53 protein-coding genes, 2 tRNA genes, 1 pseudogene and 1 other annotated feature (1 of these 57 running past the window's edge) are annotated in these 57,671 nt (G+C 43.9%); of the genes and pseudogenes, 7 read left to right on the forward strand and 49 right to left on the reverse strand.

Features of this window, described 5'->3' with window-relative positions; translation table 11 throughout:
* The 22 genes from FXF62_RS09270 to parE form a co-directional block, all read right to left on the reverse strand.
* Window positions 1-1,479 (reverse strand): GH25 family lysozyme (locus FXF62_RS09270; RefSeq protein ID WP_262881632.1); only part of this gene is annotated, 1,479 nt, incomplete at its 3' end.
* A 64-nt stretch (window positions 1,480-1,543) separates the two neighbouring features.
* A complete protein-coding gene (tpiA, locus tag FXF62_RS09275) occupies window positions 1,544-2,302 on the reverse strand; it encodes a triose-phosphate isomerase (RefSeq protein WP_000087893.1) in 759 nt (252 codons plus the stop codon).
* A gap of 159 nt (window positions 2,303-2,461) precedes the next feature.
* Window positions 2,462-3,223, reverse strand: a complete 762-nt coding sequence (locus tag FXF62_RS09280; protein ID WP_149518510.1) for an HAD family hydrolase — start codon at window positions 3,221-3,223, stop codon at window positions 2,462-2,464.
* Window positions 3,204-3,608 (reverse strand): PaaI family thioesterase, encoded by a 405-nt coding sequence (locus FXF62_RS09285; RefSeq protein WP_149518511.1) that lies wholly within the window; start codon window positions 3,606-3,608, stop codon window positions 3,204-3,206. Before FXF62_RS09285 ends, FXF62_RS09280 begins: the two co-directional genes overlap by 20 nt.
* 255 nt (window positions 3,609-3,863) lie before the next feature.
* Window positions 3,864-5,045 (reverse strand): MFS transporter, encoded by a 1,182-nt coding sequence (locus FXF62_RS09290; RefSeq protein ID WP_149518512.1) that lies wholly within the window; start codon window positions 5,043-5,045, stop codon window positions 3,864-3,866.
* A 78-nt stretch (window positions 5,046-5,123) separates the two neighbouring features.
* Window positions 5,124-5,987, reverse strand: a complete 864-nt coding sequence (locus FXF62_RS09295; RefSeq protein WP_149518513.1) for an Rgg family transcriptional regulator — start codon at window positions 5,985-5,987, stop codon at window positions 5,124-5,126.
* A 549-nt stretch (window positions 5,988-6,536) separates the two neighbouring features.
* Window positions 6,537-8,432, reverse strand: coding sequence for an ABC-F family ATP-binding cassette domain-containing protein (locus FXF62_RS09300; protein ID WP_149518514.1), 1,896 nt, complete (start codon window positions 8,430-8,432; stop codon window positions 6,537-6,539).
* Between the two features lie 223 nt (window positions 8,433-8,655).
* Window positions 8,656-9,021: a hypothetical protein gene (locus FXF62_RS09310; RefSeq protein WP_149518515.1), complete on the reverse strand. Its 366-nt coding sequence runs from the start codon at window positions 9,019-9,021 to the stop codon at window positions 8,656-8,658.
* 4 nt (window positions 9,022-9,025) lie between these two features.
* Entirely contained in the window at window positions 9,026-9,745 is a 720-nt protein-coding gene (locus tag FXF62_RS09315; protein ID WP_149518516.1) for a matrixin family metalloprotease, read from the reverse strand.
* Between the two features lie 169 nt (window positions 9,746-9,914).
* Window positions 9,915-11,117, reverse strand: a complete 1,203-nt coding sequence (rpsA, locus tag FXF62_RS09320) for a 30S ribosomal protein S1 (RefSeq protein WP_015604624.1) — start codon at window positions 11,115-11,117, stop codon at window positions 9,915-9,917.
* Between the two features lie 163 nt (window positions 11,118-11,280).
* Window positions 11,281-11,352: transfer RNA gene (locus FXF62_RS09325), tRNA-Gln, on the reverse strand.
* A gap of 9 nt (window positions 11,353-11,361) precedes the next feature.
* Window positions 11,362-11,442, reverse strand: a tRNA-Tyr gene (locus tag FXF62_RS09330).
* 50 nt (window positions 11,443-11,492) lie between these two features.
* Complete coding sequence (locus tag FXF62_RS09335) at window positions 11,493-11,723, reverse strand: DUF2969 domain-containing protein (RefSeq protein ID WP_015604623.1); 231 nt, start codon at window positions 11,721-11,723, stop codon at window positions 11,493-11,495.
* A 92-nt stretch (window positions 11,724-11,815) separates the two neighbouring features.
* Window positions 11,816-12,841 (reverse strand): branched-chain amino acid aminotransferase, encoded by a 1,026-nt coding sequence (locus FXF62_RS09340; protein WP_149518517.1) that lies wholly within the window; start codon window positions 12,839-12,841, stop codon window positions 11,816-11,818.
* Between the two features lie 139 nt (window positions 12,842-12,980).
* Window positions 12,981-15,431: a DNA topoisomerase IV subunit A gene (parC, locus tag FXF62_RS09345; protein WP_149518518.1), complete on the reverse strand. Its 2,451-nt coding sequence runs from the start codon at window positions 15,429-15,431 to the stop codon at window positions 12,981-12,983.
* A gap of 35 nt (window positions 15,432-15,466) precedes the next feature.
* The gene (locus tag FXF62_RS09350) at window positions 15,467-16,282 is read right to left on the reverse strand and encodes an aminoglycoside 6-adenylyltransferase (protein WP_149518519.1); all 816 of its coding nucleotides are present in this window, start codon (window positions 16,280-16,282) and stop codon (window positions 15,467-15,469) included.
* The gene (locus FXF62_RS09355; RefSeq protein WP_149518520.1) at window positions 16,272-16,835 is read right to left on the reverse strand and encodes a hypothetical protein; all 564 of its coding nucleotides are present in this window, start codon (window positions 16,833-16,835) and stop codon (window positions 16,272-16,274) included. The genes FXF62_RS09350 and FXF62_RS09355 overlap by 11 nt, the downstream gene beginning before the upstream one ends.
* A gap of 118 nt (window positions 16,836-16,953) precedes the next feature.
* Window positions 16,954-17,499 (reverse strand): protein adenylyltransferase Fic, encoded by a 546-nt coding sequence (gene fic / locus FXF62_RS09360; protein WP_149518521.1) that lies wholly within the window; start codon window positions 17,497-17,499, stop codon window positions 16,954-16,956.
* Window positions 17,500-17,512: 13 nt separating this feature from the next.
* A complete protein-coding gene (locus FXF62_RS09365) occupies window positions 17,513-17,887 on the reverse strand; it encodes a GNAT family N-acetyltransferase (RefSeq protein ID WP_149518522.1) in 375 nt (124 codons plus the stop codon).
* Window positions 17,888-17,950: 63 nt separating this feature from the next.
* A complete protein-coding gene (locus FXF62_RS09370; protein ID WP_149518523.1) occupies window positions 17,951-18,697 on the reverse strand; it encodes a DUF6261 family protein in 747 nt (248 codons plus the stop codon).
* A 263-nt stretch (window positions 18,698-18,960) separates the two neighbouring features.
* On the reverse strand, window positions 18,961-19,968 hold the full coding sequence (locus FXF62_RS09375; RefSeq protein WP_149518524.1) for a hypothetical protein: 1,008 nt from the start codon (window positions 19,966-19,968) through the stop codon (window positions 18,961-18,963).
* Complete coding sequence (gene parE, locus FXF62_RS09380; RefSeq protein WP_149518525.1) at window positions 19,965-21,914, reverse strand: DNA topoisomerase IV subunit B; 1,950 nt, start codon at window positions 21,912-21,914, stop codon at window positions 19,965-19,967. Before parE ends, FXF62_RS09375 begins: the two co-directional genes overlap by 4 nt.
* Window positions 21,915-22,296: 382 nt before the next feature.
* On the opposite strand from parE, the gene plsY reads away from it, so the two are divergent.
* Window positions 22,297-22,941, forward strand: coding sequence for a glycerol-3-phosphate 1-O-acyltransferase PlsY (gene plsY, locus FXF62_RS09390; protein WP_149518526.1), 645 nt, complete (start codon window positions 22,297-22,299; stop codon window positions 22,939-22,941).
* A 180-nt stretch (window positions 22,942-23,121) separates the two neighbouring features.
* Here the strand turns inward: plsY and nt5e are convergent, their stop codons facing one another.
* From nt5e to FXF62_RS09455, 12 genes are all read right to left on the reverse strand, one after another.
* Window positions 23,122-25,389 carry a cell surface ecto-5'-nucleotidase Nt5e gene (nt5e, locus tag FXF62_RS09400; protein ID WP_149518527.1) on the reverse strand — a complete coding sequence of 756 codons (2,268 nt, stop codon included), beginning with the start codon at window positions 25,387-25,389 and terminating at the stop codon, window positions 23,122-23,124.
* A gap of 142 nt (window positions 25,390-25,531) precedes the next feature.
* Entirely contained in the window at window positions 25,532-26,800 is a 1,269-nt protein-coding gene (locus FXF62_RS09405; RefSeq protein ID WP_149518528.1) for a dihydroorotase, read from the reverse strand.
* 12 nt (window positions 26,801-26,812) lie between these two features.
* A complete protein-coding gene (locus FXF62_RS09410; protein ID WP_149518529.1) occupies window positions 26,813-27,277 on the reverse strand; it encodes an NUDIX hydrolase in 465 nt (154 codons plus the stop codon).
* A gap of 8 nt (window positions 27,278-27,285) precedes the next feature.
* Window positions 27,286-27,939, reverse strand: coding sequence for a uracil-DNA glycosylase (locus FXF62_RS09415; protein ID WP_148880421.1), 654 nt, complete (start codon window positions 27,937-27,939; stop codon window positions 27,286-27,288).
* A 67-nt stretch (window positions 27,940-28,006) separates the two neighbouring features.
* Complete coding sequence (locus FXF62_RS09420) at window positions 28,007-29,527, reverse strand: glycosyltransferase family 39 protein (RefSeq protein WP_149518530.1); 1,521 nt, start codon at window positions 29,525-29,527, stop codon at window positions 28,007-28,009.
* A gap of 112 nt (window positions 29,528-29,639) precedes the next feature.
* The gene (pyrE, locus tag FXF62_RS09425) at window positions 29,640-30,269 is read right to left on the reverse strand and encodes an orotate phosphoribosyltransferase (RefSeq protein ID WP_125373497.1); all 630 of its coding nucleotides are present in this window, start codon (window positions 30,267-30,269) and stop codon (window positions 29,640-29,642) included.
* Between the two features lie 75 nt (window positions 30,270-30,344).
* Window positions 30,345-31,037: an orotidine-5'-phosphate decarboxylase gene (pyrF, locus tag FXF62_RS09430; protein WP_037618089.1), complete on the reverse strand. Its 693-nt coding sequence runs from the start codon at window positions 31,035-31,037 to the stop codon at window positions 30,345-30,347.
* 203 nt (window positions 31,038-31,240) lie between these two features.
* The gene (locus FXF62_RS09435) at window positions 31,241-32,179 is read right to left on the reverse strand and encodes a dihydroorotate dehydrogenase (RefSeq protein ID WP_149518531.1); all 939 of its coding nucleotides are present in this window, start codon (window positions 32,177-32,179) and stop codon (window positions 31,241-31,243) included.
* A gap of 12 nt (window positions 32,180-32,191) precedes the next feature.
* Window positions 32,192-32,998, reverse strand: coding sequence for a dihydroorotate dehydrogenase electron transfer subunit (locus FXF62_RS09440; protein ID WP_149518532.1), 807 nt, complete (start codon window positions 32,996-32,998; stop codon window positions 32,192-32,194).
* Window positions 32,999-33,211: 213 nt separating this feature from the next.
* Window positions 33,212-34,177: a hypothetical protein gene (locus tag FXF62_RS09445; RefSeq protein WP_149518533.1), complete on the reverse strand. Its 966-nt coding sequence runs from the start codon at window positions 34,175-34,177 to the stop codon at window positions 33,212-33,214.
* A 27-nt stretch (window positions 34,178-34,204) separates the two neighbouring features.
* Window positions 34,205-35,050, reverse strand: coding sequence for a hypothetical protein (locus tag FXF62_RS09450; protein WP_149518534.1), 846 nt, complete (start codon window positions 35,048-35,050; stop codon window positions 34,205-34,207).
* A gap of 162 nt (window positions 35,051-35,212) precedes the next feature.
* Window positions 35,213-36,028: a hypothetical protein gene (locus FXF62_RS09455; RefSeq protein ID WP_149518535.1), complete on the reverse strand. Its 816-nt coding sequence runs from the start codon at window positions 36,026-36,028 to the stop codon at window positions 35,213-35,215.
* Window positions 36,029-36,139: 111 nt separating this feature from the next.
* On the opposite strand from FXF62_RS09455, the gene FXF62_RS09460 reads away from it, so the two are divergent.
* Entirely contained in the window at window positions 36,140-37,048 is a 909-nt protein-coding gene (locus FXF62_RS09460; protein WP_005589634.1) for a LysR family transcriptional regulator, read from the forward strand.
* Between the two features lie 48 nt (window positions 37,049-37,096).
* On the opposite strand, the gene FXF62_RS09465 is transcribed toward FXF62_RS09460, so the two are convergent.
* The 6 genes from FXF62_RS09465 to rpiA all read right to left on the reverse strand — a co-directional run bounded on the left by FXF62_RS09465 (window position 37,097) and on the right by rpiA (window position 42,274).
* On the reverse strand, window positions 37,097-37,828 hold the full coding sequence (locus tag FXF62_RS09465; RefSeq protein ID WP_149518536.1) for an NAD-dependent protein deacylase: 732 nt from the start codon (window positions 37,826-37,828) through the stop codon (window positions 37,097-37,099).
* Window positions 37,821-38,597, reverse strand: a complete 777-nt coding sequence (locus FXF62_RS09470; RefSeq protein WP_149518537.1) for a hypothetical protein — start codon at window positions 38,595-38,597, stop codon at window positions 37,821-37,823. The genes FXF62_RS09465 and FXF62_RS09470 overlap by 8 nt, the downstream gene beginning before the upstream one ends.
* Before the next feature lie 2 nt (window positions 38,598-38,599).
* Window positions 38,600-39,307: a purine-nucleoside phosphorylase gene (gene deoD / locus FXF62_RS09475; protein WP_149518538.1), complete on the reverse strand. Its 708-nt coding sequence runs from the start codon at window positions 39,305-39,307 to the stop codon at window positions 38,600-38,602.
* A gap of 226 nt (window positions 39,308-39,533) precedes the next feature.
* On the reverse strand, window positions 39,534-40,346 hold the full coding sequence (locus FXF62_RS09480; protein WP_149518539.1) for a purine-nucleoside phosphorylase: 813 nt from the start codon (window positions 40,344-40,346) through the stop codon (window positions 39,534-39,536).
* 25 nt (window positions 40,347-40,371) lie between these two features.
* Window positions 40,372-41,583, reverse strand: a complete 1,212-nt coding sequence (locus tag FXF62_RS09485) for a phosphopentomutase (RefSeq protein ID WP_149518540.1) — start codon at window positions 41,581-41,583, stop codon at window positions 40,372-40,374.
* Window positions 41,584-41,596: 13 nt separating this feature from the next.
* Window positions 41,597-42,274, reverse strand: coding sequence for a ribose-5-phosphate isomerase RpiA (gene rpiA / locus FXF62_RS09490; RefSeq protein WP_149518541.1), 678 nt, complete (start codon window positions 42,272-42,274; stop codon window positions 41,597-41,599).
* A 226-nt stretch (window positions 42,275-42,500) separates the two neighbouring features.
* On the opposite strand from rpiA, the gene FXF62_RS09495 reads away from it, so the two are divergent.
* The 3 genes from FXF62_RS09495 (at window position 42,501) to FXF62_RS09505 (ending at window position 44,819) form a co-directional block, all read left to right on the forward strand.
* Window positions 42,501-43,118: a CD20-like domain-containing protein gene (locus FXF62_RS09495; RefSeq protein WP_187984263.1), complete on the forward strand. Its 618-nt coding sequence runs from the start codon at window positions 42,501-42,503 to the stop codon at window positions 43,116-43,118.
* Between the two features lie 140 nt (window positions 43,119-43,258).
* Window positions 43,259-44,632 carry a tRNA uridine-5-carboxymethylaminomethyl(34) synthesis GTPase MnmE gene (gene mnmE, locus FXF62_RS09500; protein ID WP_149518542.1) on the forward strand — a complete coding sequence of 458 codons (1,374 nt, stop codon included), beginning with the start codon at window positions 43,259-43,261 and terminating at the stop codon, window positions 44,630-44,632.
* A gap of 1 nt (window position 44,633) precedes the next feature.
* Entirely contained in the window at window positions 44,634-44,819 is a 186-nt protein-coding gene (locus FXF62_RS09505; RefSeq protein WP_149518543.1) for a hypothetical protein, read from the forward strand.
* Between the two features lie 107 nt (window positions 44,820-44,926).
* On the opposite strand, the gene FXF62_RS09510 is transcribed toward FXF62_RS09505, so the two are convergent.
* From FXF62_RS09510 to trpX, 9 genes are all read right to left on the reverse strand, one after another.
* The gene (locus FXF62_RS09510) at window positions 44,927-45,592 is read right to left on the reverse strand and encodes an ABC transporter ATP-binding protein (protein ID WP_149518544.1); all 666 of its coding nucleotides are present in this window, start codon (window positions 45,590-45,592) and stop codon (window positions 44,927-44,929) included.
* Complete coding sequence (locus FXF62_RS09515) at window positions 45,593-46,654, reverse strand: ABC transporter permease (RefSeq protein ID WP_187984264.1); 1,062 nt, start codon at window positions 46,652-46,654, stop codon at window positions 45,593-45,595. It lies immediately after the preceding gene.
* Between the two features lie 253 nt (window positions 46,655-46,907).
* Window positions 46,908-47,339: an SP_0198 family lipoprotein gene (locus FXF62_RS09520; protein WP_149518545.1), complete on the reverse strand. Its 432-nt coding sequence runs from the start codon at window positions 47,337-47,339 to the stop codon at window positions 46,908-46,910.
* Between the two features lie 161 nt (window positions 47,340-47,500).
* A complete protein-coding gene (locus FXF62_RS09525) occupies window positions 47,501-47,917 on the reverse strand; it encodes a YbgA family protein (protein ID WP_149518546.1) in 417 nt (138 codons plus the stop codon).
* Between the two features lie 124 nt (window positions 47,918-48,041).
* Window positions 48,042-48,764, reverse strand: a complete 723-nt coding sequence (locus FXF62_RS09530) for a hypothetical protein (protein ID WP_149518547.1) — start codon at window positions 48,762-48,764, stop codon at window positions 48,042-48,044.
* A 113-nt stretch (window positions 48,765-48,877) separates the two neighbouring features.
* Window positions 48,878-51,283: a phenylalanine--tRNA ligase subunit beta gene (gene pheT, locus FXF62_RS09535; RefSeq protein WP_149518554.1), complete on the reverse strand. Its 2,406-nt coding sequence runs from the start codon at window positions 51,281-51,283 to the stop codon at window positions 48,878-48,880.
* A gap of 141 nt (window positions 51,284-51,424) precedes the next feature.
* Window positions 51,425-51,937 (reverse strand): GNAT family N-acetyltransferase, encoded by a 513-nt coding sequence (locus FXF62_RS09540; RefSeq protein WP_149518548.1) that lies wholly within the window; start codon window positions 51,935-51,937, stop codon window positions 51,425-51,427.
* 166 nt (window positions 51,938-52,103) lie between these two features.
* Complete coding sequence (gene pheS / locus FXF62_RS09545; RefSeq protein WP_149518549.1) at window positions 52,104-53,153, reverse strand: phenylalanine--tRNA ligase subunit alpha; 1,050 nt, start codon at window positions 53,151-53,153, stop codon at window positions 52,104-52,106.
* A gap of 318 nt (window positions 53,154-53,471) precedes the next feature.
* Window positions 53,472-54,479, reverse strand: a complete 1,008-nt coding sequence (trpX, locus tag FXF62_RS09550) for a tryptophan ABC transporter substrate-binding protein (RefSeq protein ID WP_149518550.1) — start codon at window positions 54,477-54,479, stop codon at window positions 53,472-53,474.
* 124 nt (window positions 54,480-54,603) lie between these two features.
* Window positions 54,604-54,841: a binding site (T-box leader), on the reverse strand.
* A gap of 171 nt (window positions 54,842-55,012) precedes the next feature.
* On the opposite strand from trpX, the gene fbpA reads away from it, so the two are divergent.
* Both fbpA and FXF62_RS09565 read left to right on the forward strand, forming a co-directional pair.
* Window positions 55,013-56,668, forward strand: coding sequence for an Rqc2 family fibronectin-binding protein FbpA (gene fbpA, locus FXF62_RS09555; RefSeq protein WP_149518551.1), 1,656 nt, complete (start codon window positions 55,013-55,015; stop codon window positions 56,666-56,668).
* 187 nt (window positions 56,669-56,855) lie between these two features.
* Window positions 56,856-57,671, forward strand: a pseudogene (locus FXF62_RS09565) (ISL3 family transposase); it runs 465 nt beyond the window's last position.

A 57,671-nucleotide genomic window follows, 5' to 3' on the forward strand; every position in this document is an offset into this window, starting at 1 on the left:
ATCGTTGTTGGCAATAGTCAGCTTGCCTTCTGGCTTAGCAACTGAAACCTTAGTTGTTGTACCACCGACGTTTACCAACTTTCCGTCACCTTGAACGTAATACAAATGAACACTGTAGTCGCCAACAGAGTTCTTATGTTCGCTAGCACGAACGGTGAATTTGTATGTACCGTCTGACTGTTTCTGTGCCTTGTGCCAGATAATATCATCCTGACCATTCTCATTTGACCAAGTTGGAAGCAAGACTTCACGAACTCCATGTGGTGCGGAAACTTCGGAAACAACAACATCAAATGTGCCAGTTTTTGGATTATTATTTTGAATACTAATCTTACCTGTCAGCGGTTGTTTGACCAAAGTAGCTCTAGCTGTAAATCTACCAGAGTAGTCAATACTTTGGTCGAAAACATGCTTACCAGAAAGCAGCTGCGCTTGAGAAGTAAATTGCCAAGCTCCTGCTCTGCTATTATACTTCAAATTTTTAGCATCATTTGCACTTAACTTAGGTGCTGGATACTGAGCAATCCAAAAATTATCAAGTCCAAAGAGAGATGTATTGATTGAACCTTTGTGGCGTAGATTGTTCTGGTCAACCCAGCTAGCACTTGTGTAATACATCAGATTTGCATATCCCTGCTTGCGCATTTCATCTGCCCAAGCCTGAGTATGCTGGTTGATCCCCATTTGCATTTTAGGGTCTTCCATGTCATTGACCATGACTGTATTTTTAGGCAAGGACAATTTATTAGCAAAAGCAGCATAGTAACGGGCCTCTGCTCTCGCTTCTGCATCATTTGTATAATGCGAGAAGGCATAGGTTGATACTTGCAAACCAGCTGCTTGCGCATTTCGAACCTGAGACTCAGCAAAAGGATTAGTATAGTGGGTGCCTTCTGTCAGTTTGACAACGACACCGCCGACACCTTTGGATGCTAATTGGCGATAGTCTTCTACGCTGATATGGCCGTTATGACTACTCACATCCACAAAGGTAGAGCCCTTGATTTCTGCTTGTGAATTCCCACGCGCTGTTTGTCCTGCTGAAGAAGCCGCATTATAAAAAGAAGTGCTACCTTTTTTGGATGCAGGACTGGCGCTGATCGCTGGGGAAGTCTGCTCAGCCTTTACTGGATTCTGAATCGCTTCAGAAGCAGCTGATTTTGCTTGTTTACTTGCTTTATTTTCTGGTACATTCTCCTTGACCATACTAGCAGCAGGTACCAGATTTTCTGGTGCCTTGTATACTGAACTAGCTTCAGCTTTTGCGACCGAGCTTTCTTGTTTGACTTGACGATCTGTGGATACCGCTTCTGGTAAGGATACCTGCTGAGGTTGATGATCCTTTTCTACTTGAAGTTCTGCCTTAGCTACTTCAGGGTCTGTGGTTATCGGCGCATTTTCTTCTGCCTGTACCACGTTAGCCGTTGCTGCTAGCAAAATGGCAGTGCTGGCTAAATAGATAAGTTCCTTTGATTTCACCTTTTTTCTCCAAACTTTTAAAAAGCTTGCCACCTTTAGGGCAACAAGCCATTTATTGTTATTCTTATTTCACAAAATCAAGAAGAGCTAGGAAGCTTTCAGCTTCAAGTGATGCTCCACCAACAAGAGCTCCGTCCACGTCTGGGCAAGCCATGTATGAAGCAACGTTTTCAGGTTTAACTGAACCACCGTATTGAACACGAACTTTGTCAGCAACTTCTTGACCAAAGTCAGCAGCTACAACGTCACGAACAACTTTACACATTTTTTGTGCGTCATCTTGTGAAGCTGATTTACCAGTACCGATAGCCCAGATTGGCTCATAAGCGATAACTGATGCAGCAACTTGTTCAGCTGTCAAGCCAGCCAAAGCAGCAGATACTTGAGCGCCTACGAATTCAGCTGCTTTACCAGCTTCGTAGGTTTCAAGGCTTTCACCACAACAGATGATTGGAAGCATACCGTTTGCAAAGATTGCTTTTGCTTTTTTGTTGATATCTTCGTCAGTTTCATGGAAGTAGTCACGGCGTTCTGAGTGACCGATAACAACGTAGTCTGTACCAATTTCTTTCAAAACTTGTGGGCTAGTTTCACCAGTGAAAGCACCCGCATTTTCAAAGTAGCAGTTTTGAGCAGCAACTTTAAGATTTGAACCTTTTGCAGCAGCAAGAACAGTTGTCAAGTCAAGAGCTGGAGCTGCGATACCCGCTTCAACAAGGTCTGATGAAGGAAGTTTTGATGCTACGGCTTCAACGAATGCTTTTGCTTCTTCTGGATTTTTGTTCATTTTCCAGTTACCGGCAATAAATGGTTTACGTGACATTTCACATACCTCTTCTATTTTTATTTATATGGGCTATTATATCATAAGTAAGCAAATTAATAAAGGTTATCCACAATTTTTCATCAAATCGTAATGTTTCTACGAGTTATCCACAGTTTTGGCTGTGAATAAACCATTTAAAGACCTCGAAGTCGTCTTTTACTTCCTATTTTCCAGCAGTTCTTCTATATCTGTAATGACTCTGGCCTGCATTTTATTGAGCTTGTTTATCTCTGCAGCTGAGTATGGGAAAGTGTTCAGCAACACTCCATCAATCCCAACAGCTTGAGCAATAGCCATATCCGTAGAAAAATCATTGCCAACCATCACCGTGTCTTCTGGATTGAGCTGATTCTCTTCCAACACAAGCTCTAGCCATTCTGCTTGTGGTTTTTTGATCTGATAATCAGAAGAAATATAAACTTTATCCAGATAGGGAGCACAACCCGTCAATTCAATTTCTGGCATTGTAAAAGCCTTTTGAGCATTGGATAGCAATATAATATCGCCTCCCTGGTCCTTAATGGCCTTTAAAACTTTGAGGGTATTCGGATAAACATAGAGCTGACGACGAGACAAACTTCGAAAAGTCACAGCCAACTGCTCTCCCCAAGCCTGCACATCTGGAAGCGGAGTCTGGGTTTCATGCTTAGATGGAGCTTCCTGCAAGAGCTGGATGAAAACCGCCACCAAATCAACCTCGGGATAGGCCACGCTTTTCTCTTGCGCTATCTTGCTTTCTTGCTTTACTACCAATTGTCCATATTTCTTTTTCAAGTCTTCTGGCTGATAATCTGCTCCATAAGCTGCATAGATGTGGGAAAGATACAGCCATAAAGTCGGATCATCTTCGGCAGTCCTGATATCCACCAGTGTTCCATAAAAGTCAAAAAGATAATGCTTATATTCTAACTTGCGCATTTTCTCCCCTTTCTCCAGTGACAAACATGGTAAAGGTCGCCTTACATACATTTCTACCGTCTTGATTGGTAATATCCACATCTACCACTCTAGTCGTTCGGCCAGCATGGACACATTTCCCCGTGATACTTAGGATATCGCCAAGCTTAGCCGCTTTGAGATAGTTGATGGAGGATTGTAGGGTCACGGCGTCAGCACCTTGGGAAATGATGACCAAACCACTTATCTGATCGCACAAGGTGAACAAGTAACCTCCATGTGCATTGCCATAATAGTTTAGAGAAGAGGGGACGACCTCTGTCTTTACTAAAACATGGCCATCTTTGGCTTCCTCAATTTTATAGTTTTCAAATGCCGAAATTGCATCAAAATGAAAATCTTTCATTCCTCACTCCATTAATTTTACTTATACTTCATCATACTACTTTTACTAGCAAGGAACAATGATTATATGCACATTCCAATGGAAAAATTTTTTCTACCAGATCTTCAAATCTCCAGCACTCCTGATCTATCAGCCGATTGGACTAGTAGCTTGGAAATAAAGTTCTGATCCAAAATAGGCTAGTAATGAATTTAAAAATTCTCAGCTGAAGATTTGCAAGGCAAAACATTAAACTAGGTTGGAAATCACTCCAACCTAGTCTTTTTGTATTCTCTTTTGATAAAGGTAGGAAAGCAAAGCCAATCCCATCACTCCGAAACCAATCAGGAGAAAGGAAAGGGTACGGACACTCGGCAGCAGCGTCATCAGGAAAGTCGCAGGTGGCATGAAAAGAATTGCCAACGTGTAGATCGTTGAGAAAACGCGGCCTAGGTACTGCTTGTCCACCTTGGTCTGAACCTGACTGAAGAAATGAATGTTGAACACAGTCATAAAGAGCTCGCAGATTAGATTACCAGAATAAGAAAAATATGTATGAACTGGTAGCAAGGCAGAGATGCCCATGACTGCGACTCCGACACCTGTCAATAACAGGGCTACAAGAAGATTTCCCATACTGGCCTTAACCTTGCTAGCTAGAATAGCTCCTATGATTGAGCCAATAGCGCCCAAACTCAGAATAGTCGCATAAGAGCCTGTCTTATCATAGAGCTGATTAGTGAAAGGCAACAGATAATTAAAAGCAGCAAAGAAAAAGTTAACTGCAGAAGCTACCAAGAGCAGAAAGAAAATTTCTTTTTGCTGACGGATATAAACTAAACCTTCCTTGATATCTCTCAGGATATTGCCAAGATTAATGGGAGACTGCTGCTTGCTTGGCTCATGATTGGGCAGAAAGTAAACCAAGGTAAAAGCCAGAAAGAAGCTCAGCGCATCCAGCTGAAGGGTCACGCGCAAATTTGCATACTGCATCACAATAAAAGACAAAACTGGAGCTGAGACACTGATAACCTGCAAGGCTAGTTCCAGATGAGAATTGTAGGTTACGATGTCTTCCTTGTCCACAATTTCGGTAATATAAGACTTATTAGCTGGCCTAGAAAAAGCAAAGGCTATGGCCTGAACCACATTTGCAAAAATCAGCGCTCCAATCATGAGCTGGTCATTAGAAATAAAAGAAATCAGCAGACAAAGCCCAGCACAAATCAAGTCCGTTACCATCAGCACCTTACGTCTGGAAAAGCGGTCCGTAATAGCTCCCCCCAAAGGATTGAATAAGATGGAAGTAACTAGCTCTGATATCTGGTAAATGCCCAAGACAGTCTGTCCCAGAGCTCCCAAAGAAGCAAGCCAGATGCTGTTCCCATAGTCATAAAGCATATTTCCGATTTTATTGATAGCAGCCCGTGTAATCAGCTGTGCTGCCTGTCGATTCATAAAAATACCTCCTTCCATTTCTGAAACTATTGTATCAGGAATAGAGGGAGGTTCTTTATTTTTCCCATATTTGGGAAATTATGCTTTTACAAACTTATCGAAATGCTCTTGATAATAGGCGACTTGCTCAGGTAAATTCAGCACTTCAAAGATGTGCATGGCTTCCTGCATTTGCTTGATGCCCTGGTTCTTCTGTCCCTTCTGATAAGCCGCAAAACCCTTGAGATAGAGGAATACATTGCGTTCATAGAGTTTGATGCCCTTGCCAATAATCGTCTCTACGTAAGCCTCAAAATAACTAGCCTTATCAAAAGAACAACTTTCCAAACAATGCTGGTAACAATTGAGAGCAATAATCAAGACTAGTTTCTTATGGCGACCAATTTCTTTGTAGTAGTCCTCCCGCTCCATGACTTCCTTGCCCAGACGGTAGACGTAGCCCACATCATAGAAGCTATAGAGATTGCCAAAAAGGATAAGTTCGTACATAGTCCAATCTTCCACTTGAAAGAGATAATCGGCCACCTTATCTAAATCCTCTTGCCTCATGCGAAACTGACTGTCTCGCTGACAAATCAAGCCTTGCATCAAAATCCAATTCAGCTCATAGTAGAGAGGAGCACTACTAGCTTGGGCTTTTTTCAACTGCTCCGCTTGCAAGTCCTGAAATCCCTTGATGTCATTTGAGTAGTAAAGAGGGATAATCTGACCCATCATGGCCACATGCTCATGCTGCTGGAAATTCCGTGCCTTGTCCATAAAATTTTCAAGAGTCACATGGATATTATCCAAAAGATCTAAAAATTTCGAGAGGGTCATGTCCGACTCACCCAGCTCAAAACGAGACAGCTGAGAGGTCGAGCAAACCTGACCCGCCGCTTCCTTCAAAGAATACTGCCCATTTAAACGAAAATCGCGAAAAACTTTGCCTAAATTTTCCATTTGTTTACCACTTAAATTCCTTTAATTGCTGTTCTGCTCCCTAGTCGCTTCTTTCAAAACTACCTTCCAGCCCCTTTGTTCGGATTCTACTTTCGGACGAGCCTCATTTCGTCAAAATCTTCTCAGCCGAAAATCGGAAAAGGCAAATTCTACAAAAAGAACTCGTCCGAAAATAGAAAGTTCGGGATTTGCTCTCAGACTAACCGTCCGAAAATCTGACAGAGTCATTTTGCTCCAAAATAGCTTTTCAGAAAATCTGACGGACTGACTTGTCTTTAAAAGAACTTAGATTGCATGAAGAATGCTTTCTTTTCCTTGAAAAAATCTCAGAACACATGAAAAAGTTCGGGTTTTATTCTCAAGGAAACGATTCTTCATAAAGAATTTATCTTTTTGTCACAGAATCAGAAATTTCACATGTGAACATTCGGTTTTTGCTCTTTGTCGACTGATTTCACATGTGAAATTAAGTATTTTGAGCTCTGGGAAGCTCATTTCTCAAGGAAACTGCATACTCCTGCGAATTGCTCATCTGGTTCTATTTCCTTCCTACACCTTCTCCGCCAGTTCTTCCCATTCTAGCATGGCTTCTTCTTGGGCGGCGGTCAGCTGGTCGATTTGCTGCTGACTCTCCATGAGTTCGGCGGCGTCATTAGTGGCCTGCATGGCTTCCTGAAGCTGACTGATCTGGCTGTCCAGGTCCTCGATTTGCGCTTCCAATTGCTCTAGGCGGCGGGCCAGCCGGCGTTGTTCTTTCTGGTTTTCCTTTTGAAGCTGATAGTCATTGGCAGGGGCAGGCTTGTCAGAATCAACCTGCTCCGTCTCCTCACGCAAAGCTTCCTGCTCTGCCTTTTTCTCCAGATAGTAGTCATAATCACCTAGATAAAGGGTGGAGCCTGTCTCAGAAAGCTCAATAATCTGTGTGGCCACGCGATTGATAAAGTAACGGTCATGGCTGACAAAGAGCAGGGTGCCGTCAAAGTCAATCAAGGCATTTTCCAGAACTTCCTTGCTGTCAATGTCCAGGTGGTTGGTCGGCTCGTCTAGAATGAGGAAGTTGTTGTTTTCCATAGACAGCTTAGCTAGAAGCAGCCGCGCCCGCTCTCCACCCGACAGCATGCCGACAGATTTCTTGACATCGTCTCCCGAGAAGAGGAAAGCGCCTAAGCGATTGCGAATCTCGACCTCTGGCGTCAGCTTGAAGTCATTCCATAGCTCATCAAGAACCGTATTGCTGGCAGTCAGTTTGCTCTGGGTCTGGTCATAGTAGCCCACTTCCACATTAGCTCCCAGCTGCTCCTTGCCTCTGATGAAGGGCACTTGACCGATTAGTGATTTAATCAAGGTCGTCTTTCCAATCCCATTTGGCCCGACAATGGCTACCGCATTAAACTTGCGAATGTCAAGGTTAATCGGCTCCGACAGGACTTCCTCGCCATAGCCAATGGCTGCGTCTTCCAAGGTCAGCACAACATTTCCAGAAACCTTATCGGATTTGAAAGTCATATTAGCCGAGCGACTGCCGGTCTCCGGCCTGTCCAAACGCTCCATCTTTTCCAGCTGCTTGCGACGGGACTGAGCCCGCTTGGTTGTGGAAGCCCGAACTAGATTGCGATTAACAAAGTCCTCCAGCGCAGCGATTTCTTTCTGCTGCTTTTCGTAGTTCTTAGCTTCGGTGGCCAGCTTCTGCTCCTTTTGGACCACAAAGCTAGAGTAATTGCCCACATAGCGATCCAAGGAATGCTTGGTCAAGTCCAGCGTGATGGTCGCAACCTTGTCTAGGAAATAGCGGTCGTGGCTGACGATGATGAGGGCACCTTTATAATTTACCAAATAATTCTCCAGCCAGGCAATGGTCTCGATATCCAAGTGGTTGGTCGGCTCGTCCAGTACCAGCAACTCTGGCTTTTCCAAAAGCATCTTGGCCAGAGCCAGACGGGTATTCTGCCCGCCCGACAACTCAGAAATCTTCATCTGCCACATGGACTGGTCAAACTTGAAACCATTTAAAATCGCTCGAATATCAGCCTCGTAGGTAAAACCACCTTTCTGGCGAAAGTCCTCTGACAGCTGGTCGTACTGGGTCATGAGAGCAGTCAGCTCTTCCCCTGACAATTCTCCCATTTGGAGCTCCATTTGCCGCAAGCGCTTCTCCTGCTGACGCAGACTATCAAAGACCAGCAGCATCTCGTTGTAGATAGTATTCTCCGACTCGAAGCGGCTGTCCTGAGCCAGATAGGACAGGGACAGGTCTCGTTTTTTATTGATTTGACCAGACGTCGGCTCTTCCTCGCCCACCAAAATCTTGAGCAAGGTTGACTTGCCAGCTCCATTTTTACCGACCAGAGCAATCCGGTCACTCTCATCCACCTGCAGGTTGATATTATCAAAAAGTAGCTCCCCTGCAAAAGAGCGTTCAATCTTGTTTGCTTGTAAAATAATCATAAAACCATTATAGCAGATTTCCAGAAGTACAGCTATCAGAATTCAAGAGAAAGCGAACTCAGCTCCCCAAAAGAAAAATAGAGTTGGACAGAAATCGGTAATTCGTTAGAATTCGATTTCGTCGTCCCACCTCCGCATAGTTGAGTAGAGCCCTACTCAACTACTGCGTCTTGCTCGACAATCTAAAGACAATTGAGAGGCTAGGACTTTTGTCCCAGCCTCTCTACATAAAACTATTGAGAATAGATTGATTCTGCAAAATCAGATAGATGCCCAGCAAAATAATCAAAACAAAGAGACTTAGCTTTATCATCCCTTTGACAAAACGAACAATCCATAGAATAATCATGGAACCAATCAACCACATAATGGCTGAATGCTGGAAAAATCCTTGAACTATCTCAACATTCTCTCCAAAGAAGGCCTGAATGGGCGCTGGAACATGAGTTTCCCAAGCTGCTGTCACGCCTACCTGGTTAGCAATATCGCTGCCGCTTTTCCACAGCCAAGCAAAAATTCCTGAGTTAAAAAGAAAGAGGAAAACTTGCTCTGGGAAGCGTCTAATAAAATTAAAAATCATTTTTAGCATACCTTTATGATTGATACAAGTCTTTTACAGCCTGGATATCTGCTGGCTGAATACTATAAAATGAGCCTGCCGACTGCATCACTGATTCCTCCTCATTATGGTCTAATCCGATAGCATGGCCCAATTCGTGCGCTGCTGTATTGACAATCCGCTCATGAGAATAACCATAGCGTCTGTCCAACAAGTAGTAACTATTGAGGCGAACAGTCACATGGGTGAAACGATTGGTCAGCAGGTTGGTCTTGGACTCTGCCTCACCAGCTGCACTGACGCTGCCATCATTCATTTCCGTCGCAACGATATCCGCTTCTTCTTTGTCATTGATGACTTGAAAGGTGAAAGCTCCTGTCTGGTTCCAAGAATTAATGGCCTCCTGATAGGCTGAACGTAAGGTTTCATTCGTGGTATCGATATAGACCGTAGCACTAGCCTTCTCCCAGCGAGCTCCCGTCCCTTTATGCTCATCTGTCAGCTGATGGGGCTGAATTCCCTCACTAGTCTGAAAACCAGTGGAAAGTCCTTGTTTCGTTAAAAATTGATCCACTTGAGTGACCGCAGTTTTAACAGCCTGCGATAGCCCCACTGTCCCCGTCTCTGTCGAAGTAGTAAAATAAAAAACACCTACAAGAACAAGAAAACTAAGTGCCACAGACCAAACAAGCCCCCAGATAAGCCGCCAAATCAAGCGAAATATAAATCTAATACAATTGAAAATAAATTTCATGGCAAGCTCCTTTCTCATAGAATACACGAGAGACTTAGTCTAGCATTTTTGGCTTAAACAAAACTAAATACGATCGAGAGCCAACTCTCGCAATTAAATGATCACGACACAAGCCCCACTTGAAAAGACGAAAAAAGAAGCTGAGAAACTCAGCCTCTTCTTAAGTAAATTACAATTCGATATCACCGAAAAGATCAGCCATTGAGAAACCAGTTTGAGTTTCTGGAAGCTCGAAGTCACGTTTTTCTTGACGACGTGGACGACGTGGACGAGATTGACGTTTTTCTTCTTTTTGGCCTTCTTCTTGAGCTGGACGCTCTTCAAGAGCCTTGATAGAAAGTGATACACGCTCAGCAGCAGCATTCACTTCAAGAACTTTAACAGTTACTTCTTGACCAACTTTAAGAGCATCTTTTGGATTTTCAACACGTTTGTGTGAAATTTGTGAGATGTGAACAAGTCCATCGATACCTGGCAATACTTCAACGAAAGCACCAAAGTCAGTCAAACGTTTTACTGTACCTTCAACTACATCACCAGCAGCAAGTTTTTGTTCAACACCATCCCATGGTCCAGGGGTTGTAGCTTTAAGTGAAAGAGACACGCGGCCTTCTTCTTCGTTCAAATCAAGAACCTTCACTTCGATTTCGTCACCAACTGAAACAACAGATTTTGGTGAAACGTTACGTTCATGAGAAAGTTCAGTCAAGTGAACCAAACCATCAACACCACCAAGGTCAATGAAAGCACCGAAGCTTGTGATACGAGCAACTTTACCAGTTACAACATCACCAACATTCAATTTACCAAATACTTCTGCACGCGCTGCAGCAGCTTCCGCTTCTACAACTTCACGACGTGAAAGGATGAAGCGGTTTTCTTTTGGATCTACTTCTTTAATCTTAGCGTCAAATTCTTGACCTACAAAACGTTCAGTGTTGCGAACGAAACGAGTATCGAGCATTGAAGCTGGAATAAATCCACGAAGTCCTTCAAACTCAACAGAAAGTCCACCTTTAACGGCACGAGTGCCCTTAACAGTAACGACTTCTTCTTCACGACCAACCAATTTGTCCCATGCTTTGCGAGCTTCTAAACGTTTTTTAGATACTAGGTAAGTAACTGTATCTGTATCTTTACCTACTACTTGACGAAGAACAAGCAATTCAAGTGTGTCACCTGGTTTTACAAAGTCATTGATGTCAGCATCACGATCATTTGTCAACTCACGCAGAGTCAAAACCCCTTCAACACCAGTACCAGCAATGGCAACATTAGCTTGGTTAGCATCCACTGTCAATACTTCAGCAGTAACGACATCACCTGGCTCGACTTGGCTAACACTGTTTAGCAAATCTTCAAATTCATTCATCTAAAAAAATCCTCCAACAATCAAGTATACTACTTGACATACTTATAATTATTTTCCTAAGCACCCGCAAACGACATTTGATGTATCTTTAACGTTTTCCACCCTATAAAGAAATAAAATATCCGACGATATTTTATCCTTTATCTGATCTATTACCTAAGAACTGGGGTAGCTGGATTCGAACCAACGCATGAGGGAGTCAAAGTCCCTTGCCTTACCGCTTGGCTATACCCCAATGATCAAATGGAGAGAGAGGGATTCGAACCCCCGAACCCGAAGGAGCGGATTTACAGTCCGCCGCGTTTAGCCTCTTCGCTATCTCTCCGACAATCAACGATATCAATTATATCATTAATCTAATAAAAGCGCAAGCCCTTATTTTCCTAAATTGTAGGTTTCAATCAAAGTTTCCACCGCTTTTTCAAGCTTTTTATATAAACTTTCAACATTGCCATTTTTGACAATAGCAAATTGGCCGTCAAATTCGGCAATCTCGCCAATGACTTTTTTCCCTATAGAAAGGGTGTAGCCATCAAATTGATCAGCGCCAAGCTTCACCTTACTATCTGCAATCTGAATCTCAATTTTTTTATCTTTTTTACTCATTCTTCTACCTCTTTCAAGTTTCTATTTTACACGAAAATAGCAAAGCTGGCAAGTGATTTCCTCAATAAAAAGAGCCTCAAAGGGCTCTTGGGTTATTCATCTACTTTGACAATCCAACCTTCTGGGGCTTCCACATCACCAAATTGGATGCCAGTCAGCTCATCATAAAGTCTGCGGGTCACTGGGCCGACTTCTGTTTCACTATAAAAAACATGGAAATCATCACCATGCTGGATTCCTCCAATTGGTGAGATAACAGCCGCAGTACCACAAGCTCCTGCTTCGACAAAGCGATCCAAGTTATCAATTGGAACGTCGCCTTCAATTGGCGTCAATCCTAAGCGGTGTTCGGCTAAGTAAAGTAAAGAATATTTGGTAATGGACGGTAGAATAGATGGACTCAGCGGTGTCACAAATTCATTGTCCTTAGTGATTCCAAAGAAATTGGCTGATCCAACTTCTTCAATCTTGGTATGAGTTGACGGATCTAGGTAAATAACATCAGAGAAGTTGCGAGACTTAGCCATCTTACCTGGTAAAAGGCTAGCTGCATAGTTTCCACCAACCTTGGCCGCACCAGTACCGTGGGGAGCTGCGCGGTCAAATTCATCTTGAATCAAGAAGTTCGTTGGCATCAAGCCACCCTTGAAGTAATTACCAACTGGCATGGTGAAAATGGTGAAAATGTACTCTTCAGCTGGCTTCACTCCGATAATATCGCCCACCCCAATCAAAAGCGGACGGATGTAAAGAGTGCCACCTGTACCGTACGGCGGAACATATTCTTGATTGGCGCGGACAACCTGCTTGACCGCATCCACAAACATCTCAGTCGGAACTTGTGGCATGAGCAAGCGATCTGACGTGCGTTGCAGGCGCTTAGCATTTTCATCTGGACGGAAAAGCTGGATACTGCCATCCTTGGTACGATAAGCCTTCAGTCCCTCAAATGCCTGTTGGCCATAGTGAAGGCTTGGTGAAGACTCAGAAATATGCAAGGTCGCATCTTCTGTCAGCTGTCCTTCCTCCCACTGACCATTCCGATAATAAGCGATATAGCGATAGGGCAATTTCATATATGAAAAGCCAAGATTTTCCCAATCAAGATTTACTGTCATAGTCTTTTCCTCTTTTTCTTATCTTTCAATTTATAGATACTCCCTATTGTACACCTTTTTCTGAAAAATTCAATCATTATTTTCAATTTTCTGAAAATTTATTTTTAAAAAAACCAGTTCGTGTGAACTGGCTTGTTGATTACTTGATATAAGCTGAGAAGACTTCTTCGTCTGAAATGGTATCAGAAATGAAGCTGCCGTTGCTAGTTCTCTCAGACAGGCTGAGGTCAGCCAGATTGATTTCATAAGCAGTTCCTTTATTGGAAATCACCTGCAAAATCTGCTCCTCACTGGCTTCTGCTTCAGTAGTAAAGAGGTCAAAGTCTGCTGCTTCGCCATAGACTGGACCAGCTGCGAAGACACGATGTGGCTTGGTCTTAAGCTCTCTCAGAACTTGAAGACCGCGATTTGCCCGACTGGTAACAGGAATATCTGCGACTGCCATACGCTTGAGCGAACCTCGCTGAGTCAGGAGGTAAAGTGAGTCTGTATTAGCGATAAAGGCTGCCGCTAGGACATCGTCCTTCTTGAGGTTGATGGCTTTAACCCCAGCCGCCTTAGCTCCGATGACAGGTACTTCCTCAATATTGAATCGAAGAGCATAGCCATTCTTGGTCACGAGCATAACATCATCCAGCTTAATCGGCGCCAGAGCAATGACCTGATCTTCTTCATTTTTCAGCTTGGCAAACTTGAGCGACTTAGACTTGTAGGTCCGCCAAGGACTGAACTCCTTGCGTTCCACACGCTTGATTTGGCCTAACTTGGTTGCTGCAAAGTAAGTGCCCTCCTCAAAGCTGTCTAGCAATTCTGTATAGATAACCTCTTCTTTGTTATCAAAGTTGCTGATGGTCTGGCTGAGGTGTTCTCCGATTTCCTTCCAGCGGATGTCTGACAGCTCATGAACAGGCCGGTAAATGACATTTCCCAGACTGGTGAAAATCAGCAAGTGCTGGGTCGTCTTGGCCGGACTGACGAAAATCAGTCTGTCATCATCACGCTTGCCCATCTCTTCTAGGGTCGACGCCGAGAAAGAACGCGGACTGGTCCGCTTGATGTAGCCAGAACGAGTCACGCTGACATAGGTCTCTTCCTCCACGATGAGACTTGCTGTATCAATCTCGATGGCGTTTGCTGTATCCTGCAGCTCACTGAGACGCGGATTGCCAAACTTCTTCTTGACTTCGCGGAGCTCTCGCTTCATGAGGTTATACATGGTGCGCTCATCGCCGATAATAGCCGCCAGCATAGCAATTTTCTCACGGAGCTCTGCTTCTTCCTCTTCCAGCACCACAACGTCTGTATTGGTCAAACGGTAGAGTTGGAGAGTGACGATCGCCTCAGCCTGCTCCTCAGTGAAATCATAGCTGACTTTAAGATTTTCCTTAGCGTCTGCTTTGTTTTCGGAAGCACGAATCAGGGCAATCACCTCGTCCAAGATGGAAAGCACCCGAATCAGTCCTTCCACGATATGCAGTCGTTTCTCAGCCTTGGCCTTGTCAAAACGGCTGCGAGCCAAAATGATCTCCTTGCGGTGGGCAATGTAGCTGGTTAAGATTGGCACAATCCCTACCAAACGCGGCGTGAAATTGTCAATCGCCACCATGTTGAAGTTGTAATTAACTTGTAAGTCGGTGTACTTAAAGAGATAGTTGAGAATCAGCTCGGTATTAGCGTCTTTCTTGAGCTCGATGGCAATGCGAAGACCATCCCGGTCGGATTCGTCCCGTACCTCAGCAATGCCGGCCACCTTGTTGTTGACCCGTACATCGTCAATCTTCTTGACTAAGACCGCTTTATTAATCTCATAAGGAATCTCGGTAATGACGATTTGCTCTTTACCGCCCTTCAGCTTTTCAATCTCAGTTCTGGATCGTACTACAACTCGACCTTTACCCGTCTCATAGGCTTTCTTGATTTCATCACGACCTTGAACAATAGCTCCTGTCGGGAAGTCTGGACCAGGCAGAAACTCCATGAGTTTGTCCACCTTGGCAGACGGATGGTCAATCATATAGATAACCGCGTCAATGACTTCGGCTAGATTATGAGGTGGAATATCCGTCGCATAACCAGCGGAAATCCCAGTTGCTCCATTGACCAAAAGATTAGGAAAGGCTGCTGGCAGAACTGTTGGCTCCTTCTCGGTATCGTCAAAGTTCCAAGCAAAAGGAACGGTATCTTTCTCGATATCCTGCAAAAGATAGCCAGCCATCTCAGACAGCCGCGCCTCAGTATAACGCATAGCCGCCGGTGGATCACCGTCCATAGAACCATTGTTCCCGTGCATCTCGACAAGAATCTCACGGTTTTTCCAATCCTGAGACATACGAACCATGGCATCGTAGATGGAGCTGTCTCCGTGGGGGTGGAAATTCCCCATGATGTTCCCGACAGACTTGGCAGACTTGCGGTAGCCCTTGTCAAAGGTGTTGCCGTCCTTATTCATGGAATAAAGAATACGGCGCTGAACAGGCTTCAAGCCATCGCGAATGTCTGGCAAGGCCCGCTCTTGAATAATGTATTTGGAGTAGCGACCAAAGCGCTCTCCCATGATGTCCTCCAGGGACATGTTTTGAATATTGGACATAATAATTCTCTTTTTATTTTTCTTTTTAATAATAACTAGAAGCTAAGCCTCTCTTTAGCATACTCAATCATCTTCTCTGCAGTTGCTTTGTCATAGTGGAAGCCAGTTTTGAGAGAGAAAGCTTGTGCTTCTTTGTGGAAAAAGTCCACGGTAGCCAGGAGAGACTTGGTGATTTTTTTCTGGTCAGAAAAGTCAAGCAAGGCTGTAAATTCTTTCTCTTTCTCAGCAGACAAATACTGAAAGAGGTACTTGTAGTTTTTGCCAATATCAATCGTCCCCTTATCTGCTGCCACTTGCCAAGCTAAGAGCTTGAGCAATTCTTGTTGGCAGATGCCATAGAGATGATCCGTCGCATAGACCAGGTGATTTCGACAAATACCCTTGACCACATAGGCTGAGACCCACCAGAATTCATTGCAGGATTTGTCAAAGTCAGTCGCACTAGCTGGTGTCGTCCAATAGCGCTTGGGTGTCGGTGCATAAGGAGCAAACAGCCCCTGCGGGTCATCCAGCACCGTGAAATCCGCTTCGCTATCCACCCACTCTTTGATATGCACCTTTGGGCAAAGGGTCAAATCGATCCGATTGCCATCTTCAAAAAGCATGAGATAGAGGCGGCGATGGTCTAGTAGGACATGCTGCTCGATCATGCGCTTGCCAAACCTTTCCAACCAAGCAAGGTCGGCTATCAGACTATCCAAATCCTCCACAATGTAGACCACATCATAGTCTTGGAACTCGTCCTTGTGAGCATTCGGGTTTGTCCGTGAACCGGACATGGCGACAGCGTCAACCTGTATCACTTTTGCGACTTGCAAAATTAAATCTAGCATTTCAGGTTCAGTTCTCATGTTGTTCACTCTCAATTGCTTCTGGGTTCTGAATAACAGCATCTTCTTTTCTTTGCTTAAGAAGCTTCTGAACCCTTTTTCTTTCAAGCTCCCCTACAATGAATTGGATAGTTGAGCAAATCCCTAGAACAATTAAAATATAACAAATAGATATTATGTTACTTCTTTGGTAATTTTTTATGATTTCCCATACAACAAATATATTTACCAATGAAAGGAGAAAGATGAAGGTGGCATTGATCAGAAGTATTATAGCAAATTTACTCGTAAAATGCTTACAATGGATTACGCTCTTATATAGAGTATAAAATGAATAAACAAACATCAAGGGGGCGAAATAGTCATGATAAAACAAAATAAATTTTAACCCAGAGTACAAGTTACCTTTCACTGGTATATCTGATAGACAGACACCAATAGTGAAAATGGACAGTAAAAACAGGGATATTGAACGAGCATACTCTTTTCTCCCCAAGTTGGAGATTAAATCACTTATAATTCCACAAATTACTATGACAACAACGAAAATAGAAATTATAGATTCACTACTCATTACTGAACCTCCATTAGTTCTACATATTATTTACACAACAAATGTGACAATCATTTTTACTTGAACGATGCAACTTTCCTGTATGGTAAAAATAATATCCTTCAAATAGTATAAAGCGTCACCTGAAGAAATAGGCCTGAGTGAGGTCTTCAGTTTGATTATTCAAGAGGAGATACTTGAGTTCGCCAGTCGATACCGCGCTACGCTTCGTGGCTAGGAGGTAATCTTCCTTGTCCACGTGAGACCAGTCCACGACTTGCCCCAACTCAGTCTTGAGGAGATGATCCAGCCAGAGCCTCATATTTCTTCCGTTCCCTTCTCGAAAAGGGTGGGCGATATTTAGCTCAAGGTACTTTTCGACAATCTGCTCAAAGGTCTGCTGAGGCATCCTGTCAATATTTTCCAAGGAAACTGCTAGATACATGACAGGCGCAAAGCGAACATTCCCTTTGGCGAGATTGACTGTCCGAATCTGGCCGGCGAAGTCATAGATTTCTTCAAACAAGAACCCGTGAATAAAGGCCAGAGTGGCATAGGTGCTAGCTGCTTTATTGTCCAGAAGCTGCTCTTCAAAAAGCTCTTTCGCTCGGGTCTTGCTGATTTTTTCTTCCAACTTGGCTAGTTCAAGCGAATCCGTCAGACACAGTTTATTGTCAAGCGTCATTGGCTTGCTCCTCTCATTCAGATTTTCTAAATCCTGTACCAACAGGCTTAAAACCTACTGCCCGATAAAATCCATTTGCTTCAGATATTAATTCAATCCGTGTCAAAGGATATTTTTTGTGGATCTCCTCAATCAGCTGCTGTCCCAATCCTTTTCCGCGATAGGCTTTATCAATGATAATCTCAGCTAAAAAGATCGTCATGATTTCATCTGTCAAGTAGCGGGCAAAACCAAGGATTTTCTGGTTCTCTTCAACTACCACGTAATGAGACAGATTTGTTGAAAATAGTGATGTCACTTTTTCCTCTGTAAAAGACATCCATTTTTCATTTTGATAAAGGGCGTAAATAGCTTGAAAATCATTTGTGCTTGCAGGTCTGATTATCATTTTCTACTCCTTTCAAATCCGATGCGACTACTAACAATTTTTCATCTCAAATTTAGTTATATTCTAGTTATTCTCCATCGCTTCTTCTTTCACCTTCTTAGCAGGTTTGCGTTTTTTGTAGCGGCTGCGGATGGTGTTGAGGTGGTCGCGGAGGTTGACCATGTGAGTTCTTTCGGGATAAGCGTAAGCACCGATAGCCGTGAAGTCCACAAGGAAATCATAAATTTCTTGTAACTTAAGGCGTACGGTCTTATTCTGGCTTGGAGCCTTGCCCTTGAGCTCAGTCAGTCGCTCCTTGTAGACCTTGTCAAAGGCCTTCTGAGCCGCTGCCAGACTATCGACATGGGCTTCCAGATGAAGCTTAGCTAGTGCTGTCTGATAGGATGGCTTTTTCAGCTCTTGAAGTAGATGCTTAATGCCTTCGGTCTCCTTTTCCAAGCTAGTTGCAGCTAGGCCGCTATAGTTTTTCAGGAGCTGAGACAGGGTCTCGTAGGCTTCCTTGGTCGCTGCATCCTTGACCCGTGCAAAGGCCCGAACCAAAGACTGAAGCGTAGCCAAAGCATCGTCACGCTCACGGTCAGCCTGATCCAGACTAGCCACTAGCTTGCTGGACTTGGTCTGATGAAGCCCACCCTGTAGCTTAGCCAAAAGTTGCTCCATCTCCGCCAGCTTAGTCGTGTAAATAGCATCTACCTTGTTAGCCTTATTAAAAGCCGCGATCTCCTCCATGCTCTCAGACATAAGCTGGAAGAATTCGTTGTTTTCTAAAGATTTAACATCCAAACTAGTAGTGCCATAAATTTTTTTCATTTTTACAATCTCCTAATTTTTTTATTTTAATGTACTTTTTACTCCATCCGATTTTCGGAAAAAGTTTTTTGCTCTTGCAAGAGCTTATCCGAAAAACAAACGTTCGTCTTTTACTCAAAACACACTCGTCCGATTTTCGGACAAACAGAATTCGCCATGAAAGGCCTCGTCCGAAAATCGGACGGACTCATTCACGCTCTGAAGAGCTTGTCCAAAAATCTGGTGAGAGGGTATTATTGTTTTAGGCCTAGGGAAGAAGTTATTTATAAATAACTTCTTCCCTTATATACTTTATAAAGCATATAATCATCATAAGTTTTTAAATCTTTTAATGATTTCAATTCATTTTTTACAATCACTTCTAAAAATTTTTCTGTGCTCAGTAGCTTTTCTTTATACTTTTCACCACCATAAAAATAACATTCTTTTAATTTGTCATAATTTGGTTTTATTGAAAGTAGCTCAACTTCCAATATTCTTTGTGCCTTATGACATCCTTCAATATACAGTTCATCAATAACAACTTTTATCCCATGGCTTGATATTGTAACAATAATGAATGTCAAACTCCAGAAGTAATTTTTTTCCAAATTAACACCACCTAAAATTAGACCCAAAATACCAAGAATTGCTAATATTATTGTGGGACTGGAAGTATAGTCTCCAAATAGAAACCTTGGCTGCGAATGAGTTATCCTCTTTAAGATCCAGGTCATCATCCTTGTTGCTATCAATATAGAAATACAAATCAATGTATAATTGTTCTTAGTAACAGGAATAGGTATAAAATAAGATATCATAATCGAAAAGGCAAATATAGGTAGTAGTAAAAAGTAATGCTTTAACCAGAACAATTCAGGAAATGTTGTAATAATTATATTTAGAAATCTCTTTTTTCTAAAAAAATCTTTCCTAATAAATAATGAAATACATTGGATAGACAACATAAGAAGGATATAGTAAGATCTAAAAATTAAACATATCAAGATGAATAGATACATAATTGGCCATAAAAGATTTAACCAGCTATGTCCAATGTTATCATAACTAGGACGACATATTGAGAATACAAACAATAAAAAACCGTAAAATATCCCATAACAAGCATACTTTCCTATATCTTTCCAAGCCTTTTGTTCGATATATATAGTATTATTTAAAATCTTTAAAACTTTTAAATTCTTTAAATTTTCTTCTCTACTCTTATACTGTTCATAATCCTCATTAAATTTATCTACAATACTATTTAAAAAATTTAAAATTCTAGTCAAAACACCATCTCCCCACTCTCCTCAAGCGTAAACTTGACATTATCCTCGATCCACTTGCGGCGTGGTTCGACCTTATCTCCCATGAGGACATTGACACGACGTTCGGCGCGGGCCAGGTCTTCGATGGTAACACGGATGAGGGTGCGGGTATCAGGATTCATGGTTGTCTCCCAGAGCTGGTCAGCATTCATTTCACCGAGACCCTTGTAGCGCTGAAGCATAGCCCCCTTGCCAAACTTGCGGCGCAGGTCGTCCAGCTCGCCATCGGTCCAGGCATACTCGACGACTTCGCTCTTACCCTTGCCTTTGGACATCTTGTAGAGAGGCGGCAGGGCGATATAGACGCGGCCAGCCTCGACCAGCGGGCGCATATAGCGATAGAAAAAGGTCAGCAGCAAGGTCTGGATATGGGCACCGTCGGTGTCCGCATCGGTCATGATGATGATCTTGTCATAGTTGGCATCCTCAAGGGTAAAGTCTGACCCAACACCAGCACCGATCGTGTAAATCATGGTGTTGATTTCCTCGTTCTTGAGAATGTCGGCCATCTTCGCCTTGGCGGTGTTGATGACCTTACCGCGCAGGGGCAGGATGGCTTGGAACTTACGGTCACGACCTTGCTTGGCAGAGCCACCAGCAGAGTCTCCCTCGACCAGATAGAGTTCGTTCTTGGCTGGGTTCTTGGACTGGGCCGGAGTCAGCTTACCAGAGAGCAAGCCCTTGTCTTTCTTATTTTTCTTGCCATTCCGGCTTTCGTCACGCGCCTTGCGGGCCGCTTCCCTGGCATCTCTGGCCTTGATGGCCTTGCGGATGAGATTGGACGCCAGTTCGCCATTTTCCAAGAGGAAGAAAGTCAGCTTGTCAGAGACGATAGAGTCCACGGCAGGACGAGCCAAAGGGCTGCCCAGCTTGTCCTTGGTCTGGCCTTCAAACTGTAAGTGTTCTTCTGGAACTAGGATGGACAGGACAGCAGCTAGACCCTCGCGGTAATCCGAGCCTTCCAGATTCTTGTCCTTGTCCTTGAGCAGGCCTGTCTTTCTGGCATAGTCGTTCATAGCCTTGGTAATTGCGGTCTTGAGACCCGTCTCATGAGTACCGCCGTCCTTGGTGCGAACGTTATTGACAAAGGACAGGATATTATCGGCGTAGCCGTCGTTGTACTGGAGGGCAACCTGAACTTGGAAGCCGCTCTCCTCTCCCTCGAAATAGAGGACAGGAGTCAGGGTTTCCTTGTCTTCGTTGAGATAGCTGACAAAGTCTTCAACCCCATTCTCATAGTGGAACTCTACTTCTTCGCCAGTCCGTGCATCGGTCAGCGACAGACGGACATTCTTGAGCAGGAAGGCAGATTCCTTCAGTCGCTCTGCAATGGTGTTGTACTTGAAGTCTGTCGTTGAAAAAATCGTGTCATCCGGCATGAAGGTCACTTTGGTTCCAGACTTGGACTTAGGTGCAGTGCCGATTTTCTTGAGCGTCGTGACTGGTTTTCCGCCATTTTCAAAGCGTTGCTTGTAAACAGTCCCGTCGCGCGTGATTTCCACTTCCAGCCAACTGGACAGGGCATTGACGACAGAGGAACCTACACCGTGGAGACCGCCCGAGGTCTTATAGCCCCCTTGACCGAACTTACCACCGGCGTGGAGAACGGTGAAAATGACCTCAACCGTGGGAATGCCCATAGCGTGCATCCCAGTCGGCATTCCACGACCATAGTCTTGAACGGTTAGACTGCCGTCCTTGTTTATCGTAACCTCGATTCGGTCACCAAAGCCTGACAGGGCTTCATCGACAGCATTGTCCACAATCTCCCAAACCAGATGGTGGAGTCCCGCTCCGTCGGTCGATCCAATATACATACCTGGACGTTTGCGGACCGCATCCAACCCTTCTAATACCTGAATGGCATCGTCATTATAATTGTTAATATTGATTTCCTTTTTTGCCACAAGGAACCTCCTGCATGATAGTCATCCTTATTATCTTACAGGTTTTTGGTAAATTTTGCAAAGTTTTTTCTAAAAAATGAGAGTGGGACAGAAATCGGTAATTCGTTAGAATTCGATTTCGTCGTCCCACCTCCGCACAGTTGAGTAAGACTGTCAAAGCTGACGAAATCAGCCTAGTAGAGCCCACTCAACCACTGCGTCTTGCTCGACAATCCAAAGATAATTGAGAGGCTAGGACCTTTGTCCCAGCCTCGATAGAATCTGGATTTCAAGTGATTTTGAAGAAAGGCAACCTAGCTACAAGCGTCAGACTAGACAATTCATTTAAAATATTCTTATCATAGTTCTTTGTCCAAGTTCCAAATCATGGTATAATAAAATCATGATGAACACGATACTTGGATTATTACTAGCATATTTATTGGGCTCCATTCCGACAGGTCTGTGGATTGGGCAGATTTTCTTTAAAAAGAACCTCCGCGAATATGGCAGTGGCAATACTGGCACGACCAATACTTTCCGGATATTGGGTAAGACGGCCGGCAGCGCCACTTTTGTCATTGACTTTTTCAAAGGGACACTGGCAACCCTGCTACCGCTTTTCCTGCATATTGAAGGGATTTCACCACTGATTTTTGGCCTCTTGGCTGTGATTGGTCATACCTATCCAATCTTTGCAGGATTTAAGGGAGGCAAAGCTGTTGCGACCAGTGCTGGAGCTGTTCTAGGCTTCTCACCAGCTTTCTTTGTCTACCTGATAGTTGTCTTTGTGACGACTCTCTATCTGGGAAGTATGATTTCTCTAGCCAGCGTGGTTTCTGCAAGTGTGGCCATCCTGTCTGTCTTGATTTTCCCTGCTTTAGGCTTTATCCTACCTAGCTATGATTTCCTCTTTACCCTGATTATCATTCTCTTAGCAGCTATTATCATCCTTCGCCATCGGGACAATATCCAGCGGATTCGAAATAAAACTGAAAACTTGATCCCTTGGGGCATTAACCTAACCAAACAAAATCCAAAAAAATGAGAGTGGAACAGAAATCGGTCATTCGTTAGAATTCGATTTCATCGTCCCACCTCCGCACAGTTGAGTAAGGCTGTAAAAGCTGATGAAATCAGCGTAGTAGAGTCCACTCAACCACTGCGTCTTACTCGACAATCCAAAGACAATTGAGAGGCTAGGACTTTTGTCCCAGCCTCATTTTTTTTAATCTTTTTGAGTTTTTTTCAGGCTTGATACACCTAAGGTTCCCAGAACCAGTCCGAAGAGAGAAAGAAGGATAGGATTCTTGCTTCCTGTTTTCGGAAGAGTTCCTTGTTTGCTTGCTACTTCTGTCGGACGAACCTGTGCTGGAGCTTGATAAGTTGCCTTATTTGCTGCTGACTGAGCTGTATTTGGCTTCTCAACAGAAGGTTGTTCTTGTGGTTTTGTCTCAGGCACAACCGGATGATTAGGCTGGCTCGGAACCACTGGATTGCTTGGTCTTGTTGGAACTGTTGGATTAGTTGGGTTGGTAGGATTGGTAGGATTTGCTGGGTTAGTCGGATTGGTTGGGTTTGCTGGATTGCTTTGTCCAGGCTTAGAAGCAGCATCTTTTGGATCCGTGCCCTGCTGGATTTCCTCGATATCTGTGTAACCATCTCCATCTGTATCCTTGCTAGCAGACATAGAAATCGTGCGAGAATTTGGATTGATTGCTGCATAGGCTGTCAAATCTGCACTTTCCAGATATTCTGCAAAGGCCACGTCCATAGATGGCCCTTCCTCACGCGCACCACCCAGCATAGTATAACCATCACCACCAGCTGCTAGGAAGTCATTGGTTGTCAGGTAATAGGTCTTAGCCAAGTCAAGAGCTTCATAAGCACCTGTTTCTTTGTTTTTGATTTCAATGAGGAGGATCCGTTTCTCTGCTGGCAGAGTTGTATCATAGTAAACTTTAGCACCAGAGACTTGCAAGAAACCGCCACTTGGCTCTAGCAATGGTTGACCGTTCTCATCCAAGACAGGTTTCCCATCTTTTTCTTGTAGGATTGAGCCTAAAGATTTGGCAAACATATCTGCGATATTCTGACCTGTTACCTTGATTTGAGAAATGGTATTTCCAAATGGCAATACAGCGATAACATTTCCCTTAGTGATCGGCTTGTCTTTGGCAATGGTTTCCCGTAGGCCACCACCGTTAGTCACAGCCAAGTCTGTTTTGTTGGCGAAGCCTGTTTGGCCGTATTTGTAAAGGGCATCTGCTACTACATTTCCCAGATTGGTTTCTCGAACGCGGACATTTTCACGGTCACCGTTAAGCTCCACAGGGCTATTGGCCACGATTACCTTGGCATTTTCTGCATCGTATTTTTCCTTAATTTTCTTAACCATCTCTGCTACAACTGGGTCTGGACTAGCTTTTTTAGCTGTTGCAGCTGGGATTTGCTGAGGATCGCCCAGAAGTTGGTTGGCCTTGAAAGTAACTTTACCGATATTATGCAAATAACTACCAGTCTGGTTGTAGGTTACATTTTCACCGTAAGTAGTGGACTCTACTGTGTGAGAATGGCCGTCAATCACTGTAACCCGCTTGCCCTTCAGCTTAGCATTTTTAGAAAGAGCTTCAGCCAAGGTAGAACCGCGCCATTCAACTGGTGTCGTCGTATCCACACCCAAGTGAGCCAGAACGACATAGTTTTTGTAAGTCTTGCCTTCAGCTGCTGCACGCGCTTCAACTTCGTCAATCACTCGATTAACCTCTGTGATTGGATCCGCAAAAGTCACACCTTGAATATTTTTGGGGTGCGTTTTTGTAGCTGTCTCAGGAGTGGTCACCCCGATCACGACAAATTCATCACCTTCTACATTCTTATCCTTGTCCACAATGGTTGATGCTTGGAAGACACGGGCATTGTTGGCATAAGTATTAGCACTAAGCAGTGGGAAATTGAGGATTTCTTTATATTTTTTAGCCTCATCCAAACCAAAGTCAAATTCATGGTTTCCGACCGCCATGGCATCATAGCCGATTTCATTGAGAATCTTCGCGCGTTCTTCCCCTTTGGAGCTGTTAGAAATTGGCAGACCTTGGAAAGCATCTCCTGCATCTACGACCAGCGTTTGAGGATTTTTCGCACGTTCTTCCTTGATAACTGTTGCAAGTTTGGCATCTCCGATAACACCTTTTTCTTCGACGATACGACCATGCACATCGTTTGTATGAAGAATGGTAGCTTCAGGCAAGCTTGCGTCAGACGCTCCTGATACATCTTGAGCATTAGCTGCGATGGCCGCATTTACGCTAGCTTCATCTGCAGAAACTCCACCTGCTTGTGCCAAATCTATTTCAGCTGGTTTTTGAGCTGAGTCACTCACATTTGCCACAGCAGTTGCTGGCTGAACCTCATCCGCAGCAACTTGATGGTCCAAAAAGGCAGGTGCCAACAGAACCGTCGACAAAACAGGTAAAATAAGATGCTTCTTTTTCATAAATAAAAGCTCCAGTCTATGTTTTTTCTACTATTATACTGTTTTTTCTGTAAAAAGGGAATGCCCTTTCAAAGAATCCTTCTTCTTAATACGAAAAACGTTCCAAAATGAAATGGAACGTTGACTTTCTATGAATATCTGCTTAGGCTTGGAAGACGATTTCTCCATCGCAGATAGTATATTTGACTTGACCTTTGAGCTCTTCGCCAACAAAAGGTGAATTGGCTGCCTTGGAGGCAAAATGTTCGGAAACCAGACGGTCAGCTTTAGGATCGAAAATAGTGATGTCAGCTGGACCTTCTTCGGCCAGAAAACCAGCATTAAAATCGTAGAGACTAGCTGGATTGACCGTCATCTTCTCTAAGAGCTCCATGAGGCTAAGATGCCCTGCTTCCACCAGATAGGTCAGCCCTAGAGAAAGCGAGGTCTCAAGACCAGTCATACCAGACGGCGCCTTGGTAATATCTGCCACATTTTTCTCGTCGGCATGGTGCGGTGCGTGGTCCGTCGCAATGACAGAAATGACGCCAGACTTCAGCCCTTCGATAACGGCCAGACGATCCGATTCTAAGCGCAGAGGCGGATTCATCTTAGCACTGCTACCCTTGGTCAATAGCAGAGCTTCTGTCTTAGAGAAGTGCTGAGGTGCTGCTTCAGCAGTGACTTGAGCGCCTAGTTTTTGGGCAAACTCGACAACCTTGACACTTTCTGCCTTAGATAAATGCTGGATATGGACATGAGCTTTGGCATCATAGGCAATCATGACATCGCGAGCAATCATACTGTATTCGGCCACACCTGTCGCACCGCAAAAATTAAAATGCTCTTTGGCGATATGTTCATTGAAGCCCAGAATACCGTTGAGTCCTGGATCTTCCTCATGCAGACAAATAAAGGTCTTGTTTTTTCTGGCTTCGATCAAGGCTTCTCGAAGAACCTTTGAACTTTCCAAAGGAATCCCGTCATCTGAGAAGCCAACGGCACCAGCTGCCAAGAGAGCTTTGAAATCTGTCAAATGCTGACCATCGAAATTCTCAGTAATGGTCGCGATGGACTTGATATGAATATTTTCACGACTAGCTGACTCTAGTACTTCCTGCAGCGTTTCAACTGTAGAAATGGTCGGATTGGTATTGGCCATCATAACGACCGTTGTAAAGCCGCCCGCTGCCGCTGCCAAAGCTCCTGTGTGAATGTCTTCCTTATGAGTCTGACCCGGCTCCCGAAAATGAACGTGAATGTCAACCAGACCGGGGGCAACGACCAAACCACTGGCATCTAAGACTTGGGCATCAGACGCTTCCAGATTTTGGCCAATTTTGAGAATTTTCTTACCCTCCACCAGCACATCGCACACTTGATCCAGACCAGACTTAGGATCCATCACATTGCCATTCTTGATTAGTAGCATTTTGTATCTCCTTTATTCGTAAAAATCGACTTGCGTGTCGAGCAGTTTATCACCATCATAAACAAATTTAGCTGAAAAGAAGGGCTTATCCTCCAACAGCCATTCAACAAAGGTATGATCCCCTTCCCAAGTCGGCTTTGAAAGAACCTGATCGTAAGGCACCCATTCTAACGTTCCTTCATTGCAGTCGATCAACTCCCCTTCAAACTCTGTCACCTTAAAGACATAAGTGTACCAGTCCAAGTTGGGAGTAAATTCTGGAAAAGTGATGACGCCTTTGAGAACAGGCTTGGCCTTTAGACCTGTTTCCTCTAAAATTTCGCGAGCAGCGCATTCCTGCGGGGTTTCTCCCCGCTCTAGCTTACCACCGACACCAATCCACTTCTCAGCATGGACATCGTTGGGCTTTTTGTTGCGGTGCAGCATGAGAAACTCACGCCCATTATCGATATAACAAATCGTTGCTAACTGAACCATACTACCTCCTATGCTAACCAATTGATAGGCTCCAAGCCTTTAGTAACTAAAAACTCATTGGTGCGGGAAAAGGGTTTGCTGCCAAAAAAGCCACGGTAAGCAGACAGCGGACTTGGATGAGCCGACTCGATAATCAGATGTTGGGAATTGCTTATCAAGGCTTTTTTCTTGCGGGCATAGGAACCCCATAGGATAAAGACAACCGGATCTGACTTTGCATTAACGACCTTAATAATGGCATCCGTAAAAGGCTCCCAGATTAAGCCAGCATGGGCATTGGCCTGACCAGCAGGAACTGTCAGACCAGCATTGAGCAAGAGAACACCTTGCTGAGCCCATGAAGTCAAATCATGCGACTCCTTAACCCCGATATCATCTGCCAATTCTTTGAGAATATTCTGCAAAGAAGGCGGAGCTGGAATATCATCAGGAACAGAAAAGCTCAAGCCCTGTGCCTGTCTCGGTCCGTGGTAAGGATCCTGCCCTAAAATAACCACCTTAACATCCGCCAAATCCGTCGTCTGAATGGCATTAAAAACCTTGTCGCGAGGTGGGTAAATGGTTCCTGAAGCATAAACTTCGTCTAAAAAATGATTGATTTTTGCAAAATAACCTTCTGGCAGCTGCTCCTTAATCAAAGCGTGCCAAGCTGAATGCTGCATCTTTTCTCCTTTTTATTTTACATTCTATGTTTACGAGCAAGGGGGTGACAATAGGTCTCCTTAGACCTCATTTTTTCCAAAATTTCATGCGAGTCAAGTCTAGCGGATACTGAGTTAAGCCCACAGCTGACAGAATTAGAATTTGCGGCAGAAACTGAATCAGATACCGGGTCTTCCCTCCTTCAAAAATCTGTAAAAAGAGCAAACCTCCAAAGACTGCCAAAATTAAGAAATTCAAAGAGTCATCTGGTCGGTATTTCCAAAGGGCAAAGACAAGCCCCAAAGCCATAATAATCCAAACCGCTTGCTTAAGCAGCGAATAAAAACGATAACTATCTTTATCGGAATTCAGGAAAAAATCACGAATAAACTGAGCAAGTCTATTGTCTTTTGTGCTTTCATAAAGCGGTGAAATATAGGGCGTTTTTTCATGTTCAACACTCCGATAAAGCCAGCCCAAGTTGCCTTCGGCAACCGTCAATGATTGCTTATAATACAGGTGTTGAAGAAAAGTCAGCGGAGTGTATTCTTTCAAGCGGCGTTTGATTTCTTTGATGACATTTTCCTTGGCAAACATGCCGTTATTGTAGTCAGCTCGCTTGTCAGGCTCAACGTATTGCAAGAGCCCTTCCTTCATGTCCTCCTGATCGTGACCGATATTGGTTAGCCCCAGATTGATGAAAAGCAGTGGCCCTTTGGCCAGTCCTTCGCCTTGAATAATCGGCACTTCGGTCTGGTGAGCTAAACCATAATGAAGCGGAAGGTAGCCTGCTGAAAAGCTTAGGGCAAAGACTGCAGCAGTCAAGAAAAACTTTTTCCAGTTTTGTCTCAAAAACAAAACCCCAAAAACAGCAATCAACAGAATCATCACCGTCGGACGAATCAGAAAGGCAAGACTGGTCAGAATCCCTAATAAAAGGCTTCTAGAAATGATTTGGCGACTATTCCCCTTATTTTCCAGCAAGCTCAATGCTAGAAAAATATGTAGACTAATCAAAGGCAAAGGAGGAATGTCTGTGTACATGGACATGTAGTAAGGCGAGAATCCGACCAAGGCCACATAAAGGCTAAAAACTGCATCTGCTGTAGCCTGCGAAAAATACCGCTGACAGCCTTTGTAGAGGATCCAAGTCGCAATATTGACGTAAAAAAGATTGAGTCCCTGCATAATCCAGAGAGCTGCTTCACCAAAAAGGTTAAAGAAAAAACGCTCATAGAGAAAGAGGGGCAGATTATTGGGATTGCGCGTCAGATAGCTGGAAATAGATGACTCCTTCAGGTACTTGAAAGCCCCTGTGAAAACCACTGCTGCATCCCGTCGAATCAAAAGCTCAGCCGATAGGAGCATGATGAGCTGAAAAAGGAGAGCTGCTAAAGCAATGGCAAGCTTGTGCCTCATTAGAAAATGATAAAACTTTTTAAGCTGAAACCGATAGCGATTCGCTAGGATTGCCAAGACTCCAAACAAAATCAGAGCCAAGCTACTTAACTGCGACACATGAAAAATAGCTGTAAACAACCAATGGAGACTTAGCACCAGCATGATTTTTTGCAGGATCGAAAAAGTAACATGATAAATCTTAGACATGGCTTTATTATAACAAAATCAAGCACTTTTTGCTATTTTAAAAAGTGAGCAGAGCCCAAGTAAATCCTAAAAAGGAGACAGGGACATCCTCGTCCCGCCTCCTCGTACCTTCTTAATTTTGCCAGTTTTCTTGATCGTCTTTGAACTTCTTCAGCAAAGCCAATCCTTCTGCATTGATGTAGCCTTCTTGCTCAGCCAAGTGGATAAGCTCTGTATAGTTTGACAAGGTCACCAACTTCACGCCTGCATCCGCAAAGTTCTTATCCGCCTTTGGCAATTCGTAGGTGAAAATAGCTGCAGCACCGATTACATCTGCTCCTTCACGCTTGGCTGCCGCAATAGCATCCAAAACAGAGCCACCAGTGGAAATCAAATCTTCAATGACAACCATCTTTTGACCAGGAGCCACACGCCCTTCAATCTGATTGCCCGCCCCGTGATCTTTTGGTTTGCTACGGATATAGGCAAAAGGCAGATTCATCTTGTCGGCAATGATAGCGCCGTGGGGAATACCTGCTGTTGCCGTACCCGCAATCACTTCCACATCAGGAAATTCCGCACGAATTTTTTCAACAAAGCCATTTTCAATCAAAGTCCGAGTCTCTGGGTAGGCCAAAGTCACTCGGTTATCTGTGTAAATCGGTGATTTAATTCCAGAAGCCCAAGTAAAAGGCTCCTCTGGTTTCAAGTAAACCGCTTTGATTTTCAACAAGTCGCGTGCAATATCGTTGGCTAAAGTCATTTTGTACTCCTTATAAATCTGTTTTTTAAGCTATTCGTTTCGTTTGAAGGTTTCATTTGAAAGTCTTATTCTTGCTTAGCTGTTCCACTGTCTCTTAATTTCATGATAGGCATCCCAAGGATTTTCAGCCTGAATAATCGGCCGACCAACCACAATATAATTGCTGCCAATCTGATGAGCTTCCTGCGGCGTCATGACCCGTTTTTGGTCACCGATTTCAGCACCTGCTGGCCGGATACCCGGCGTCACACAAAGAAAATCGTCCGCCGTAGCTTCCTTGATCAGCTCAACTTCCAAGGCTGAACAAACAACCCCATCCAGCCCAGCTTCCTTGGCCTTGCGGGCATAATTGACAACGGATTCTTGCACGGTTGTTTGGATATTTTGGCAGTCGCGCATGTCTTCTTCGCTAGTTGAAGTCAACTGGGTTACCGCTACCAGCTTCGCATTGTCACCGAGAACTTTTTTGGCCTCCCGCATCATCTCAACGCCGCCAGCTGCATGAACTGTCACCATATCAATGCCGAATGTTCCCAAAACAGACATAGCTGAACGCACGGTATTAGGAATGTCGTGCAATTTCAAATCGAGGAAAATGCTATGTCCCAAACCTTTCAGATAATGCACAATTTCTGGACCAATGGCATAAAAGAATTCCATGCCGATTTTGACGTACAGTTTTTCATCTTCAGGGAAATGCTCCAGAAAGTTTTTGACATCATCAAAAGATGGAAAGTCTAGGGCGATAATAGGACGTTCTTCACGCATACAGTTCTTCTCCTTGCTTGTTACTTACTATAAAGATGATCACAATCATAGAAAAAACCTTGCCCGAGAGCAAGGTTACACGAAAATTAGGCAGAATCTGCCATTTTAAACGTATGTGCCTTAGAGCCTCTCTGGACTTCTTTAAAGGTTTTATCTTAATCATTCTATAATTTACTGGGTAGTTTGTCAAGAGAAAATAGAGCTTAAAGTAAATTTTCTCTGACTTCTTTTCTCAAGCTTTCTAAGCTATCGATACCGTATTTATCCATGACCTGCGGCAAGTTTTCTATAATGTTAGGGCAGGCATAAGGGTCGGTAAAATTCGCTGTTCCGACGCCGATAGCTGATGCGCCAGCGATAAACATCTCCAGCGCTGCCTCTGCCGAGTCAACTCCCCCCATGCCAATGATTGGTAGTTCGGTGAACTGAGCGACCTGACGAATCAGCTTGAGCGCCACAGGAAAGACAGCTGGGCCAGACATACCTCCCGTTCCATTGGCAATGATGGGCCGCTTCGTTTTCAAATCGAAACGCATTCCCACCAAGGTATTGATCATGGTCAGTCCGCTCGCACCCGCATCTTCTGCCGCCTTGGCCACTTGGGTAATATCTGCTACGCTGGGGGTCAATTTGACATAGACTGGAACTTGGGAAGCTGAGACCGCTGCTTTTACTGCATCATAGGCTAACTCTGGTACTTGACCAATTAAAAGCCCCGCATTGCCGTGGTCTACATTGGGGCAGGAAATATTGAGCTCAATCGCCTTGACATTGGGGGCTTGAGAGATTTTTCCAGATACATAAGCATATTCTTCATTGGAGAAACCAGCCACATTGGCAATAATCGGCAAGTCTGGATAGTGCTGAGCCAGCCAAGGAAGTTTTTCAGCCAAAACTGCATCGACACCTGGATTTTGGAGGCCGATAGCATTGAGCATACCAGCTGGCGTCTCAGCTACACGGGGCGTTGGATTGCCAAAGCGGGGATGTTGCGTCGTCGCCTTGATCATGATAGAGCCCAGTAGATCTAAGTCATAGTATTTGGCATACTCCTGACCAAAACCAAAACAGCCTGAAGCTGGGATGATTGGATTTTTCAGCTCTAATCCTGGCAGAGAAATTTTCAAACGATTTTCAGTCATTTCCTTATCCTCCTAAAGCACGATGGTGCCAGTCTCAAAAACTGGACCGTCTTCGCAGACCCGCTTATTAACCGCTTCATCCTGACCTGCTACATGAACGACGCAGGCATAGCAGGCGCCCATGCCACAAGCCATGCGAGACTCCATTGATAGATAGGCATGGGGATGATCGTGAAATTTCCGATCCACATACTGAAGCATACCGGGCGCCCCACAAGAATAGACCGCAGCAAAATCCTCAGTCAGCTCATCGATAATCGTTGATACATAGCCTTTTCGTCCGTAACTCCCATCATCTGTAGTGATAAACAACTGACTGCACTGACCAAATTCTTCTTCCAGAATAACCGCAGATTGATTGGCAAAGCCTAATACTGCAGTGACTTGAGCCCCCTTAGCATGGAGTTCTTTGGCTGTTTGTAAGAGAGGAGGTACACCGATACCACCACCAATAATCAAGACCTTGTCGCCCTTTTCTACCGGGGACAAATCAAAACCATTTCCCTGAGGTCCCATGACATCAAGATAGCTACCAACAGGAAGCTGAGAGAAAATGGCCGTCCCGCCACCTTCGACCCGATAGATAATCCGGCAGATATTTTTCTCCCGATCAATCTCCGATATGGAAATCGGGCGTCGCAGCAGCTTGCTATCATCTGGCACTCGAATATGCAGGAATTGCCCAACCTGCATCTGACTCACCATCTGGCCTCTCAGGCGCATCGAAAAAATCTGAGGCGCAATTTCTACCTGCTCCAGCAGCTCCATTTGCTCCAGCATAATCTTGCCAAATCTCTTTTTACAACTGTCACTAACCATGACAACCTCACTTTCTACAAGAAAAAACCTTGCCACAGCAAGGTTTCGCAAAAAACAAGGCAGTCAAATTGCCCCTTATACCGTTTTTCCTACCTTGCAGCCTCACTGGACTTGATTAAAGGTTAAATTGTAAACATTATATCGTTAGCGATAAGGATTGTCAAGATAGAAAAAACATAAGATCTTTCAAATTTTCTCCAAGGAATCACAGTCTTACCAGCTCTTGTCAAATTCACTATTTGCATTTGCCAGATAAAAACTCCCATCTTCCTGCCTCTTGAAAGTCAAGGTTACTGAATCATATTTTCGTTCTATGTTTCGAAAGTTTCTATAATTGGCCTGTAGTGATAAGGGGCTATTGCTCATGCCACTTCCATAAATATTAAGTTCTGAAGGAAGTCCAAAACGCTCAACAACCTCTTGATAAGTCATCCCACCTTTGCCATACTGGCTATCACCTATTTTTAATGTATCCATATCTTCTGGCTTCCACTTAAAGACAAATTCGTCTTTCGTCGCTGAAGGATAGTTACTGTCATCTAAATATACTGCACTTTTACTTATCAAATAATAGTTCTTGCCATTCGAATCAGGGTCATAAAAAACCAAATTGATTTCCTGAGGATGTCCCGATGAGCCATATCTAGGAACATCTATAATTCTTGTCTTATAAGTTAGTGTCAATCCTTTTGTAGCAAAACTCACAGCTGAACCCTTACCATATTTCGCAATGACTTCTTCTAAAGTTGGGCTATTAGTCCCCCCATTTTCCACCTTGAGCTCTACAAAATTATCCAATGTCCAATTAAAAGCAAACTTCTCTTCATCTTCCTCAACAATTTTCTTTTTCAGCTCCTTTTGTTCTTGGGTCAATGTTGATTCATCATCATCTTGCTGACTAGCTGAGCTTTCTCCACTAACTATCGAGGCACTATCGTCATATTTGTACTTCAATTCAGCTTTATTAGGAACCTGTTGCGATAAATAATAGAAGCCAAAGAACAAAGCAAATGAGATTGCCAAACAAAGAAGGGTAAAAGCCAAGCTAATTCTTTTTTTCTCCTCCTTCATCGTCATCATTCTGAGCTCTTCTCGTTTTAGCTTTTGTTGCCGATAAAGGTCTCTTTTGATCTCTCTAAACGAATGAAGATCACGCTTTTTCTTGCTACTCCTCCTCATTTTTCTCCTCTTTCTTATCTATTTATTTTACTTACTTTCTTTAGACACCAAACGCCATCTACCATCTACTTGCTTGTAGAATTCTAAATGAACTCTTTTCAATTGTTCTGGGTTTTGCCAATAATGTGGATTAACATAATCAACCTGCATCTTCAGTTGATTGTCATCTCCAGAAATCGTCTGATATAGAGGTAAGCCAACTTTTAAAACAATCTCATCATATGGAGTGCCTTTTTCTGTTCCTTCTCTAGCACCAATAACAAGACTATCGATGTATGCTTGCGTCCATAAAAAGGATCTTTTAGGATTGTTATCCACCTGGATTTTATCACTTGAAAGGCTAAAGTGGTATTTTGAAATGAGCTTATAGACACCATCAAATTCAGCAAAGGTTAAAGATACATACCCCAGACTACCATTTTTCGATTCCCAGATAAGGCGAATATGCTTTTGAACTTCGTGATTTGGCAAAAAATCAATCCAGGCCCCACCTTGAACTGGTTTCCCAAATTCTTTTAACACATCTTCCAAGACGGCTCCGCCCTTGTATTTGTTCATGGGAAGCGCGACTGCCTTTTCAACTGTCCAAAGAAAGGGACCGCTTTTTTCTGGAGAAACGATAAGACTTTTAGCGAATTGTTCTGCTTCAGCTTTCTCATCTTCCAAACTATTTGTTGATGAACTAATCTGGCTAGACGGAGTTGGCGTCTGCTTGACTTTGCTTTTTCCTGATAGAGAAAGTGTTAAAAAAGCTGTTCCAATGAGAGAAAATACAACAATAGCTACTACCATGAATGGCAAAAACTTGGACTTATAGGTTTGCTTTTCTAACTCGAAAGCAAGATCTTCAAACGAATCTTCTTGTCTCTTCATCACTGCTCCTTATCAATCTAAAGACCCATCATATCACGAATAGATTGAAATTGCAAAATGTGCTTAAGTCTGTTTGTATATACTTGAGAAAGTGCCAGACTCTCCGCCATTCAGAATATCCTGTCTGATTACTTTGGCTATCAAAGGAGGGCATAAATTCCCCTATCTTTCTGTTCTCTCAATATGGCTGTTGGCTGTCGTCAACCGAAAGACGCCATCTTCTTGACGGTGTAAAGTTAAATGAACCCATTCATTATCATAGACTTGATCTGATGTTAAGTATTTGAGTTCCAAGCCAATATGCTGGCTATCTGCCGCATCCAAGCGCGAAATAAATACTTCTGATTCTCGAGGCAGACCAAATAATTGAACGATCTCTTCGTAGGACATACCAGTATGGCCTGTGCTCTCGTCACGGACTTGTAAACTGGCTATTTCGTCCTTTGTCCAAAGATGAGGACTATGCTCCTGTGGCAAAGTTGGATAGGCCTCATCAAGAATATTCGCTTTCTTAGCAATGAGATAATAGCCTGCTCCATCTTTTTCAAATGTCAACCTTAAACTACTATGACGGACTTGAATAATCTCACTTGTATAGCTTAATTCAATATTCCTATTGCTCTCAGTATAAAAAAAGCTTGAAGCCTTGCCATGCTTTTCAAGGACTTGGTCCAGAGAAGCTCCGTTTTGACCAGCAGCGGTATCCTTTATTTGCAGATTGATAATTTCATACGTTGTCCATTTAAAACGATGGTTTCCTCTCTCTAAAACTTTCTCTTCTAGTTCAAGCTCCTCTGGTGACTTTTGATAAACAGACGAGGACATACTCTTTCGCTCCAAATCCTTATAAACAGCGTGAGCTCCCCACATAAGCATTAGTTTCCCAAGTGGAAGCATGATACAAACTGTCATAAAGACTATAAAAATAGTAATTGGTCCAACTACTGAACGCTTCTTATAGTCAGCATCTTTGGCCATATCGCCCTCCTTATTTCTTTCATTTTAGCACAGGCAAGTTTGGCAAGCAAACATTTGCTAATCTTCCTGATTTGTCAAGAAAAAATCCCCAATTTGTGATAAAATAGACCTATGAGAATTCAACAATTACACTACATTATCAAAATCGTCGAGACCGGCAGCATGAACGAGGCTGCCAAGCAACTTTTTATCACCCAGCCTAGCTTGTCCAACGCTGTGCGAGATTTGGAAAATGAAATGGGCATCGAGATTTTCATTCGCAATCCCAAAGGAATTACCTTGACCAAAGACGGCATGGAGTTTCTTTCCTATGCCCGTCAGGTAGTTGAGCAGACTCAGCTTCTAGAGGAGCGATACAAAAATCCTGTCGCCCACCGCGAGCTTTTCAGCGTCTCTGCCCAGCATTATGCCTTTGTGGTCAATGCCTTTGTCTCCCTGCTTAAAAAAAGCGATATGGAGAAATACGAACTCTTTCTGCGGGAAACTCGGACTTGGGAAATCATTGACGACGTAAAAAACTTCCGCAGCGAGATCGGTGTCCTCTTCCTCAACAGCTATAACCGTGATGTCCTCTCTAAAATGCTGGATGATAGCCATCTGATTGCGACCCACCTCTTCACAGCTCAGCCCCATATCTTTGTCAGCAAATCCAATCCGCTGGCCAAGAAAAAGCTGGTACAACTGTCGGACTTGGAGGATTTCCCTTATCTCAGCTATGACCAAGGGACTCACAATTCCTTCTACTTTTCTGAGGAAATTCTCTCACAGGAGCACCATAAAAAGTCCATCGTCGTCAGCGACCGTGCAACCCTCTTTAACCTTTTAATCGGTCTGGATGGCTACACGATTGCGACCGGTATTCTTAACAGCAACCTCAACGGAGACAATATCGTCTCCATCCCTCTGGATATCGATGATCCAATTGAACTGGTATACATCCAGCATGAAAAAGCTAGCCTATCCAAAATGGGCGAGCGCTTTATCGAGTACCTGATTGAGGAAGTACAGTTTGATAAATAAAGTAAAACACCTGAAACAAGCATCTAATGCTCACATCAGGTGTTCTTTTTATTGTTGTAATTTGCCCAAAACTTCCCCAATCTTACCTTCGATGACGAGGTCAGCTTGCTTGTCCTGTGGAATGCTGGTCTTGTTGATGACGACCAGATGCTTGCCAGTAAAGTACTGGATGAGACTGGCTGCGGGATAGACCACCAAGGAGGTGCCCCCGATGATCAGCAGGTCGGCTTGATGAATGGCCTGCGCAGCTTGCTGGAAAGTCTCCATATCCAAGGGCTCTTCATAGAGGGTCACATCAGGCTTGATCATGCCACCACAATCAGAGCAGTAGGGCACCGTCCCAGGCAGAGCCAGAAAAGCCTCCAAGTCGTAAAAACGCTGACAGCCTTGACAGAAATTTCTATCCGCACTGCCGTGCAACTTGAGGACATTTTTTGAGCCAGCCATTTCGTGCAGACTATCAATATTTTGCGTCACCACAGCCTTGAGCTTGCCGGTCTTCTCCAGATGAGCCAGATAGGCGTGAGCCGCATTAGGCTTGGCATCTGGATAGAGCAGGTATTTCTTGTAAAAGTCGAAAAACTCCTGCGGATAGCGCTCAAACATGGTATGCGAAACCAGCTGTTCTGCCGTGAAATGCCGACCCAGCTTGATACTGTAAATCCCATCCGAACTACGAAAGTCAGGGATATTGGACTCGGTCGAGACACCCGCCCCACCGAAAAAGACGATATTCTTGCTTTGGTCAATCATGTCTTGCAACTGCTGTATTTTATCCATTTTCCTCTCCTATCAATAAAGCTCTAACCAAGCGGTTTGCCTCATCAAAATAAAAATGTTCCCGATCGTAGACAATCCCTGTGAAGCGCGCCAAGTCCACCAAAATATCCATAAAATGCTGGGACGAAAAGCCCGTTGTCCGATACAATTCCGCCTCATCAAAGGGCTTAATCAGATGAGCCAGCGGATTTCGGACTGACTTCTCCAACTCCCGCAGCTGTCTGACCTCTTCCTTGACAGACTCTGGCAGATCCAAATGCAAAATCAACTCTGTCAGACTGGACGAATTGACCGTGCTTTCTGCATGAAAATCCTGCAAGACTGCATAATCTGACTCCCGCATCCGTTCAAACTTCCAGCGATCATAGCTGGCCTCACGAGAATTATGGATAAAGTGGTCAATATCAGGAATTTCCAGCTTGATCAAACGCATGAAAATCCGATAAATCGCTGGACTGACCGCTCGAACAAAGTCAATAATCTGCTCGTTGCGCAGCTTGGCTTCCAAATCATAGAGATAGTTGGCTAGCTGCTCGTCAGCCAAATCGGTATGACAAAAAAGCTGAAAACCGCTTTGCGTCTGCAAGGCAGTCTTCAACTCTTCATCCATGGCTGGCAGAGTATTGAGCTCTCTGCGCTCTGCCAGAATAGCCAATAGGCTGGTTACAATCGAGGAACTTCCCATCAACTTCTGCGCCAGTTTATAGGCATAAGCATAGTCATAACGGGAAATCGCAAAGAGAATTTCCTCTTTTAAATCTAGATTCATGCTTAATTAATCAAGGTTTCCAGACCAACCTTCATCATATCGGTGAAGGTATTTTGACGTTCCTCTGCCGTCGTATCCTCGTCAGGATTGACCAAGCTATCAGAAATGGTCATGATAGCTAGGGCATCTACTTGGTGCTGGGCAGCCAGATAGTAAAGGGCTGCAGCTTCCATTTCGACCGCTTTCACACCCCATTTGCCTAGCTCGATATTTTTCTCAAAATAGTTCGAATAGAAAACATCTGACGACAAAACATTTCCGACATGGGTCGTCATGCCCAAGTCTTTGGCAATATGATAAGCTTTGTCCAGCAAGTCAAAGCTAGCAATCTGCGGAAAATCATACTGAGGCCAGTCATTGCGGATAATGTTTGAGTTGGTCGCAGCCGCTTGAGCTAGAACCAATTCACGAACGTGTACATCCGCATTCAGAGAACCAGCCGTTCCCACACGAATCAGCTTTTTCACACCGTAGTCCACAATCAGCTCACGCGCATAGATGGAAATAGACGGCATTCCCATGCCCGTTCCCATGACAGAAACCCGCTGACCCTTGTAAGTACCAGTGTAGCCAAACATGTTCCGAACTTCGTTAAAGCAAACAGCATCTTCTAGAAAATTCTCCGCAATAAACTTGGCACGAAGCGGATCACCCGGCAAGAGAATTTTATCAGCAATCTCACCTTGTTTAGCAGCAATATGGATAGACATAATTTATGATACAAAGAGCGACAAGAAAACGACTGAAAATTAGGAATCTGACGAGAAATCCTGATTTCTCAGTCAGATTATCTATTTTCCGAGTTTTCCGCTCGTGTTCAAATTTGAACACACGCTCTACCTTTCCTTAGTTTAAATATTTACCAAAGGTCATAGAAAGGTTAGCCCGAGTTCGTTCGAAACTCAGGCTCTCCTCTCTCTATAATTCTTTGTTTTCTTACAATTCAGCAAGAATGGCTTTAAGTAGTCGTTTGAAATCACCTTTGACACGCTCTGTTACTTCAACCACTTCTTCATGGTTGAGTTCTTCTTGGAAACCGGCAGCATGATTGGTAATGCATGAAATTCCGAGGACTTTCAATCCTGAGTGGGCAGCCACGATGACTTCTGGAACAGTAGACATGCCAACTGCATCTGCTCCGAGTGTCTTATAAGCACGGATTTCTGCTGGCGTTTCGTAAGTTGGACCGGTAACACCGATATAGACACCATCATCCAGCTTAATGCCAAGCTTATCAGCGACTTGATGAGCAGTTGCACGGTATTCTGGAGTGTAAGATTTAGACATATCAGGGAAACGTGGACCAAATTCATCCAAGTTTTCACCGATCAAAGGATTTTGACCCGTCATGTTGATATGGTCTGAAATAGCCATCAAAGTACCAGGACCATATCCAATACCACCGGCTGCATTTGTCACAATAACACCTGTCGCACCAAGAGCCTCCATCACGCGCACCGGGAAAGTAACAACTTCGAGAGGATTTCCTTCGTAGAAATGGAAACGACCTTGCAGTGCCAATACTTTGCGCCCTGCCAAATCTCCATAGACTAATTTACCAGCGTGGCCAACAACAGTTGAGCGGCCCCAGTTTGGAATGTCCGCATAGTCAAGACTAACGGCATTTTCAATTTCAGAAGCCAACTCTCCCAAACCAGATCCCAAAATCAGACCAAACTCAGGTTCCGTCATGCCTTTTTCTTTCAGAAAGGCTGCCGTTGCTTTGATTTTCTCAGATAATGTTGTCATAAAATATTTTCCTCACTCTCTATGCTTATACCAATTTGTCCAAGAAGCTTTCACCAATCATGGCCTTGTCGACACCGAAGTTGTCAGCGATGGTTGCTGAAATGTCCGCAAAGTGTCCGACAGGCAAGTGACCGTTCCCCTTGAGGGATTTACCAAAGACTAAGAGCGGAATGTACTCACGAGTATGGTCCGTTCCGGCATAGGTCGGGTCATTACCGTGGTCAGCGGTAATCATGAGCAAGTCGTCTTCCCGCATGTTTTCAATGATTTCTGGCAAGCGAGCGTCAAACTCCTGCAGACAATCACGGTAGCCATGCGGATCTCGACGGTGACCATAAAGAGCATCGAAGTCTACCAAGTTGGTAAATGAGAAGCCATACTTAAAATCCTCAGACTGGATAGCCTTAACCAGATTGTCTACACCATGATTATTGGACTGGTTGTGGCCCATGTCGTGGTTGATACCTGCACCGTTGAAGATGTCGTTAATCTTACCAACTGAGTAAGTATCAATGCCAGCTTCATTGAGCTTGTCCAAAACAGTTGGCTCAAATGGAGAGACTGCATAGTCATGGCGGTTGGCTGTACGAGTGAAGTTGCCTGGCTCACCTACATAAGGACGAGCGATGATCCGTCCTAGAAGCGCAGGGCGTTCCAAGGTAATAGAGCGGGCGAATTCGCAGATACGATAGAGCTCGTCTAAAGGAATAATCTCCTCATGAGCTGCGATTTGAAGCACTGGATCTGCAGAAGTATAGATAATCAATTCGCCAGTTTCCATCTGACGAGGCCCGAAGTCGTCAATAACTGCCGTGCCAGAATAAGGTTTGTTAGTCTCACGAATAACTTTGCGGCCAGAAAATTCTTCAATTTTAGTCAAGATTTCCTCTGGGAAGCCATTCCAGAATGTATCAAAAGGCTCAGTAATGTTCAGACCCATGATTTCCCAGTGGCCTGTCATCGTGTCTTTACCTAAAGAAACTTCTTCTAATTTAGTATAGTAACCACTTGGACTTTCCTCAGCTGGTACAGTTTTCAAGGCTTGCTCACGCTCAATATTGCCCAAGCCTAGCTTAGCCATGTTTGGCACATCTAGACCGACTGCTTTAGAAATATGTCCCAGCGTATCGGAAGCTCCATCTGGCACCCCTGCATTAACAAAATTGTTAGCATCTGGCGCTGCCCCAATGCCGACTGAGTCCATAACGACTAAGTGAATACGATTAAATTTTGACATGAAAACCTCTTTTCTAGTTATCTGTTTCTAAAATGTTCACGCCACCTTGACCAGCGACGATCACCTTGTTGACCATTTTGGTGAAAAGGCCGTGCTCAACAACGCCCACGATATGATCTAATTCTCGGCCAAATTCGACTGGATTCTCGATCACCCCCAGATCCAAATCGATAATGAAATTCTGCATATCCGTGATAAAACGTTGGCCATTTTTTTCACGGAAACTTGGCTTGTAGCCTGCTTGAGCAAAGCGACGGAAAACTTGCTCCGCACCATATTGTACTACTTCGACTGGTAGCTTGAAAGCACCTAGTTTTTGAACCAATTTGCTCTCATCGACCACCCAGATGTAGTCCTTGGTAGGTGTCGCAACAACTTTCTCCATCAGCAGGGCTCCGCCTCCGCCTTTGATGCCGTTGAACTGAGGATCCACTTCATCAGCTCCATCAACGGTCACATCGACCTGATCCACTTCATCAATGGATTTCAGCGGAATGCCCAAGCCTTCTGCTTGCTTGCTGGTCACGCTAGAGGTTGTGACTGCAGTAATCTGCAAGCCTTCCTCTTTGATACGTCGACCAATTTCCTCGACAAAATAGTAAGCAGTCGAACCTGTTCCCAGACCGACCACCATCCCGTCTTCGACAAATTCAGCAGCCTTGATGCCTGCTAGTTTCTTTAGAGTTTCCATAGCACCTCCTCAAATCAACTATGTTTAGTATATCACAATTCTTTGAAATTTGAAAGTGTTTTCAGCTCTTTAAACGGTTCTTCACATTTTAACAGTGCTCCATTTCATGAAAATCTCCTTAAAATCTTGCTCCTAGTTCTATTTTACGCTACAATGAAGATAGGCAAATTACTAAAAGACGTACATATTTCAAGTAGTTAGCTATAGAAAATCTGAGGAGGTTGTTATGATGCAGCAAGAAAATAAAGTTTTAGGTATTTTAGCCATTGTCTTTGGAGCAATCGCTTTACTTGGCTCCTGGATACCAATCATCAATTATCTATCTTTTTTTATCGGTACTATTGCTCTTATCCTTGCTATTATCGGTCTCATTATTAACCAAAAGAAACCGAAAACTTTGGCCATTATTGGCTCTGTCATTTCCTTTTTCTCCTTAATCATCGCACTGGTCACTCTATCATTCTATTCCCGTATGTTCAATGAAATGGGAAAAAGGTTTGATACTCTTTCGAACTCTTATCGTTCCTATATTGATTCGTCAGAAAGAGAAGAAGAAAAGGAAAAAGAAGAAAATACAAAGTCTACATGGACAAAAGCAGAATTTGATGCACTCAAAGAGGGCGATATTTTGAAAAAAGGTGCAGGCGGAACAAATTACGAAGACGTCATTCGCGACCACGGCAAACCAACTGACGAAACCACTTCCACTGTCAGCGGCTCTGAAATAAAAACCATCACCTACTTACCAGGAGGAAGCAAATATCAAGCCGTCATCCTAACTTTTTCAAAAAACGAAGACGGTTCTTTCCTACTGACTAGCAAGATAGGAACAGGTTTAGAATAAACTAAATTCCCTACCCGACAGCTGTTTTTCTTTTATGAATATTGGTAAAATCAAAGAAGAAACTCTAGCCATCATTTGAATGATTTTGGGTGGAGACTTACGTCGAAGGCTTGCAAAATAGATTTTCAGAAAGGATATACATGATAACACGAGAATTTGATACCATCGCTGCGATTTCGACCCCTCTTGGGGAAGGAGCCATCGGTATCGTCAGACTAAGCGGGACTGACAGCTTTGCTATTGCCAAAAAAATCTTTAAAGGCAAGGACCTAGACAAAGTTGCCAGCCACACACTCAACTACGGTCATATCATCGACCCTCAAAATCAGGAGATTCTGGATGAGGTCATGGTCGGGGCTATGCGTTCTCCCAAGACCTTCACGCGCGAGGACATCATCGAGATCAATACCCACGGTGGGATTGCGGTGACCAATGAAATCCTGCAGCTGACTATCCGCGAGGGGGCTAGAATGGCCGAGCCTGGCGAATTTACCAAGCGAGCCTTTCTCAACGGGCGCGTGGATTTGACTCAGGCTGAGGCTGTCATGGACATCATCCGCGCCAAGACCGATAAAGCAATGAACAATGCTGTCAAGCAGTTGGATGGCTCTCTTTCCGACCTTATCAACAGCACCCGTCAGGAAATCCTCAACACACTGGCTCAGGTCGAGGTCAACATTGACTATCCTGAGTACGACGATGTTGAGGAAGCAACGACGGAAATCATTCGTGAAAAAACGCTAGAATTTGAGCAACTTCTGACCCATCTTCTCAAAACTGCACGACGAGGCAAGATTCTGCGCGAAGGAATTTCGACTGCTATCATCGGTCGACCTAATGTTGGCAAATCCAGCCTCCTCAACAATCTTCTGCGTGAGGACAAAGCTATTGTAACCGACATCGAGGGGACAACTCGTGATGTGATTGAGGAGTATGTCAATATCAACGGCGTACCGCTCAAGCTTATTGATACGGCAGGTATTCGCGAGACAGATGATCTGGTAGAGCAGATTGGTGTTGAACGCTCTAGAAAAGCACTGCAGGAAGCTGATCTAGTCCTCCTAGTTCTCAATGCCAGCGAGCCCCTGACCGAGCAAGACCGCCAGTTGCTTGAAATCAGTAAAGACAGCAATCGTATTGTCCTACTTAACAAAACTGACCTCGAAGAAAAGATTGAGCTGAACCAACTGCCTGCTGATGCTATCAAGATTTCCGTCCTCCACAATCAAAATATCGATAAGATCGAGGAGCGAATCAATCAACTCTTCTTTGAGAATGCTGGCATTGTCGAGCAAGATGCCACCTACTTATCCAATGCCCGCCACATTTCCCTCATCGAAAAAGCTGTCGAAAGCCTACAAGCCGTCAACGAGGGGTTGGAATTGGGCATGCCAGTGGATCTTCTCCAAGTCGATTTGACTCGCACCTGGGAAATCCTCGGAGAAATCACAGGTGATGCCGCACCAGACGAACTCATCACCCAGCTCTTCAGCCAGTTTTGTTTAGGGAAATGATATGGGCATCACAGAATTCATCAAAGAAAAAAATCTAGGCGAATATCTAGAAAGTCGAAAGAATGAGCAAGTCAGAGATACCATCCAAAAACGCAGCTGGAAGGAGGCCTTCCTCAACAAAGCCCACACCACAAAAATAAATCCTGAAAATTACGAAAAAGCGAAGAAAAAGAAGCACGGTTCTTGAAAAATAGAACCGTGTTTGTTTGTCTATTCAATCTAGCTGAGAATTCGCCTGATCATGAATCATGGTACTCTCCTTATCCCAAACTATTTTTCTGTTTGGGCACATCTTCATCGGACTTGAGTCAGCACTCCGTCTTGCATTTCATAGACCTTGTCAACCTCGTCCAGTAGGCGGGTATCATGGGTAATCATGACCACGCTCTTATTGAATTTCTGTGTTACTTCTTTGAGCAGATGAACCACGCGCTTAGCCCGCTCCGTATCCAGACTAGCTGTCGGCTCATCAGCCAAGATAATATCTGGGCTATTGTAAAGCGCTCTGGCGATAGCAGCTCTCTGCCGTTCTCCGCCGGACAATTCTTTGGGATACTGCTTAAGCGTGTCTTTTAGATCTAGTAGCTCAATCAGACTGTCCAGATTTGTTCTTTCCTTTTTAGATAAGCGGTCAATCAGCTGAAACTGGTCTTCGATTTTCAGAAAAGGTATGAGATTGGAGGCCTGCAAAATAAAGCCGAAATCATTGAAACGCAGGGCTGCCCGTTCCTTTTCCTTGAGCTGGGAGGTATCTTTCCCATGCAGGAGAATCTGTCCTTTTGAAGGCGTTTGTAAATGGCCCAGCAAGGTCAGAAAGGTTGTTTTCCCCGATCCTGACGGCCCAATAATAGCTACAAACTGCCCTGCTTCCAGTTGGAAATCAGTTGGCTTCAGGGCTTGAACCAGCGTATGCCCCTGACCATATTCTTTCGTAACCCCTTTTAGTTCTATGATTGACATTTACTCACCTCCGATCGCTGTGATAGGGTCAATTTTCAGAACCCGATGAATGGACAAAAGTCCGCCAGCCAGTGACATGAAAACAATCAGCACAATCAATCCAGCATAAGCTCGCCAGTCACTATAAAAAGGCATAGAAGCTGGCAAGACTAGCTGAGTTCCCAAGAGAGCCAAGACAGCTAAGCTGATTCCCAGAGTGGACAGGATGAAAATCTGCCAAAAAATAGAAGCAATAATCTTCCCACTGGCAATCCCTTGGGCGCGCATAATACCGTAAAGATGCGTCTTTTGGATGGTAATGATGTACATAAAAATTCCCAATACCAAAAATGTAATCAGGACCATGGCCCCAATCATAAAGGAAAAAGTCAGTACCTGAGGCTGATAGCCAGGGATATTTTCTATAAAATCACTCATAGAGAGCTGACTAAGTCCAGCTTCTTCAATCTTCTGACCATCCTTGACCACAAGTGCACTGATATTCTTAACCTGACTTGAGCCGTACTTTAATTCCCTGAAATCTTCCAGCGCCATAAAGAGAACTGGCTGAGTTAAGAAGCTGTTATCCTCTGTGAAACCAACAACCTGATAGAGGCGCTCACTGCCATTGAGCTGGAGCTGCTCGCCCAATTTCACACCTTTTTGCTGGAGACGCTTATCCGCAATGACTTCATGAGCAGTTTCAGCAGGACGTCCCTCAATAATATCAGGCGCCAGAAAACTATCCCAAGAGAGACCAAAAACTTGAGCATTGATTTTATCAGTCCCATCTTCATAATTGGCCACTGCTGACGTCTGTCCCAAAGCCGCAATTGAGTCCCCTTGAAACAAGCTACTATACTCCTCTTCCTTGATAGTCGAAGCAACCAGATTCTTATTTGCGTACTCCGACAAGACAATTGACTCAGCCTGCCATTGGTCCAGAGCCAAGCGATTGAGCCTAGCCAAACCGACAGAAAGACTAGACAAAAAGAAAACCATATAGGTAATGAGAAAGACCACAGAAACCACTAAACGATAGCGTCCACGGCTGTAGATAATCTCTTTAAAAGCTAAAAACAAAGCTGTCCTCCTTTAAGATATTAAAGATCATTATATCATAAAGAAGCAAGCTAGAAAAACATATGAGACTAATGGTAACTAGATTCACAGGAAAATCACTAAGTCGTATAGCGATTCCCTAAGTAAGAAACATTCCTTAAAAGAAATTCATAAAATAAAAAGAAACAAGGGCTTCAGTTCATATACCGAAACCTTTCTTGTTTCTTTTTCTCTACGCTTCGCACACTCTTTTTCTGAGCAGATTGGGAGATGCTTACTGCTTGGTAAAGGTCAGAGTGTCTGGACCATCATCTAGTTCATCCACAATTAGCTGATTGCCATTTTGTCGGTAACTTTTGACATCGTCACCGACAATTAGTCTTTGGTTCGCTGCATCTACTTGTACCTGTTTGATTTCCTTACTGCCATCGACCTCGATCTCAGTCCAAGTACCAGTCGAACCATTGATTTCTAGGACATGCTGGTCTCCATCATGGTCAGTTGCTTGGTAGCGTCCGTTTAGATTGCTGGTCTGACCTGCATTGGATGAAGAAGTCTGTTCTTGCGCAGGCTGTGATGTTTGGCTTTGGGTATTTTGTGATGAGTTAGCATTTCCTCCCTGATTAGCATTGCTTGAGCAAGCAGCCAGTGAAACTGCTGCTGTCAGAGATAGAATGCCGATAAAGGCCTTTTTTGAAATAGTCATATTGCTTTCTCCTTTTTCTACATTTGTAGTTTATAATTATATTCTACAATTGTCTGTTTTGTTTGTCAATCATATAGCATTTTTTTATCTAAAAATAGAAAATTCTCCAGCCAAACTTGACTGGAGATGTAGAATTTCTTGCTTCTTCTAGAGGATCAAAGTTAGTCATCCTTGATGGACGAGCCTTCTGCATCATCCCCAAATATCAAGGTCGACTGTTGCAAATAGAGATTGGGGTACTTTCTAAGCAAATCTTTCACAGCTTCTACCAAAACCTCCTGCTTCACCTGACCTACTTGGTATCGCTCTAAAAGAAGCATAAAATTTTCTTTTTCAGTCGTGCTGGCTTTTTTCTTAAAATAGCCCCAGATATGCTGAAAGGCATTGCAGACCTGACCGCGATTTTCAGGAAGTGCTATCGCTTGGTCAATCAAGTCTTGGACATGTGCTGCTTCCACCGAGTCACTTTTTAGATATTGGCGGATTTCCAGATATATCTTACTGGAATAACTGAGAACCAGATATTTATTTCTAGCCCAAAGAGTCTGACATTGGGAAATTTGGTTCAAATTTTCCATAATTACTTTTCCTTCTAATCTTCACTTTCGAATTCTTCCAGAACCATCTACAACATTGTTTGTTCCCAGTAATAAAGTTAGCGAGACAAAAAGCGAGTTGATTCATCGACTACTAATCTTTCTCTTACTCTGGAAAGATCCATTCGATATGCGGAGCTCGTTTACTAATTTCTTTATAAATCGTATTGAAATCAGCATCAACAAGATCATTCAAGTCAATCTCTTCCAATGTTTTTCCTTCTTCGTCTTTAAAATAAAGTATACGATAAGTTGATCTCGAATTTTTAGAATAAGCACGTCTAATTTCATACTCGATTTGCTTAATATTTGTTAAATCAATGTGGTTTATATCTTGGAAAACAGAGGGTTTAACATCAATCTTATCATCAGAAATAGTAAAAGCTGCAGGCTCATGAGCTTTCTTATAAGCCGAAACACCTAAAATAGTAACTATAATACCTGCACCAATTAGAATTGGACCCACATATTCATTATTTTGATTGAGAATTTCTTGCTCAGATTCCTTTTCTCTTCGGATAGAAGCTTGTTCGGACTCTAATTGTTTATTATAGGTCTCTACAAAAGCTTGCAGTCTTTTTTGCTCTTCTTCTGGTGTTTCATTCTCAGGTGCAAAATCCGAATTAACCAAGGTTTTGGCTTTTTCAATAGTCATCGGGCTTTCATTCAACCTTGCTTCTTTTCGTTCAGATTCTAGCTGTTCCAAGCTATCACTATGGTTCCTACCACTACTATTTGGTGATTGCATTACCCCAATGAATATGAAGGCTCCAATAATAACAATAATAATAGCTACAATTTCAGCTGCATAACTTCTTTTATATTCCATTAAAATATTCTTTCTGTAAAATCTTTATGGGACTAGAATACCATAAATCACGACTTTTATAAAGCTCTTTTATAGCCAAAAGCAGCCCAAAGGACTGCTTCTCTCTGTATATACTAGCGCACTTCTGCGCCGACATTTTCTTCCAAGGATTTTTGGATTTTTTCCATGTATTTAGCCACTTCATCATCGGTTAGACTGTCTTCTGGATTTTGGAAGGTCAGTGTGTAGGCCATAGACTTGAGGCCAACACCCAGCTTTTCACCAGAGAAGATATCGAAGAGCTTGATATCCGTCAAACGTTTCACTCCGGCAGCTTGAATCGCTTCAACCACCTGTCTGTGGCTGATTTCTGCTTTGAGCAAGAGTGCCACATCGCGAGTAACAGCTGGGAATTTGGTGATTTCTACAAAAGGCTGTTCTGGCTCAAGACTCGCCTCAATAGCCGTCAGATTGAGCTCCGCCACATAGGTTTCTGGGATGTCATAAGCCTTGGCCGTCACTGGATGAACCTGCCCAACATAGCCCACTGGTTGACCTTTGATCGAAATCAGCGCTGTCCGGCCTGGGTGCAGACTCTTGAGCTGGTCAGTTGCTTGATAATCAGCTTCTAATCCCAAGCGGTCAAAGAGTGCTTCAACCACACCCTTAGCGTAGAAGAAGTCCACAGGAGTCGCTGGCGTTTGGAAATCCTTTTCACTTACCAAGCCAGTTAAAGCAAAGGCAAAGCTATTGATTTCATTAGGCAATTCTTCCTTCGGATTGCCTGTTTGTTCAAAGATTTTCCCAATTTCATAAAGGGCTAAATCCTTATTTTTACGAGCAACATTGTAGCTGACAGTATCCAACATACCTGAGAGCATATTTTGGCGAAGAACACTGCGCTCCCTTGTCATAGGCCACATAAGCTCCGTCAGATTTGTAGGATTGAGCGTAAATTCGACAGCTTTTTCTGGCGTGGTCAAGGCATAGGAAATAATCTCTGTCAGACCTGCTCCTTCAGCCACCGTCCGAACCTTGCGACGTAGCTTCTGAGTGGCCGTCAATTCGCCAGCCGTTCCAGCATCTTGAGGTAGGGAAACTGGCAGGCGGTCGTAGCCATAAATACGAGCAATTTCCTCGTAAAGATCTGCTGGAATACTAATATCCCAACGACGAGCAGGCACGCTGACTGTGAAGAAGTCCGCAGAACCGCTGAGGCCAAAACCTAGACGACGGAAAATATCTTCAATATCCGCATAAGTCAAATCTGTTCCCAGAACTCGGTTGACATCAGAAAGGCTAGTCGAAACCTGCTTGTCAGCCGTATCTAACCGTCCTGCTTGGACAATGCCGGCATGAACATTAGCACCAGCTAAGTTAGCAATCATGCTTGCCGCAGCATCTAGAGCTTCGGTTACTGTTGCAAGGTTAATCCCTTTTTCAAAGCGTGAAGAAGACTCAGAACGCAAGCCCAGACGGCTGCTTGTCTTACGGATTGACTTGCCATTGAAGACAGCTGCTTCCAGAACGACACGAGTCGACTTGTCAGAGATTTCGGTTGCCGCTCCGCCCATGACACCAGCCAAAGCCACTGGCTTATTTGCCACAGTGATAACTAAATCACCGACTTCCAGTTCACGCTCTTCGCCGTCCAGCGTCACCAGTTTTTCACCAGCACGCGCTTCCCGCACGACAATCTGGTCACCCTCAAATGTGTCCAAATCAAAGGCATGCATTGGCTGACCAAAGTAGAGCAGGATGTAGTTAGTCACGTCTACTACATTGTTAATCGGACGGATTCCTTCGTTCATGAGGAGATTTTGCAGCCACTGAGGACTCGGAGCAATGGTCACATTGTCCAAAATGCGAGCGGCATAAAACAGCGCTTTTTCGCTCTCAATGGCAACAGACAAGCTAGCCGCAGCCTCTTTATCCCCTTCAGTCAAAGGAAATTCTTTGAAATGAACAGGCTTATCGTAGATAGCTGCTACTTCGTGTGCTACCCCACGCATAGACAGAGCATCAGCCCGATTAGGCGTGATAGAAAACTCAATAATCTCATCATCCAGGTCTAGATAAGGGAAAACCTCATCTCCTGGTACAGCACTATCTGGCAAAATTTGGATGCCATCCGCGAATTCCTTTGGCACGACAGAATCCGAAATGCCCAGCTCGCCCAAGGAACAAATCATACCCAGTGACTCTAGCCCACGAATTTTTCCTTTTTTAATCTTATAATTATCCGCAATACGAGCACCCGGCAAGGCCACCATAACTTTGATACCTGCGCGAACATTCGGTGCGCCACAGACAATCTGGCGAGGCTCTTCTTCACCGACATTGACCTGACAGAGGTGCAGGTGAGTTTCAGGTACATCCTCGCAGCTTAAAACTTCTCCGACAACAATTTTCGAAAGACCTTCAGCTGGCGAGCTGACTCCTTCTACTTCAATACCAGTTGTGGACATTTTCTCCGCCAGCTCGGCGCTTGTCACATCCAAATCAACCAGTTCTTTTAACCATTTATAACTAACTAACATATTGATGATTTTACGACCGACCAAAACTAACTTTGATTTCATAGACAAAGCCAGTCCGTTCTATCTTCGGTCGTATTTGATTCCTCTCTATAAATTTCTGTTTTTACTAAAAACCCAATAAGCAGCGATACTATCGTCTTTTTAGTTTAATTTCTTCCTTAAAAGCCAGTCAATATCGACTGTGTCACCAGTGATATATTCATGCTGGCTAAATCTTTCAAAGCCATATTTAAAATAAAAGTTCTGCGCCTTGAAATTTCTTTCCCAAACGCCTAGCCAAGCCCAGCTAAAACCACGTTTTTGGGCTTCTTCTAGGGCAAATTCAAACATTTCCTTGCCCAAGCCGAGACCCTGATGGGAGGCAAGCACATAAATCCGTTGAATTTCAAAGGAATCTTCCAACTCCTGCTCTGTCTGAGCCTGACCCCAGTTACACTTGAGAAAACCAACGATTTTTTCTTCCTTGTCCAGTACAAAATAATGCTCAGACTCAGGATTTGACAACTCCAACTCCAGCCTTTCACGCGCCAGCTCATGGGCAAAATAATGCTCCAAGTCTTCCTGCTTGATGAAAGGGCCAAAAGTTTCTTGGTAGGTCTGCACTTCCAACTCCCGTAAAATATCCAGATCCTCTGGCCGAACTTTAACTAACATAGGGCACTCCTTTCCCAGAAGCGGCTGAGAGTAAGCTTCCCAGCTAAAATTGTCTCATAAGCAAGTAAACTGATGGGCATCTTTGCTACGCATTTCAAGTCCACAAACATTGCTAATCAGGCTTGTCGTGATGGGATTGTTCAAATCAAATCCTAGTTTATGCTTCTTACTTAAACTGCTGAGAAAAACGAATATCTCCTTGGTAGAATCCACGAATGTCGTTGATACCGTAGCGGAGCATAGCTACCCGCTCTTGGCCGAGACCAAAGGCAAATCCAGAGTATTTCTCTGCATCAATGCCGCTCATTTCCAACACGCGCGGATGCACCATACCAGCTCCCATAATCTCAATCCAGCCGGTCTTCTTGCAGACATTACATCCGGCACCACCACACTTAAAGCAGGAAACATCCACTTCAACAGATGGTTCAGTGAATGGGAAGTAAGATGGACGCAGACGGATACTGCGATCTTGGCCGAACATCTTCTGGACAATCAACTGCAGCGTTCCTTGCAAGTTTGCCATGGAAATATTTTCTCCAACCACCAAGCCTTCAATCTGATGAAACTGGTGAGAGTGAGTCGCATCATCGGTATCCCGGCGGAAAACGCGCCCTGGTGAGATCATCTTGAGCGGTCCCTTAGAAAAGTCATGGGCGTCCATAGCTCGCGCCTGCACTGGACTGGTGTGGGTTCTGAGCAGAATCTCCTCTGTAATGTAGAAAGTATCCTGCATATCCCGTGCTGGATGGTCCTTGGGCAGATTCATCCGCTCAAAGTTGTAATAGTCCTTTTCCACTTCAAAGCCGTCCACGACCTGATAGCCCATCCCGATAAAGATATCTTCAATTTCTTCACTAGTTTGGCTAAGAATATGACGGTTCCCAACCGGAATTTTACGGCCTGGCAGGGTCACATCCAAGGATTCCTCAGCCAGTTTCAGAGCTACTAATTGCTCTTCCATCTCTTGAGCAGTCTTTTCAAAGGCTGCTGTCAGAATATCACGCGCTTCATTGACATGCTTCCCGATAATCGGCCGCATTTCAGCTGAAATATCCTTCATCCCTTTTAGGACTTCAGTCAGCGAACCCTTCTTACCCAAGACTGCTACACGCAAGTCCTGCAGTTCCTTTTGATTCTCAGCCTTGAGCTGCTTGAGAGAAGCTAGAGTCTCTTCACGCAGGCTTTTCAGTTGTTCTTCAATCGTTTTCGTCATTTTCCCTCCAAAATAAAAAGCGCGCCAATCTCCATAAGCGGAGCGTTGACACGCGGTACCATCCGTTTTTTATCTGGCAAGCCAGACCTTACTTATCAATCCTAGAGCAAGTGAATTCGCCTAGCTTTCATCTAGAGAGCTTTCAGTCGATGGCTCCCCTCCCTGTTAAACTTCCCCTAGGTTACTGGTCTTGCGGATTGCTATTCAGTTATATTTCATTCTAACAGATTTCTAAACATTTCGCAAGCTCAGTTAAAGGTTTTACAAGAAGAGACTATTGAGAAAAAGAAGCCTGTGAAACAACAGACTTCCTTCTTTCTATTTAATCACTTGTCCTGCTTCTTTCAAAACATCTTCTGGTACAGTAATGCCAAGTTCTTTGGCATTTTTGGTATTGATAACAGATTTACCTGTATCGAAAATATCTACTGCAGTATCAGCAGGTTTGGCACCTTTAAGGACTTTAGCTGCCATTTTACCAGTCGCAACACCTAGGTCATACTGGTCTACAACGACAGAGGCAAGGCCTCCTTCTTCCACCATGGCTGTCGCACTTGGATAAATCGGTTTCTTAGCTTCTTTATTGCTGGACACAACTGTCGCAAAAGCTGAAGCAATGGTATTGTCAATTGGAATCCAGATAGCATCAACCTTGCCAGTCATGACATTCATGGTTGAAGCAATTTCATTGGTTGAAGGAACAGAGTATTCCTCTACCTTGTAGCCTGCCTCTTCAGCCAATTTTTTGAACTCTTCCACCTGAGCTTTGGAGTTGTCTTCGCTGCTAGAGTAGAGCGCACCGATAGTTTTTACATCTGGAGTCAATTTTTTAATCAGATCTAGCTGTTGCTTGGCTGGATTGCGGTCAGAGACACCCGTGATATTGCCACCTGGCTTGTCCAGATTTTTCACTAGATTTGCTCCAACTGGATCTGTGATAGCTCCCATGACAATAGGCTTGTCCTTAGTAGCTGCAGCCAGTCCTTGAGCAGACGGAGTCGCAATCCCAATCAGCACATCGTTGTCATTGGAAACCAGCTGCTTACTCATAGTAGAGACCTTACTCTGATCGCCCTCAGCATTCATAAAGTCAATCTTGATCTTATCGCCCTTATAGCCTTCCTCAGCTAGACCATCTTGAATTCCCTTGTAAATCAAATCAAGCGAAGGGTGGCTGACATACTGCAAGACACCAACCTTGACTGTCTTACTCTCGTCGCCGGTATTAGTAGCATTGCTCTTGCTGCTCAAGCTGGAATAAGCCATCCCACCGATTACCAAAACAGCCAGAAGGCCTAAAATAGTCATTAAACGTTTATTTTTCATGTTCTTTCTCCATTTCTTTATTTCATTTTTTTGCTATTCAATCCCTAGGGACGCCATCGTTTAAACATGGGCAATTCTCCTTATTTTTATAATAAGCAACAAAAAACCTCACACAGGTATTCTGTGTGAGGGCGTAAATCGCGGTGCCACCTCAATTATGGAAAAATAGCTAGTCTTTCTCCATATCTCTGTCTTGTCATCAAACAAGCTGCACTGTAAGGTGTGCCTACCGAATTCTTATTGTTTCAAATTCATATTTATCAATTAGCCCAATTTCGTAAAGATTTGCTGCTCATTTCCACCAACCACAAGCTCGCTAAAAACAAATGCATCTACTACTTTTCTAATTTCCTATATTGTAAATTTTTCCTGAAGGGATGTCAAGGCTTTTTTGAAAATTTTTATAAAATGTTCGTTTTTTGTTTATATCGATAATCATTAACAAAAAATAAATTTCTTTTTGATGAGACTTTAGAAGCTTTTGACTTGGTTTTTTGTTATAATTTTCTTTAGCAACTTTCAAGGAGAAAAGCATGTCTTTCGACGGATTTTTTTTACACCACATGACAGAGGAGCTCCGCCGCGAATTGCTAGGCGGCCGTATTCAGAAGATTAATCAGCCCTTTGAACAGGAGCTGGTTTTACAGATTCGCAGCAATCGCAAAAGTCACAAGCTGCTCCTGTCAGCCCACTCGGTCTTTGGGCGCGTCCAGCTGACAGAGACTACTTTTGAAAATCCAGCTGTTCCCAATACCTTTATCATGGTCATGCGCAAATACCTGCAGGGCGCTGTTATTGAAGCGATTCAGCAAGTGGAGAATGACCGAATTTTGGAAATCAGCGTCTCCAATAAGAACGAAATCGGCGATAGCGTGGCTGTGACTCTGGTCATCGAAATCATGGGCAAGCACAGCAATATCATTCTTCTGGACAAAGCTAGCGGTAAGATTATTGAAGCCATTAAACACGTCGGATTTTCGCAAAATAGCTATCGAACTATCCTGCCGGGCTCAACTTATGTCGCACCGCCTCAGACTGGCAGTCTCAACCCTTTCACTGTGGGTGATGAAAAGCTCTTCCAAATCCTACAGACAGAGGATATCGAGCCCAAACGCCTGCAGCAAATGTTTCAGGGCTTGGGTCGGGATACAGCTACTGAACTCAGTGGCCGTCTGATAGCTGACAAGCTCAAAACTTTCCGAGCCTTCTTTTCCAGTCCGACTCAGCCAAGCCTGACCGAAAAATCCTTCTCTGCTCTGCTATTTTCCGACAGCAAGACCCAAATGTCCACGCTATCCGAGCTTTTAGACACTTTCTACAAGGACAAGGCTGAGCGCGATCGGGTCAACCAGCAGGCCAGCGAGCTCATCCGCCGAGTAGAAAATGAGTTGGAAAAGAACCGTAAAAAGCTGGGCAAGCAAGAGGTGGAGATCCTAGCAACGGAAAATGCAGAAGAATTCCGTCAAAAAGGGGAACTCTTGACCACCTTCCTCCATCAGGTGCCCAACGATCAGGATCAGGTAGAGCTGGACAATTACTACACGGGTGAGAAGATTATCATCACACTCGACAAGGCCCTGACCCCCAATCAAAATGCCCAGCGCTATTTCAAACGCTACCAGAAACTCAAGGAAGCTGTCAAACACCTGACCAGCTTGATTGAGGAGACACGGAATACTATTCTCTACCTAGAGAGCGTGGAAACAGCCCTTGCTCAGGCCAGCCTGACTGAAATTGCGGAAATTCGCGAAGAACTCATCCAGACTGGCTTTATCCGCCGACGCCAGAGAGAGAAAATCCAAAAAAGGCAGAAACCAGAGAAATATTTGGCAACAGATGGCCAAACCATTATCCTGGTCGGCCGCAACAATCTACAAAATGATGAGCTGACTTTCAAGATGGCTAAGAAGGACGAGCTTTGGTTCCACGCCAAGGATATTCCAGGCAGTCATGTGGTCATCACAGGCAATCTTCAGCCTAGCGATGAAGTTAAGACGGATGCTGCCGAGCTAGCAGCCTACTTTTCCAAGGCCAGACTCTCCAATCTGGTCCAAGTGGACATGATTGAGGCTAAAAAGCTCAACAAACCAACTGGTGGCAAGCCTGGATTTGTCACCTATACAGGTCAGAAAACCTTGCGCGTCACACCAGATGAAGAAAAGATTAGAAGCATGAAAATGTATTTCTAAAATATGGATTTGGCGGATATTGAACAACAAAAAGGAGCCTAGGCTCCTCAAACTTACTAAATTAAAAGGCTCTATAATTTCTGTAGTGGGTAAAATCACTGTAGGAATTATGGAGCTTCTTTTGTTGAAAAAAAGTCCCATAAGACCTATAATGAAAAGCGACCAAACCATCATTAGAAAGAATCTTATGGAACAGTTCAATTTTATCACAAACTTACTCGGAATTAAAGACAAGAACATCATAATCTTGGATGTTCTAGATGCTGGTACACATAAAGAAGTCATCGCTAAGCTAGATTATCCTGCTCCTAAATGTCCTTACTGTCAAGGACAAATGGCTAAATATGACTTCCAGAAAGAATCTAAAATCCCCTATCTAGGGTGTGCGGGATACAAAACCCTGATTCGCTTAAAGAAACGACGTTTCCGCTGTCAAGATTGCGGAAAAACAGCTGTCGCAGAAACGTCCTTAGTCAAGAAGAATCACCAAATCGCAACCATCGTCAACCAGAAAATCGCTCAAAAACTGATGGAGAGGCTTTCTATGACCGACATCGCTGAAAGCTTAGCTGTTTCCACGTCCACAGTTATTCGAAAACTAAAGGAGTTTAAATTTAAGGCAGATCTCAACTATCTTCCAACTCACATGTCTTGGGAGTGAAACAGTCTGGGGAGAGACTGTTTCAGCTGGCTTCAAGAAAGGAAAGATGAGCTTCATTGCACAGGATTTTGATTCCAGAAAAATCGTAGCTATCTTAGATGGACGGACCCAAGCAACGATTCGCAATCACTTTCTGCGCTATTCCAGACAGGTCCGAAACCGCGTTAAAGTCATTACAATGGATATGTTTAGTCCCTACTACGACATCGCCAGACAACTCTTCCCTTCTGCGAAAATCGTTCTGGATCGTTTTCACATTGTACAACACCTGAGCCGGGCTATGAACCGTCTTCGCATCCAAATCATGAATCAATTGGATCGAAAATCGCACGAGTACAGGGC

This window comes from Streptococcus cristatus (assembly GCF_008369405.1).
Lineage (GTDB): Bacteria > Bacillota > Bacilli > Lactobacillales > Streptococcaceae > Streptococcus > Streptococcus cristatus_G.

What these genes read in the sequence shown, in the direction of transcription:
- FXF62_RS09280 (WP_149518510.1), bottom strand. Translation starts at nt 3,223, where the DNA reads ATGCGCAAGTTAGAATATAAGCATTATCTTTTTGACTTTTATGGAACA.
- fic (WP_149518521.1), bottom strand. Translation starts at nt 17,499, where the DNA reads ATGACGCTTGACAATAAACTGTGTCTGACGGATTCGCTTGAACTAGCC.
- tpiA (WP_000087893.1), bottom strand. Translation starts at nt 2,302, where the DNA reads ATGTCACGTAAACCATTTATTGCCGGTAACTGGAAAATGAACAAAAAT.
- mnmE (WP_149518542.1), top strand. Translation starts at nt 43,259, where the DNA reads ATGATAACACGAGAATTTGATACCATCGCTGCGATTTCGACCCCTCTT.
- pyrE (WP_125373497.1), bottom strand. Translation starts at nt 30,269, where the DNA reads ATGACTTTAGCCAACGATATTGCACGCGACTTGTTGAAAATCAAAGCG.
- parC (WP_149518518.1), bottom strand. Translation starts at nt 15,431, where the DNA reads ATGTCCAATATTCAAAACATGTCCCTGGAGGACATCATGGGAGAGCGC.
- FXF62_RS09540 (WP_149518548.1), bottom strand. Translation starts at nt 51,937, where the DNA reads ATGTTAGTTAAAGTTCGGCCAGAGGATCTGGATATTTTACGGGAGTTG.
- FXF62_RS09335 (WP_015604623.1), bottom strand. Translation starts at nt 11,723, where the DNA reads ATGAGTAAAAAAGATAAAAAAATTGAGATTCAGATTGCAGATAGTAAG.
- FXF62_RS09525 (WP_149518546.1), bottom strand. Translation starts at nt 47,917, where the DNA reads ATGGAAAATTTGAACCAAATTTCCCAATGTCAGACTCTTTGGGCTAGA.
- FXF62_RS09530 (WP_149518547.1), bottom strand. Translation starts at nt 48,764, where the DNA reads ATGGAATATAAAAGAAGTTATGCAGCTGAAATTGTAGCTATTATTATT.
- trpX (WP_149518550.1), bottom strand. Translation starts at nt 54,479, where the DNA reads ATGAAAAATAAACGTTTAATGACTATTTTAGGCCTTCTGGCTGTTTTG.
- pyrF (WP_037618089.1), bottom strand. Translation starts at nt 31,037, where the DNA reads ATGCGTGAAGAACGTCCTATTATCGCCCTAGACTTTCCATCTTTTGAT.
- FXF62_RS09485 (WP_149518540.1), bottom strand. Translation starts at nt 41,583, where the DNA reads ATGTCAAAATTTAATCGTATTCACTTAGTCGTTATGGACTCAGTCGGC.
- FXF62_RS09455 (WP_149518535.1), bottom strand. Translation starts at nt 36,028, where the DNA reads ATGGCCAAAGATGCTGACTATAAGAAGCGTTCAGTAGTTGGACCAATT.
- FXF62_RS09450 (WP_149518534.1), bottom strand. Translation starts at nt 35,050, where the DNA reads ATGAAGAGACAAGAAGATTCGTTTGAAGATCTTGCTTTCGAGTTAGAA.
- FXF62_RS09410 (WP_149518529.1), bottom strand. Translation starts at nt 27,277, where the DNA reads ATGGTTCAGTTAGCAACGATTTGTTATATCGATAATGGGCGTGAGTTT.
- FXF62_RS09340 (WP_149518517.1), bottom strand. Translation starts at nt 12,841, where the DNA reads ATGACAGTAAATCTTGATTGGGAAAATCTTGGCTTTTCATATATGAAA.
- rpsA (WP_015604624.1), bottom strand. Translation starts at nt 11,117, where the DNA reads ATGAATGAATTTGAAGATTTGCTAAACAGTGTTAGCCAAGTCGAGCCA.
- FXF62_RS09290 (WP_149518512.1), bottom strand. Translation starts at nt 5,045, where the DNA reads ATGAATCGACAGGCAGCACAGCTGATTACACGGGCTGCTATCAATAAA.
- FXF62_RS09505 (WP_149518543.1), top strand. Translation starts at nt 44,634, where the DNA reads ATGGGCATCACAGAATTCATCAAAGAAAAAAATCTAGGCGAATATCTA.
- FXF62_RS09445 (WP_149518533.1), bottom strand. Translation starts at nt 34,177, where the DNA reads ATGAGGAGGAGTAGCAAGAAAAAGCGTGATCTTCATTCGTTTAGAGAG.
- FXF62_RS09465 (WP_149518536.1), bottom strand. Translation starts at nt 37,828, where the DNA reads ATGGATAAAATACAGCAGTTGCAAGACATGATTGACCAAAGCAAGAAT.
- plsY (WP_149518526.1), top strand. Translation starts at nt 22,297, where the DNA reads ATGATGAACACGATACTTGGATTATTACTAGCATATTTATTGGGCTCC.
- FXF62_RS09440 (WP_149518532.1), bottom strand. Translation starts at nt 32,998, where the DNA reads ATGGTTAGTGACAGTTGTAAAAAGAGATTTGGCAAGATTATGCTGGAG.
- FXF62_RS09510 (WP_149518544.1), bottom strand. Translation starts at nt 45,592, where the DNA reads ATGTCAATCATAGAACTAAAAGGGGTTACGAAAGAATATGGTCAGGGG.
- FXF62_RS09370 (WP_149518523.1), bottom strand. Translation starts at nt 18,697, where the DNA reads ATGAAAAAAATTTATGGCACTACTAGTTTGGATGTTAAATCTTTAGAA.
- FXF62_RS09405 (WP_149518528.1), bottom strand. Translation starts at nt 26,800, where the DNA reads ATGCTACTAATCAAGAATGGCAATGTGATGGATCCTAAGTCTGGTCTG.
- pheT (WP_149518554.1), bottom strand. Translation starts at nt 51,283, where the DNA reads ATGTTAGTTAGTTATAAATGGTTAAAAGAACTGGTTGATTTGGATGTG.
- deoD (WP_149518538.1), bottom strand. Translation starts at nt 39,307, where the DNA reads ATGTCTATCCATATTGCTGCTAAACAAGGTGAGATTGCTGATAAAATT.
- FXF62_RS09350 (WP_149518519.1), bottom strand. Translation starts at nt 16,282, where the DNA reads ATGAGAACTGAACCTGAAATGCTAGATTTAATTTTGCAAGTCGCAAAA.
- FXF62_RS09300 (WP_149518514.1), bottom strand. Translation starts at nt 8,432, where the DNA reads ATGATTATTTTACAAGCAAACAAGATTGAACGCTCTTTTGCAGGGGAG.
- FXF62_RS09355 (WP_149518520.1), bottom strand. Translation starts at nt 16,835, where the DNA reads ATGAGTAGTGAATCTATAATTTCTATTTTCGTTGTTGTCATAGTAATT.
- FXF62_RS09415 (WP_148880421.1), bottom strand. Translation starts at nt 27,939, where the DNA reads ATGCAGCATTCAGCTTGGCACGCTTTGATTAAGGAGCAGCTGCCAGAA.
- pheS (WP_149518549.1), bottom strand. Translation starts at nt 53,153, where the DNA reads ATGACGAAAACGATTGAAGAACAACTGAAAAGCCTGCGTGAAGAGACT.
- FXF62_RS09310 (WP_149518515.1), bottom strand. Translation starts at nt 9,021, where the DNA reads ATGCTAAAAATGATTTTTAATTTTATTAGACGCTTCCCAGAGCAAGTT.
- rpiA (WP_149518541.1), bottom strand. Translation starts at nt 42,274, where the DNA reads ATGGAAACTCTAAAGAAACTAGCAGGCATCAAGGCTGCTGAATTTGTC.
- FXF62_RS09365 (WP_149518522.1), bottom strand. Translation starts at nt 17,887, where the DNA reads ATGATAATCAGACCTGCAAGCACAAATGATTTTCAAGCTATTTACGCC.
- FXF62_RS09460 (WP_005589634.1), top strand. Translation starts at nt 36,140, where the DNA reads ATGAGAATTCAACAATTACACTACATTATCAAAATCGTCGAGACCGGC.
- FXF62_RS09520 (WP_149518545.1), bottom strand. Translation starts at nt 47,339, where the DNA reads ATGACTATTTCAAAAAAGGCCTTTATCGGCATTCTATCTCTGACAGCA.
- FXF62_RS09480 (WP_149518539.1), bottom strand. Translation starts at nt 40,346, where the DNA reads ATGACAACATTATCTGAGAAAATCAAAGCAACGGCAGCCTTTCTGAAA.
- FXF62_RS09295 (WP_149518513.1), bottom strand. Translation starts at nt 5,987, where the DNA reads ATGGAAAATTTAGGCAAAGTTTTTCGCGATTTTCGTTTAAATGGGCAG.
- FXF62_RS09470 (WP_149518537.1), bottom strand. Translation starts at nt 38,597, where the DNA reads ATGAATCTAGATTTAAAAGAGGAAATTCTCTTTGCGATTTCCCGTTAT.
- FXF62_RS09285 (WP_149518511.1), bottom strand. Translation starts at nt 3,608, where the DNA reads ATGAAAGATTTTCATTTTGATGCAATTTCGGCATTTGAAAACTATAAA.
- FXF62_RS09435 (WP_149518531.1), bottom strand. Translation starts at nt 32,179, where the DNA reads ATGACTGAAAATCGTTTGAAAATTTCTCTGCCAGGATTAGAGCTGAAA.
- FXF62_RS09315 (WP_149518516.1), bottom strand. Translation starts at nt 9,745, where the DNA reads ATGAAATTTATTTTCAATTGTATTAGATTTATATTTCGCTTGATTTGG.
- fbpA (WP_149518551.1), top strand. Translation starts at nt 55,013, where the DNA reads ATGTCTTTCGACGGATTTTTTTTACACCACATGACAGAGGAGCTCCGC.
- FXF62_RS09495 (WP_187984263.1), top strand. Translation starts at nt 42,501, where the DNA reads ATGATGCAGCAAGAAAATAAAGTTTTAGGTATTTTAGCCATTGTCTTT.
- nt5e (WP_149518527.1), bottom strand. Translation starts at nt 25,389, where the DNA reads ATGAAAAAGAAGCATCTTATTTTACCTGTTTTGTCGACGGTTCTGTTG.
- FXF62_RS09420 (WP_149518530.1), bottom strand. Translation starts at nt 29,527, where the DNA reads ATGTCTAAGATTTATCATGTTACTTTTTCGATCCTGCAAAAAATCATG.